The 56790-nt window shown below is 73.5% G+C and carries 50 protein-coding genes and 1 tRNA gene (1 of these 51 only partly in view); 34 read left to right on the forward strand and 17 right to left on the reverse strand.

The annotated features are described in order from the left end of the window. Positions 1 to 52: 52 nt before the first annotated feature. Positions 53 to 1393 carry a M14 family metallopeptidase gene (locus V2J85_RS11805; protein WP_419836772.1) on the forward strand — a complete coding sequence of 447 codons (1341 nt, stop codon included), beginning with the start codon at positions 53 to 55 and terminating at the stop codon, positions 1391 to 1393. Between the two features lie 113 nt (positions 1394 to 1506). On the opposite strand, the gene V2J85_RS11810 is transcribed toward V2J85_RS11805, so the two are convergent. After that, positions 1507 to 2604: an FAD-dependent oxidoreductase gene (locus V2J85_RS11810; protein WP_330821553.1), complete on the reverse strand. Its 1098-nt coding sequence runs from the start codon at positions 2602 to 2604 to the stop codon at positions 1507 to 1509. A gap of 199 nt (positions 2605 to 2803) precedes the next feature. Between V2J85_RS11810 and V2J85_RS11815 the strand changes: the two genes are divergently transcribed. Further along, entirely contained in the window at positions 2804 to 4744 is a 1941-nt protein-coding gene (locus V2J85_RS11815; RefSeq protein ID WP_261954744.1) for an FUSC family protein, read from the forward strand. Here the strand turns inward: V2J85_RS11815 and V2J85_RS11820 are convergent. The 3 genes from V2J85_RS11820 to V2J85_RS11830 all read right to left on the reverse strand — a co-directional run bounded on the left by V2J85_RS11820 (position 4689) and on the right by V2J85_RS11830 (position 9739). Beyond that, positions 4689 to 5897: a Cmx/CmrA family chloramphenicol efflux MFS transporter gene (locus tag V2J85_RS11820; RefSeq protein WP_330821554.1), complete on the reverse strand. Its 1209-nt coding sequence runs from the start codon at positions 5895 to 5897 to the stop codon at positions 4689 to 4691. The two genes, V2J85_RS11815 and V2J85_RS11820, sit on opposite strands and share 56 nt — an antisense overlap. A 391-nt stretch (positions 5898 to 6288) precedes the next feature. Beyond that, a complete protein-coding gene (locus V2J85_RS11825; protein ID WP_261954742.1) occupies positions 6289 to 8733 on the reverse strand; it encodes a Tex family protein in 2445 nt (814 codons plus the stop codon). A 136-nt stretch (positions 8734 to 8869) separates the two neighbouring features. Continuing rightward, the gene (locus V2J85_RS11830) at positions 8870 to 9739 is read right to left on the reverse strand and encodes an SCO6745 family protein (RefSeq protein WP_261954741.1); all 870 of its coding nucleotides are present in this window, start codon (positions 9737 to 9739) and stop codon (positions 8870 to 8872) included. A gap of 152 nt (positions 9740 to 9891) precedes the next feature. On the opposite strand from V2J85_RS11830, the gene V2J85_RS11835 reads away from it, so the two are divergent. Together V2J85_RS11835 and V2J85_RS11840 are read left to right on the forward strand one after the other, a co-directional pair. Next, positions 9892 to 10851 (forward strand): GlxA family transcriptional regulator, encoded by a 960-nt coding sequence (locus V2J85_RS11835; protein WP_330821555.1) that lies wholly within the window; start codon positions 9892 to 9894, stop codon positions 10849 to 10851. A 54-nt stretch (positions 10852 to 10905) separates the two neighbouring features. Further along, the gene (locus V2J85_RS11840) at positions 10906 to 11562 is read left to right on the forward strand and encodes a DJ-1/PfpI family protein (protein WP_330821673.1); all 657 of its coding nucleotides are present in this window, start codon (positions 10906 to 10908) and stop codon (positions 11560 to 11562) included. Between the two features lie 6 nt (positions 11563 to 11568). On the opposite strand, the gene V2J85_RS11845 is transcribed toward V2J85_RS11840, so the two are convergent. Further along, on the reverse strand, positions 11569 to 12339 hold the full coding sequence (locus V2J85_RS11845; RefSeq protein ID WP_330821556.1) for an enoyl-CoA hydratase/isomerase family protein: 771 nt from the start codon (positions 12337 to 12339) through the stop codon (positions 11569 to 11571). Positions 12340 to 12393: 54 nt separating this feature from the next. Here V2J85_RS11845 and V2J85_RS11850 point away from each other — a divergent pair, with 54 nt between their 5' ends. The 3 genes from V2J85_RS11850 to V2J85_RS11860 all read left to right on the forward strand — a co-directional run bounded on the left by V2J85_RS11850 (position 12394) and on the right by V2J85_RS11860 (position 14972). After that, positions 12394 to 14052 (forward strand): ABC-F family ATP-binding cassette domain-containing protein, encoded by a 1659-nt coding sequence (locus V2J85_RS11850; protein ID WP_330821557.1) that lies wholly within the window; start codon positions 12394 to 12396, stop codon positions 14050 to 14052. Positions 14053 to 14149: 97 nt separating this feature from the next. Further along, positions 14150 to 14223, forward strand: a tRNA-Met gene (locus V2J85_RS11855). A gap of 257 nt (positions 14224 to 14480) precedes the next feature. Then, entirely contained in the window at positions 14481 to 14972 is a 492-nt protein-coding gene (locus tag V2J85_RS11860; RefSeq protein WP_261954737.1) for an ATP-binding protein, read from the forward strand. Here V2J85_RS11860 and idi read toward each other — a convergent pair. Next, positions 14947 to 15558: an isopentenyl-diphosphate Delta-isomerase gene (gene idi / locus V2J85_RS11865; protein WP_261954736.1), complete on the reverse strand. Its 612-nt coding sequence runs from the start codon at positions 15556 to 15558 to the stop codon at positions 14947 to 14949. The genes V2J85_RS11860 and idi overlap by 26 nt on opposite strands. 560 nt (positions 15559 to 16118) lie before the next feature. On the opposite strand from idi, the gene V2J85_RS11870 reads away from it, so the two are divergent. The 17 genes from V2J85_RS11870 to V2J85_RS11950 all read left to right on the forward strand — a co-directional run bounded on the left by V2J85_RS11870 (position 16119) and on the right by V2J85_RS11950 (position 36403). Beyond that, positions 16119 to 17924, forward strand: a complete 1806-nt coding sequence (locus V2J85_RS11870; RefSeq protein ID WP_261957342.1) for a DUF5941 domain-containing protein — start codon at positions 16119 to 16121, stop codon at positions 17922 to 17924. Beyond that, a complete protein-coding gene (locus tag V2J85_RS11875) occupies positions 17921 to 18658 on the forward strand; it encodes a phosphocholine cytidylyltransferase family protein (RefSeq protein ID WP_261954735.1) in 738 nt (245 codons plus the stop codon). The genes V2J85_RS11870 and V2J85_RS11875 overlap by 4 nt, the downstream gene beginning before the upstream one ends. Then, positions 18646 to 19707, forward strand: coding sequence for an iron-containing alcohol dehydrogenase family protein (locus V2J85_RS11880; RefSeq protein WP_261954734.1), 1062 nt, complete (start codon positions 18646 to 18648; stop codon positions 19705 to 19707). Before V2J85_RS11875 ends, V2J85_RS11880 begins: the two co-directional genes overlap by 13 nt. Further along, positions 19685 to 20464 (forward strand): CDP-alcohol phosphatidyltransferase family protein, encoded by a 780-nt coding sequence (locus V2J85_RS11885; RefSeq protein ID WP_261954733.1) that lies wholly within the window; start codon positions 19685 to 19687, stop codon positions 20462 to 20464. Before V2J85_RS11880 ends, V2J85_RS11885 begins: the two co-directional genes overlap by 23 nt. Positions 20465 to 20478: 14 nt before the next feature. Beyond that, a complete protein-coding gene (locus V2J85_RS11890) occupies positions 20479 to 21351 on the forward strand; it encodes a glycosyltransferase family 2 protein (RefSeq protein WP_201805187.1) in 873 nt (290 codons plus the stop codon). A gap of 78 nt (positions 21352 to 21429) precedes the next feature. Next, positions 21430 to 22359, forward strand: coding sequence for an ABC transporter permease (locus V2J85_RS11895; RefSeq protein WP_261954732.1), 930 nt, complete (start codon positions 21430 to 21432; stop codon positions 22357 to 22359). Then, positions 22352 to 23155, forward strand: a complete 804-nt coding sequence (locus V2J85_RS11900; protein WP_261954731.1) for an ABC transporter ATP-binding protein — start codon at positions 22352 to 22354, stop codon at positions 23153 to 23155. The genes V2J85_RS11895 and V2J85_RS11900 overlap by 8 nt, the downstream gene beginning before the upstream one ends. Before the next feature lie 449 nt (positions 23156 to 23604). Further along, complete coding sequence (hpnC, locus tag V2J85_RS11905) at positions 23605 to 24471, forward strand: squalene synthase HpnC (RefSeq protein WP_261954730.1); 867 nt, start codon at positions 23605 to 23607, stop codon at positions 24469 to 24471. Beyond that, positions 24468 to 25421, forward strand: coding sequence for a presqualene diphosphate synthase HpnD (gene hpnD / locus V2J85_RS11910; protein ID WP_410011243.1), 954 nt, complete (start codon positions 24468 to 24470; stop codon positions 25419 to 25421). Before hpnC ends, hpnD begins: the two co-directional genes overlap by 4 nt. A 100-nt stretch (positions 25422 to 25521) precedes the next feature. Further along, complete coding sequence (gene hpnE, locus V2J85_RS11915; protein ID WP_261954728.1) at positions 25522 to 26928, forward strand: hydroxysqualene dehydroxylase HpnE; 1407 nt, start codon at positions 25522 to 25524, stop codon at positions 26926 to 26928. Next, positions 26925 to 28046 carry a polyprenyl synthetase family protein gene (locus V2J85_RS11920; RefSeq protein ID WP_410011242.1) on the forward strand — a complete coding sequence of 374 codons (1122 nt, stop codon included), beginning with the start codon at positions 26925 to 26927 and terminating at the stop codon, positions 28044 to 28046. Before hpnE ends, V2J85_RS11920 begins: the two co-directional genes overlap by 4 nt. A gap of 108 nt (positions 28047 to 28154) precedes the next feature. Further along, positions 28155 to 30179, forward strand: a complete 2025-nt coding sequence (shc, locus tag V2J85_RS11925) for a squalene--hopene cyclase (protein WP_330821558.1) — start codon at positions 28155 to 28157, stop codon at positions 30177 to 30179. Continuing rightward, the gene (locus V2J85_RS11930; protein ID WP_261954725.1) at positions 30179 to 30847 is read left to right on the forward strand and encodes a phosphorylase family protein; all 669 of its coding nucleotides are present in this window, start codon (positions 30179 to 30181) and stop codon (positions 30845 to 30847) included. Before shc ends, V2J85_RS11930 begins: the two co-directional genes overlap by 1 nt. A 5-nt stretch (positions 30848 to 30852) precedes the next feature. Continuing rightward, a complete protein-coding gene (gene hpnH / locus V2J85_RS11935; protein WP_030417106.1) occupies positions 30853 to 31878 on the forward strand; it encodes an adenosyl-hopene transferase HpnH in 1026 nt (341 codons plus the stop codon). A gap of 79 nt (positions 31879 to 31957) precedes the next feature. Further along, positions 31958 to 33838 carry a 1-deoxy-D-xylulose-5-phosphate synthase gene (dxs, locus tag V2J85_RS11940; RefSeq protein ID WP_261954724.1) on the forward strand — a complete coding sequence of 627 codons (1881 nt, stop codon included), beginning with the start codon at positions 31958 to 31960 and terminating at the stop codon, positions 33836 to 33838. Further along, complete coding sequence (locus V2J85_RS11945) at positions 33835 to 35217, forward strand: aspartate aminotransferase family protein (protein ID WP_330821559.1); 1383 nt, start codon at positions 33835 to 33837, stop codon at positions 35215 to 35217. The genes dxs and V2J85_RS11945 overlap by 4 nt, the downstream gene beginning before the upstream one ends. 55 nt (positions 35218 to 35272) lie before the next feature. Continuing rightward, positions 35273 to 36403, forward strand: a complete 1131-nt coding sequence (locus tag V2J85_RS11950) for a serpin family protein (protein ID WP_330821674.1) — start codon at positions 35273 to 35275, stop codon at positions 36401 to 36403. A gap of 22 nt (positions 36404 to 36425) precedes the next feature. On the opposite strand, the gene V2J85_RS11955 is transcribed toward V2J85_RS11950, so the two are convergent. Continuing rightward, complete coding sequence (locus V2J85_RS11955) at positions 36426 to 37235, reverse strand: tyrosine-protein phosphatase (protein ID WP_261954722.1); 810 nt, start codon at positions 37233 to 37235, stop codon at positions 36426 to 36428. A 319-nt stretch (positions 37236 to 37554) separates the two neighbouring features. Between V2J85_RS11955 and V2J85_RS11960 the strand changes: the two genes are divergently transcribed. Further along, entirely contained in the window at positions 37555 to 38331 is a 777-nt protein-coding gene (locus V2J85_RS11960; protein WP_410011350.1) for an SGNH/GDSL hydrolase family protein, read from the forward strand. Between the two features lie 42 nt (positions 38332 to 38373). Here the strand turns inward: V2J85_RS11960 and V2J85_RS11965 are convergent, their stop codons facing one another. Continuing rightward, a complete protein-coding gene (locus tag V2J85_RS11965) occupies positions 38374 to 38838 on the reverse strand; it encodes an ATP-binding protein (RefSeq protein WP_261954720.1) in 465 nt (154 codons plus the stop codon). A 136-nt stretch (positions 38839 to 38974) separates the two neighbouring features. Here V2J85_RS11965 and V2J85_RS11970 point away from each other — a divergent pair, with 136 nt between their 5' ends. Genes V2J85_RS11970 through V2J85_RS11980 form a run of 3 tightly spaced genes read left to right on the forward strand, consistent with a single transcriptional unit; the run spans position 38975 to position 41032 of the window. Then, complete coding sequence (locus tag V2J85_RS11970; protein ID WP_261954719.1) at positions 38975 to 39841, forward strand: helix-turn-helix domain-containing protein; 867 nt, start codon at positions 38975 to 38977, stop codon at positions 39839 to 39841. Between the two features lie 7 nt (positions 39842 to 39848). After that, a complete protein-coding gene (locus V2J85_RS11975) occupies positions 39849 to 40130 on the forward strand; it encodes a DUF397 domain-containing protein (protein WP_201804727.1) in 282 nt (93 codons plus the stop codon). Further along, on the forward strand, positions 40127 to 41032 hold the full coding sequence (locus V2J85_RS11980) for an SAM-dependent methyltransferase (RefSeq protein WP_330821560.1): 906 nt from the start codon (positions 40127 to 40129) through the stop codon (positions 41030 to 41032). The genes V2J85_RS11975 and V2J85_RS11980 overlap by 4 nt, the downstream gene beginning before the upstream one ends. Here the strand turns inward: V2J85_RS11980 and V2J85_RS11985 are convergent. Then, a complete protein-coding gene (locus tag V2J85_RS11985) occupies positions 41005 to 41982 on the reverse strand; it encodes a carbohydrate kinase family protein (protein WP_261954717.1) in 978 nt (325 codons plus the stop codon). The two genes, V2J85_RS11980 and V2J85_RS11985, sit on opposite strands and share 28 nt — an antisense overlap. Before the next feature lie 438 nt (positions 41983 to 42420). Between V2J85_RS11985 and V2J85_RS11990 the strand changes: the two genes are divergently transcribed. From V2J85_RS11990 to V2J85_RS12005, 4 genes are all read left to right on the forward strand, one after another. Then, on the forward strand, positions 42421 to 43827 hold the full coding sequence (locus tag V2J85_RS11990; protein WP_330821561.1) for an NAD(P)/FAD-dependent oxidoreductase: 1407 nt from the start codon (positions 42421 to 42423) through the stop codon (positions 43825 to 43827). Between the two features lie 77 nt (positions 43828 to 43904). Further along, positions 43905 to 44069 (forward strand): GNAT family N-acetyltransferase, encoded by a 165-nt coding sequence (locus tag V2J85_RS11995; protein ID WP_330821562.1) that lies wholly within the window; start codon positions 43905 to 43907, stop codon positions 44067 to 44069. A 30-nt stretch (positions 44070 to 44099) separates the two neighbouring features. Further along, positions 44100 to 44228, forward strand: a complete 129-nt coding sequence (locus V2J85_RS12000; protein ID WP_330821563.1) for a hypothetical protein — start codon at positions 44100 to 44102, stop codon at positions 44226 to 44228. 108 nt (positions 44229 to 44336) lie between these two features. After that, a complete protein-coding gene (locus V2J85_RS12005) occupies positions 44337 to 45515 on the forward strand; it encodes an MBL fold metallo-hydrolase (RefSeq protein ID WP_261954715.1) in 1179 nt (392 codons plus the stop codon). A gap of 30 nt (positions 45516 to 45545) precedes the next feature. Here V2J85_RS12005 and V2J85_RS12010 read toward each other — a convergent pair whose 3' ends face one another. Both V2J85_RS12010 and V2J85_RS12015 read right to left on the reverse strand, forming a co-directional pair. Continuing rightward, on the reverse strand, positions 45546 to 46190 hold the full coding sequence (locus V2J85_RS12010) for a LysE family translocator (RefSeq protein WP_261954714.1): 645 nt from the start codon (positions 46188 to 46190) through the stop codon (positions 45546 to 45548). Positions 46191 to 46264: 74 nt separating this feature from the next. Then, a complete protein-coding gene (locus V2J85_RS12015; RefSeq protein ID WP_330821564.1) occupies positions 46265 to 46822 on the reverse strand; it encodes a DUF4232 domain-containing protein in 558 nt (185 codons plus the stop codon). A gap of 131 nt (positions 46823 to 46953) precedes the next feature. Here V2J85_RS12015 and V2J85_RS12020 point away from each other — a divergent pair, with 131 nt between their 5' ends. Further along, positions 46954 to 48357 (forward strand): MFS transporter, encoded by a 1404-nt coding sequence (locus V2J85_RS12020; protein WP_330821565.1) that lies wholly within the window; start codon positions 46954 to 46956, stop codon positions 48355 to 48357. On the opposite strand, the gene mgtA is transcribed toward V2J85_RS12020, so the two are convergent. The 5 genes from mgtA to V2J85_RS12045 form a co-directional block, all read right to left on the reverse strand. Beyond that, positions 48348 to 51014, reverse strand: coding sequence for a magnesium-translocating P-type ATPase (mgtA, locus tag V2J85_RS12025; RefSeq protein ID WP_330821566.1), 2667 nt, complete (start codon positions 51012 to 51014; stop codon positions 48348 to 48350). The genes V2J85_RS12020 and mgtA overlap by 10 nt on opposite strands. Before the next feature lie 6 nt (positions 51015 to 51020). Then, the gene (locus tag V2J85_RS12030) at positions 51021 to 51398 is read right to left on the reverse strand and encodes an ArsR/SmtB family transcription factor (protein ID WP_330821567.1); all 378 of its coding nucleotides are present in this window, start codon (positions 51396 to 51398) and stop codon (positions 51021 to 51023) included. A 111-nt stretch (positions 51399 to 51509) separates the two neighbouring features. Continuing rightward, on the reverse strand, positions 51510 to 52439 hold the full coding sequence (locus V2J85_RS12035) for a hypothetical protein (RefSeq protein ID WP_330821568.1): 930 nt from the start codon (positions 52437 to 52439) through the stop codon (positions 51510 to 51512). Between the two features lie 61 nt (positions 52440 to 52500). Continuing rightward, the gene (locus V2J85_RS12040; protein WP_330821569.1) at positions 52501 to 53676 is read right to left on the reverse strand and encodes a DUF2306 domain-containing protein; all 1176 of its coding nucleotides are present in this window, start codon (positions 53674 to 53676) and stop codon (positions 52501 to 52503) included. A 126-nt stretch (positions 53677 to 53802) separates the two neighbouring features. Next, positions 53803 to 54318 carry a PadR family transcriptional regulator gene (locus tag V2J85_RS12045; RefSeq protein ID WP_261954707.1) on the reverse strand — a complete coding sequence of 172 codons (516 nt, stop codon included), beginning with the start codon at positions 54316 to 54318 and terminating at the stop codon, positions 53803 to 53805. Positions 54319 to 54404: 86 nt separating this feature from the next. On the opposite strand from V2J85_RS12045, the gene V2J85_RS12050 reads away from it, so the two are divergent. Beyond that, complete coding sequence (locus tag V2J85_RS12050; RefSeq protein WP_261954706.1) at positions 54405 to 55409, forward strand: Lrp/AsnC family transcriptional regulator; 1005 nt, start codon at positions 54405 to 54407, stop codon at positions 55407 to 55409. 54 nt (positions 55410 to 55463) lie between these two features. Here the strand turns inward: V2J85_RS12050 and V2J85_RS12055 are convergent, their stop codons facing one another. Beyond that, on the reverse strand, positions 55464 to 56790 hold the 3' portion of the coding sequence (locus tag V2J85_RS12055; protein WP_419836773.1) for a M28 family peptidase. It continues 566 nt past the right edge of the window; the window shows 1327 of its 1893 coding nt (coding positions 567-1893); its start codon lies beyond the right edge, outside the window — the gene reads right to left on this strand; the stop codon is at positions 55464 to 55466.

Here is a 56790-nt window from a genome sequence, read left to right on the forward strand (position 1 = left end):
CCACCGCCCCCGACGACCCCCACCGCTCACCCAAGGGAGGCACCCGCCCGTGATGCTCCGTACCCGCCGCCTCGTCCTCGCGACGCTGGCCTTCGGTCTGACCGCCACCCTCGGCGCGACCCTGCCGGCCTCACCCGCCCGCGCGACCGGAACGCACCTGCCCCGTACGGGATTCGAAACCAGCCATGGCGCCCGCTGGACCAGCGAGTTCGAGGAACAGCGCTTTCTGGCCACCGTCGACCGCGCCACCCCACGCGTCCGCATCGACCGGATCGGCACCACCGCGCAGGGCCGCCCGCTCCGGCTCGTCCGCATCGGCGCCCCGGCCCCCGCCTCCCCGGCCGCCGTACGGCGCGGCAACTCCGTACTGCTCATCTGCTCCCAGCACGGCGACGAGCCCTCCGGACGCGAGGCCTGCCTCGCCACGATCCGCGACCTCGCCTACGCCACCGACCCGGCCACCCGGCGCTTCCTCGCGCGGACCAGCGTGCTGGTCGTCCCCACCGCCAACCCCGACGGCCGGGCCGCCGACACCCGCGGCAACTCCGAGGGCACCGACATCAACCGCGACCACCTCGCCCTGAAGACCGCCGAGGCCCGCGCGATGGCCCGGGTGCTCCGCGACTACCGCCCCGACACCGTCTACGACCTGCACGAGTACGGCCCCACCGTGCCGTACTACATGAAGGACCTGCTGTCGCTGTGGCCGCGCAACCTCAACACCGCGGACCCGGTGCACCGGGAAGCCTCCTCGCTCTCCCAGGACTTCGTCGCCCCCGCCGTACGGAAGGCCGGCTTCAGCACCGGCGTCTACGGCATCTGGACCGACCCGGAGACCGGTGACCCCGTCAAGCAGGTCGCGGGCGACGGCCAGGAGCGGATCCTGCGCAACACCGCCGGCGTGAAGGGCTCGGTCGGGCTGCTGGTCGAGAGCCGGGTCGATGCCCTCACCGCCGCCGAGAAGGCCGACCCGGCGCTCAACAACAGACGCCGGGTCACCTCCCAACTCGCCGCCCTGAAAGGCGCGTTCGACTTCCTCGGGCAGCACCGGCGGCGCATCGAGGCGGCCACCACCGCTGCCCGGCTGACCGGTTACGCCGACCGCGGCCCGGTCTACCTCGGCGGCGCGGACAACGAGTCCCCCGCCCCCGGCCAGGTCCTGACCGACCCGCCGTGCGGCTACCGGCTCACCCCCGAGCAGTTCGCGCAGACCGGGGACGAGCTGGCGCTGCACGGCGTGACCGGCATCCGGGACCGGGACGGCTCGGTCGTCGTCCCGCTGCGCCAGTCCCTGCGCCGCCTCGTCCCGCTCCTGCTGGACGGCCGGGCCGCCTACCACCTCACCTCGGCCACACCACTGGCCGACTGCCCCCGGTCGGGCCGTACGGCGTAACGCCGGACGTCCCCGGGCGGGCTGTGGGGCCGGGGCCGCGCAGGAGGAACCGCTGCTCCGCCCCACGCCGGCCGCCTCCTCCCGCCCCGGCCTCCTTCTCCCGCCCCGGCTGCCTACCCCGGCCCCGACTCAGCCGCTCCCTCCCGCCCCGGCCCGCCCGGCTGTCCCCGTCCGGGCCCGTCCGCCTGTTCCCGCCCCGGCCCGTCCGCCTGTTCCCGCCCCGGCCCACCCAGGATTCGCCGCACCCACCCCACCACTTCGTCGGCGCACCCCCACGCCACGGTCACCCCCGCGCCCCCGTGTCCGTAGTTGTGGACGCACCACGTGCCGCCCGGCAGGCGCTCCGCCTCCAGCCGGACCGCGGGGCGTGACGGGCGCAGGCCCACCCTGTGTGCCAGGACCCGGGCCCGCGCCACCTCCGGGAAGGGTCCGGCGCAGCGCGCCACGATGGCCTCCGCCACCGCCGGATCCGGCTCCCGGGACCAGGCCCCCTCCCGCGCCGTACCGCCCAGCACCAGCCCGTACGGCTGCGGCAGCAGATACGTGGTGTCCGCCGCGCCGCCGTCCGCGGCCACGAACCACTCGCGCACGCCCGGGTTCGCGACGATGACCAACTGGCCCTGGACCGGCCGCACTTCGGGATCGGGGACGAGCTCGCGCGCGCCCAGGCCGGAGCAGTTCACCACCACCGAGGCGGTCCGCCCGGCCTCCTCCAGAGAGGCCGGCGCACGGCGTTCCAGCGTGCCGCCGGCCGCGGTCAGCCGCCGCTCCAGATAGCGGAGATGGGCCGGCATGTCCACCAGGGGGGTGCGTGCCCGCCATCCGGCCGCGGTCCCCGGGGGGAGTTCGTCCGGGCGGGCCGGCCGCAGTCCGGGAACGGCCGCGTACCAGGCGGAGAGGCCGTCGTCGTCGCCGGGCGCGGCCCCCGCCATCGTGCCCGTCACCAGCCGGGCACCGGTCTCCTCGGGCCGCCGCGCCAGGCCGGACAGCACCTCGAAGGACCGCACGGACCAGGCCACCGCCCGCTCGTAGGGCCGGATGCGGTACGGCCAGCACAGTCCGCCGGCCACCGCGGACGTCGTCGCGTCCGCCGCGTCCCGGCTCACCACCCGCACCCGGTGGCCGTGCTCCGCCAGCGCCACCGCCGAGGTCAGCCCGATGACGCCGCCGCCGACCACCCACACCTCGTCCGTGCCCGTGTCGCTCGTCATGGCGGGATGGTAGGAGGTGTCCCGCCGGGCCGGCATCCGGCGGCCGCCGCGGAAGCCGGACTTCCGCCATTGGTGATCTTGCGGTAACCCTCCGGCAGCGGGGCGGACGAACCAGGACCTTAGGCTGGGAGCAGCACCGTCGGCCGATGTCGCCCCTCGGATCCGCCCGCCGTCCGTACGCCGTCGACTGAGGAGGCCCATGCTCCGCGCGCAGCGCGCCGTGCCCGCCTGGCTCGCCCATCCGTTCCGCTGGCAGCGGCTGCCCGTGCCCTGGGCCGCCGTCGCCCGCGGCGCGCTCTGCGCCGGGCCGCTGCTCGGCGCGGGCATCGCCACCGGCCACCCGGCGCCCGGAGTGCTCGCCGCGCTCGGTTCCATGCTGGCCGGCGTCAACGACCGCCCCGGCACCCGCCGCACCGGCGTCGTGCACATCGGCCTGCCCGCGCTCGCCTCGGCGCTCGGGATGCTGGTCGGAGCCTCGCTGCGGGCCGTGGACGCGGGCTGGTGGGTCGTACCGGCGCTGTTCGTGGTCGGTTTCGTCTCCGGCGCGGGCAGCGTCGCCGGGCCGGTCCGCTCGAACGCGGGTATGCAGATGCTGGCCACCACGGTCCTGGGCGCCGGGATGCCGCTGCCCGGCGCGCCGTGGGCGAAGGCCCTGACCCTGCTCGCCGGCTGCCTGTGGCTGCTCCTGCTGCGCCTGGTGCTGCGCCCGCCGCGCCCGGCAGGCGGTGCGCTCAGCGGTGAGCGGGCCGCGGTCGCCACGGTCTTCGACGCGCTGGCCGACGCCCTGGGCGCGGCCGGCGGGCCCGGCGCCGAGCCCGCCCGGCGCCGGCTCAGCGCCGCTCTGGACCGCGCCGACGAGGCGCTGCGGCTGCGCCTGCTGACGGACCGGTTGCTGCGCCGTCCGGCCGGCCCGGACGAACTCCTGCTGGCCGAACGGTTCGCCGCGGCCACCGCGTTGTGCGAGGCCAGCGTCGCACTGCTGTGGGAGGCCCGGCCGCTGCCGGCCCGGGTCGCCGAGAGCCCCCGCCGGTTCGCCACCGCGCTGCGCACCGGGCGGCCACCGGGCCGGCTGTCCGCCCCCGAGACCAGCACGCCCGGCCGCGGGGCCTTCGACCAGGCGCTGCTGGACGCGGCGGTGGCGTTCGCCCGCAGCGAGCCGCTGACCAGGACCCGGCCGCGTGCGGGGCGGCCGGAACCGGCGCGGCGCGGGCACGAACTGCTCGGGCCGGCCGGGCGGGACTACGGCCTGCGGGTCGCGCTCTGCATCGCGGCGAGCGCGGCGGTGGCGCTGCTGCTGCGGGCCGACCACTGGTACTGGCTGCCGGCCACTGCCACCTTCCTGGTCAAGCCGGATCTGGGCCCGCTGTTCTCCCGTACCGTCAACCGCTTCGCCGGGACCGTCGCCGGGGTGCTGGTCTTCGCCGGGGCCGGTCTGCTGCTGACGGGGGAGTGGTGGCCCGCGCTGGTGGCGGGGGCGGGCGGGGCGCTGCTGCCGTTCGCCACCCGGCACTTCGCGCTGCAGACCGTGGCGATCACCCTCATGGTGCTGTCGTTCGTGTACGTCAGCGGCGCCCGGGAGGCGGCCGCCGAGCGGATCGTCGACACCTCCATCGCCTGCGGCATCGTGCTCGTCGTGGGGCATCTGCCGCGGCTCGCCGACCCCCGCCGCCGGGTCGGGCAGCGGGTCACCGCGGCGCTGCGGGCCACCGAACGCTTCCTGCGGCACGTCCTCGCGGCCCGCCCCGGTACGGACCCCGCCGAGCGGTTGGCGCTCCGCCGGGCCGCGTACCGGGCACTGGGGGAGGCCCGGGCGGCCGCGGAGACGGCCGCCGCCGAACTCCTGGCCGCCCGGGACCGCAACCCCGACTGGCCGGCCGTGGTCACCGCCGCCGAACGCATCGTGGACGCCGCGACCGCCTGCGCGGTACGGCTCGATCACGGCGCCCGCCGCCCGGGCGCCGAGGAGGCCGAGCGGCTGTGCCGGGCGCTCTCCGCGATGGCCGACGCCCTGGAGGACCCAGGGCGCCGGCCCGGCACGGCCCTGCCGGACGTCGAACTGCGGGCCGACCCGGACTGCGCGACGCTCACCGACGTCGCGGCGGAACTGGAACGCATCCGGGGGCACGCCGGGGCGGGCTGAGCCGGCGGGAGGCGGCGAGGGCCACGCCGCCCACCGCCAGCGCGAGCGCCACGAGCAGGGCGCTGACCCCCACCGGAGCCCGGTAGCCGAACCCGGCGGCGAGCGCGGCGCCGCCCAGCCACGGGCCCAGCGCGGCGCCCACGTTGAGCGCCGCCGTGGCGAACCCGCCGGCCAGCGTCGGTGCCCCGGTCGCCGCGTAGAGCGCCCGCGCGACCAGGGTGGAGCCGACCCCGAACGACAGCGCCCCCAGGGCGGGGACGAGCAGCAGGGCCGCCACCGGACTGCCGGCCGTCAGCGCCAGCAGCGTCCATCCGGTGAGCAGCGCCGCGCCGCCGGCGAGCAGCAGCGGGACCGGGCGGGTGTCGGCCAGCCGCCCGCCGGCGCTCACCCCGGCGAACGCGCCCAGCCCGAAGAGCGCCAGTACGGCCGGCACCCAGCCGGTGCCGATCCCGGCGACCTCGGTGACCAGCGGTGCGAGATAGGTGAAGGTGCAGAAGGTGGCGCCGTTCACCAGCGCGCCCAGGAGCAGGGTCAGCAGCAGCCGCGGTGAGCGCAGCGTCCGCAGCTCGCCCCGCACCCGCACCGGCTCGCCGTCCGGCGCCCGTCCGCCGTCGGCCGGGACCGAGCGGACGATCGCCACCAGGGCCGGCACCGAGACCGCGGCGACCGCCCAGAACGCCGAGCGCCACCCGCAGGCCGCACCGAGCAGCGCACCGGCGGGCACGCCCGCGACGCAGGCCAGGGTGGTGCCGCCCAGCAGCACGGAGGTGGCCCGGCCCTTGGCGTCCGGGGCGACCACGGAGGTCGCGGTGGCCAGGGCCACGGCCAGGAACCCGGCGTTGGCCAGTGCGGCGACGACCCGGGTGGCCAGCAGCACCGGAAAGCTGGTGGTGACCGCGCCGACCACATGGACCAGCAGGAAGGTGACCAGGAACGCCGGCAACGCCCGGCGGGGCGGCCGGCGCCGGGCGAGCAGCGCCATCAGGGGCGCCCCGACACCCATTCCGACGGCGAACGCCGAGGTCAGTGAGCCCGCGGCGGACAGCGGGACGCGCAGATCGGCGGCGATGTCCGGCAGCAGACCGGACAGCATGAACTCGGAGGTGCCTTGCGCGAAGACGGCGAGTCCGAGCAGATACAGGAAGAAGGGCACAGCAACACTCCGCAACCACGGTGTGGATCGACGCGCGTCACCTCACCGGGGCGCAGCGGAACGCCCGGGCACCTGAGGGTTCGACGCGGATCCTGACGGGACATCAGGACGGGAAGGCCGTGCGCACGACGGCGCTGACGGCAGGGGTGACGATCCGGTGGCGGCGGAGCACAAGGAGGCGACGGCGCGACGGCGGAAATGCCGGGCCGGCGGGGCAACGCGAAAAGCCACCGGACGGCCGGTGGCTAGCGTCTTGATGCCTCGGGGCTGGACATGGGCGCAGACTAACGGCGGCCCGCCGGTCCGGTCCACGCAATAAATGCGCTACGCGCAGGGCGAGGCCCCGGGGGTCAGGAGACTCCCCGGGGCCCGTCCGTATCCGGCGGTCCGGTCAGCGGCCGCCGCCGTCCTTGCCCAGCAGCCCGGCCCGGCGCAGCGCGTCCGCCATGGCGTCGTTGGCCGGCCCGGCGTCCCGGCCGCCTCCGCGGCGGTCACCGCCCCGGCCGCCGCCCTGCCGGCCGCCGCCGCCCTGGCGCTGCCGCGGCGCGCCGCCCCGGCCGCCGTCGCGCGGTCCGCGTCCGCCGTCCGCACCGCCGCGGCGCTCGCCGCCGCCCGCGGGGGCGCCCTTGCCGGGCTCGTCGTCCAGTCGCAGGGTCAGCGAGATCCGCTTGCGCGGGATGTCGACGTCGAGCACCTTGACCCGCACGATGTCGCCGGGCTTCACCACGTCCCGCGGGTCCTTGACGAAGGTCCGCGACATCGCCGAGACGTGGACCAGGCCGTCCTGGTGGACACCGACGTCCACGAACGCCCCGAAGGCGGCGACATTGGTCACCACGCCCTCCAGGAGCATCCCCGGCTCCAGGTCGCCGATCTTCTCCACGCCCTCCTTGAAGGTCGCGGTCTTGAACACCGGACGCGGGTCCCGGCCCGGCTTCTCCAGTTCCTGGAGGATGTCGGTCACCGTCGGCAGCCCGAAGGAGTCGTCGACGAACTCGGCCGGCTTCAGGGTGCGCAGCACCGCCGTGTTGCCGATCAGCGAACCGACCTCGGTGCCCGCCGACTTCACCATCCGGCGCACCACCGGATACGCCTCCGGGTGCACGCTGGAGGCGTCCAGCGGGTCGTCGCCGCCCCGGATCCGCAGGAAGCCCGCGCACTGCTCGTACGCCTTCGGGCCGAGCCGCGCCACGTCCTTGAGGGCCTTGCGGGAGCGGAACGGGCCGTTGGCGTCGCGGTGCGCAACGATGTTCTCGGCCAGGCCGGAACCGATGCCCGACACCCGCGACAGCAGCGGCGCGGAGGCGGTGTTGACGTCCACGCCGACGCCGTTGACGCAGTCCTCGACCACCGCGTCCAGCGAGCGCGAGAGCTTCACCTCGGACAGGTCGTGCTGGTACTGCCCGACGCCGATCGACTTCGGGTCGATCTTGACCAGTTCGGCCAGCGGGTCCTGCAGGCGGCGGGCGATGGACACCGCGCCGCGCAACGACACGTCCAGGTCCGGCAGTTCCTGGGAGGCGAAGGCGGACGCGGAGTAGACCGAGGCGCCGGCCTCGGACACCATCACCTTCGTCAGCTTCAGCTCCGGCTGCGCCGCGATCAGATCGGCCGCCAGCTTGTCGGTCTCACGGGAGGCGGTGCCGTTGCCGATCGCGATCAGCTCGACCCGGTGCTCACGGGCCAGCTTCGCCAGGGTGGCCAGCGAGGCGTCCCACTTCTGCTGCGGGACGTGCGGGTAGATGGTGTCGGTGGCGGCCACCTTGCCGGTGGCGTCCACCACCGCGACCTTCACACCCGTACGGAAGCCGGGGTCCAGGCCCATCGTGGCGCGGGTGCCGGCCGGCGCCGCGAGCAGCAGATCGCGCAGGTTCGACGCGAAGACCCGCACCGCCTCGTCCTCGGCGGCCTGCCGCAGCCGGAGCCGCAGATCGATGCCCAGATGCACCTGGACGCGGGTGCGCCAGGCCCAGCGGACGGTGTCCAGCAGCCAGGAGTCGGCCGGGCGCCCGCGGTCCGCGATCCCGAACTTCCCGGCGATGGACCGCTCGTAGGAACTCGGCCCCTCGGTGGCCGCCGACGGGTCCTCCGGCTCCAGGGTGAGGTCGAGGACCTCCTCCTTCTCGCCCCGGAACATGGCCAGCACCCGGTGCGAGGGCAGCTCGGTGAACGGCTCGGCGAAGTCGAAGTAGTCGGCGAACTTCGCGCCGGCCTCCTCCTTGCCCTCGCGGACCTTCGCCGTCACCTGACCGCGCGACCACATCCGCTCCCGCAGCTCACCGATCAGGTCCGCGTCCTCGCCGAACCGCTCGGTCAGCACGGCCCGCGCACCGTCCAGGGCGGCCGCCGGATCGGCCACGCCCTTGTCCGGGTCCACGAACGCCGCGGCGGCCGCGGCCGGCTCCACGGAGGGGTCGGCGAGCAGCCCGTCGGCGAGCGGCTCCAGACCGGCCTCCCGCGCGATCTGCGCCTTGGTGCGGCGCTTGGGCTTGAACGGGAGGTAGATGTCCTCCAGCCGGGCCTTGGAGTCGGCGCCGCGGATCTGCGCCTCCAGGGCGGCGTCCAGCTTGCCCTGGGACCGTACGGACTCCAGGACCGCGGTGCGCCGCTCCTCCAGCTCCCGCAGGTAGCGCAGCCGCTCCTCCAGCGAGCGCAGCTGCGCGTCGTCGAGCGTGCCGGTGGCTTCCTTGCGGTAGCGCGCGATGAACGGGACGGTCGAGCCACCGTCGAGCAGTTCGACCGCGGCCTTCACCTGCCGCTCCTTGACGCCGAGCTCCCCGGCGATCCGCGCTTCGATGGACCCGAGGGCCCCGATGGGCTCAGTGGCTGCCGTCACGTTGATCCTGCCCGCCTTCCAGCTCTTGCTTGAGCCTGCATTGTGCCGGGTGACCGAGCGGACTGTCGCGCCGCCCAGCCGGTGGGCGGCACCGGGGTGCGCGCGGTGCCGGCACACCCCGGTGGCCGCGCGCGGCCTACTTGCCGAACAGGGCGGCGGGGAACGCACCGGCGTTCATGACGGCGGTGGTGAAGCCGGTCGCCAGCTCGGTGAGCCGGGCCACGCCCGCCGCGCCCAGGTGCTCGTACGGGGCCCGGTCCAGGCGGTCGGTGGCCTCCTCCAGGTCCTTGCGCAGCGCGACGCCGGCCTCGGTCAACTGGCCCTCGCCGTCCAGCAGACCGCGCGACCGCAGCCGCTCCTGGGCGGCCTGCCAGTCCTCCTCGGACCAGCCGCGGGTCGCCAGGACGCCCCGGTGGCTCATCCCGCGGCCGGTCGCGGTGTGGCTGACCAGGGCCTCCAGCCCGTCCAGTTCGGCGTCCAGCAGTGCCACCAGGTGGCCGTCGCCGCGGTGTTCGCGCAGCAGGGTCGCGGCGTGCCAGTAGGCCAGGTGCGGGGCGTTTGGCACCGGGAGGTCGGCGTGCGCGGCGTACAGCGGCCGGGCCCGGCGGGTACAGGCCTCGGTGGCGCGCAGTGCCAGCTCGGCGGCCTCCGCCATCTCCGGCGACGCCAACGCCTCGTCACCGAGCAGCCGGCGCAGGGTCGCGTCGGCGGCCCGCAGCCGGGCGTCGAGCACGTCCTGCGGCGTGGTCTTCGTCCACACCTCCGGGAGGTGCCGGGCGATCAGCTCGTACTTGAAGTTGTAGAAGGTGGCCGCGACGGTGCCGGGGCCGACCGCCCCCATCGCCGCGCTGCGGCAGACGAAGTAGCCGGCCCTGGAGTCCTCGACACCGACCTCGGCCATCTCGGCGGCCAGCTCCGGCGCGAAGTAGTGCGTGGAGTGGAAGGGGTTGATGACGTTGTGGCACGTGCGGCCGGCCCGCTCGGGCAGTGCGCTGTGAGAGGTCATGCGGGCAGGGTACCGACCCGTCGGTATGGCGTCGGCGGCAGGGCCGCGACGGCCGCCCCGACGGCTTCCGCGGTGGCCCTGACCAGGCAATGGCAGGAAAGGTGGGAAACCCGTCATTGCCGCCATCGGCGCCGCTGCCGAGGATGGGCGGTATGGAACAGCGCGAGGTGCTGGTCGTCCTCTTCGACGGCGTGCAGGCCCTGGACGTCACCGGGCCGGTGGAGGTCTTCAGCGGCGCGGCGCAGGCCGTCCCCGGCGCCTACCGGATCCGTACGGCCGCCGTGGACGGCGCCCCGGTGCGCACCACCAGCGGTCTGACCCTGGTCCCCGACACCACGCTCGCCGCCGCCGGGCCGCCGCACACCCTGCTGGTACCGGGCGGCCACACCGACGCCCCCGACCCGCGGCTGGTCGACTGGCTGCGGAACAACGCCCACCGGGCCCGGCGGAAGGTCTCGGTGTGCAGCGGGGCGATGCTGCTGGCCGAGGCCGGGCTGCTGGACGGCCGGCGCGTGACCACCCACTGGATGCTGTGCGACCTCCTCGCCGAACGGTTCCCCGCGGTACGGGTGGAGGCCGACCCGATCTACGTGCGGGACGGCGACCTGGCCACCTCCGCGGGCGTGACGGCCGGCATCGACCTGGCGCTGGCCCTCGTCGAGGAGGACCTCGGCCGGGACCTCGCGCTCACTATCGCCCGGCACCTGGTGGTGTTCCTGCGCCGGCCGGGCAACCAGAAGCAGTTCAGCGCCCAGCTCGCCGCCCAGACCGCGCAGCGGCGGCCGCTGCGCGACGTCCAGCAGTGGATCACCGAGAATCCGGCCGCCGACCTGTCCGTCGACGCCCTCGCCGCCCGTGCCGGGCTGTCCCCGCGCCACTTCGCCCGGGCGTTCCGCGACGAGGTCGGTATGACGCCGGGTCGCTATGTCGACCGGGTGCGGCTGGAGGCCGCCCGCCGCTGCCTGGAGGACACCGCCGACGGCATCGCCCAGGTGGCCCGCCACTGCGGCTACGGCACCCCCGAGGCGATGCGCCGCGCCTTCCTCCGCGCCCTGGCCGCCTCCCCGGCCGAATACCGCCGCCGCTTCCAGCCGGCCCCCGCGGCCCGCTGAACGGCCACCCCTCTCCCCGACCCTTCCGAGCCACTCCTCCCGATGGGAAACACCATGCAGATCGCGATCCTCCTCTACGACCGCTTCACCACCCTGGACGCCATCGGCCCCTACGAGACGCTCAGCCGCATCCCCGGCGCCGAGACGGTGTTCGTCGGCGAGCGCGCCGGGACGTACCGCAGCGACCTCGGCGCCGTGGGGCTGGTCGCGGACGCCGCGCTGGACGAGGTCACCGCGCCCGACCTCCTCGTCGTCCCCGGCGGCCCGGGGCAGACCGCGCACATGGCGGACGGGCCGCTGCACGACTGGATCCGCGCCGTGGACGCCGCCACGACCTGGACCACCTCGGTGTGCACCGGCTCGCTGCTCCTGGCGGCAGCCGGCCTCCTCAAGGGGCGCCGGGCCACCTCCCACTGGCTCGGACTGGACCACCTGGCGGCCCTGGGCGCCGAGCCGACCGGGGAGCGGGTGGTCTTCGACGGCAAGTACGTCACCGCGGCCGGGGTCTCGTCCGGCATCGACATGGGCCTGCGGCTGGCCGGCCGGATCGCCGGGGACACCGCGGCCCAGATCATCCAGCTCGGCATCGAATACGACCCGCAGCCGCCCTACGACGCGGGCTCCCCGGAGAAGGCGCCGGCCGAGGTCACCGCGGCGCTGCGGGACCACGGCCGGTCCCTGCTCAGCGGAGGGCGGGAGCCGAACGCGTAGCGCCGCTCACTCGGCGGGCCAGGTGAACCGCGGCGGCCTGCGCTGCAGGAAGGCGGCGGCACCCTCGGCGGTGTCGCCGCTCGCCCGGGCCTCGGCGGCCCAGTGGGCGCTGCGCTCCTCCGCCTCGTCCGGCGGCACGTCCCAGGTGCCGTTGGCCAGTTCCTTCGCCGCCGTCTGCGTCAGCAGCGACCGGCTCGCCAGTACGGCCGAGAACTCCGCGACCCGCTTGCCCAGCTCCCCCTCGGCCAGCACCTCGTCCACCAGCCCGGTCCGCAGCGCCCGCGCACAGTCGATCAACTCGCCGGAGAACAACAGGTACTTGGCGGACGAGAGCCCGACCAGGCGGACCAGCCGCCGGGTGGCGGACGCCGGGTAGACCACCGCCAGCTTGGCCGGCGTCACCCCGAACAGCGCCCCCTCCTCCGCGAACCGCAGATCGCAGGCGGCCGCCAACTGGGCGCCGCCGCCCACGCAGTAGCCGCGTATCGCCGCCAGCGTCGGCTTCGGGAAGGCGGCCAGCGCCTCCTCGGCCGCCACCGCCAGCCCCTGCGACTCCTGGGCCGTCCCGCGCAGCGAGGCGATGTCCGCGCCCGCGCAGAACGTCCCGCCGGCGCCGGTCAGCACCAGCGACCGCACCGCCCGGTCGGCCGCCAGCCGCGCCAGCAGGGGCGGCAGATCCCGCCACATCTGGACGGTCATCGCATTGCGCTTGCCGGTGTTGCTGATGGTGACGGTCGCTGTACCGTCGCTGACGTGCGTCGTGAGGCCCGGTTCCATGCCCGGATATTAGAGCGACCGCGGCCCGGGCGGCCGACTACGATCGACCGCCTGATGTCAGCAACCCTCGTCGCCAAAGACCTCGCCGCCGGCCACGGCGAGCGCATCCTGTTCTCCGGTCTCGATCTGGTCGTCGCCCCCGGGGACGTGATCGGTCTCGTCGGCGCCAACGGCGCGGGCAAGTCCACCCTGCTGCGCCTGCTGGCCGGTCTGGACACCCCCGAGGAGGGCGCGCTCTCCCTCAGCCCGCCCACCGCCACCGTCGGCCACCTCCCGCAGGAGCCCGACCGCCGCCCCGGAGAGACCGTACGGGCCTTCCTCGCCCGCCGAACCGGCGTCAGAGACGCCCAGCGCGCCCTGGACGACGCCACCGAGGCCCTGGCCGAGGAGCGCCCCGGCGCCGACGACGCCTACGACACGGCCTTCACGCGCTGGCTCGACCTCGGCGCCGCCGACCTCGACGAACGCGCCGAGGAGACCGCCGCGCAGCTCGGCCTCACGGTCGGCCTCGACCAGCCGATGACCGCCCTCTCCGGCGGACAGGCCGCCCGGGCCTCGCTCGCCTCCCTGCTGCTCTCCCGCTACGACGTCTTCCTGCTGGACGAGCCGACCAACGACCTGGACCTGGACGGTCTGCACCGGCTGGAGGAGTTCGTCACCGGCCTGCGCGCCGGCACCGTCCTGGTCAGCCACGACCGCGAGTTCCTGGCCCGCACGGTCAACCGCGTGCTCGAACTCGACCTCGCCCAGCAGCAGGTCAACAGCTACGGCGGCGGCTACGCCTCCTATCTGGAGGAACGCGCCCGGGCCCGGCGGCACGCCCGCGAGCAGTACGAGGAGTACGCCGATACCAGGGCCGCCCTGGAGACCCGCGCCCACACCCAGCGCAACTGGATGGAGAAGGGCGTCCGGAACGCCCGCCGCAAGGCCCCCGACAACGACAAGATCGGCCGCAAGGGCCGCGTCGAGGCCACCGAGAAGCAGGCCGCCAAGGCCAAGCAGACCCAGCGCCTGATCGAGCGGCTGGAGGTCGTCGAGGAGCCCCGCAAGGAGTGGGAGCTGCGGATGGAGATCGCCGCCGCGCCCCGGGCCGGCGCGGTCGTCGCGACCCTGCGCGACGCCGCCGTCCGGCGCGGTGACTTCCGCTTCGGCCCGGTGGACCTGCAGATCGACTGGGCGGACCGGGTCGCCATCACCGGCCCCAACGGCTCCGGCAAGTCCACCCTGCTGGCCGCCCTGCTCGGCCGGCTCCCGCTGGACGCCGGGCAGGCCTCGCTCGGCCCCGGCGTGGTGGTCGGCGAGATCGAGCAGGCCCGCGGCCGGCTCTTCGGCGGGCAGCAGCTGGGCGACCAGCCGCTGATGGACGCCTTCCGCGCCGCCGTGCCGGACCTGCCGCCCGCCGACGTCCGCACCCTGCTCGCGAAGTTCGGGCTGAAGGCCGCCCATGTGCTGCGCCCGGCGCACACCCTCTCGCCGGGTGAGCGGACCCGGGCCGCGCTGGCCCTCCTCCAGGGACGCGGGGTCAACCTCCTCGTCCTGGACGAGCCGACCAACCACCTCGACCTGCCGGCCATCGAGCAGCTGGAGTCCGCGCTCGCCTCGTACCCGGGCACGCTGCTGCTGGTGACGCACGACCGGCGGATGCTGGACGCGGTGCACACCACGCGGCGGATCGAGGTCGAGGCCGGGCGGATCACCGACCGGGCGGTGTGACCCGGGCGGGCCGGGGCGAGGCGCCGCGCCGGCCCGCGGTCGGTCGGTTTATCGATTTGGATCTGCGGCGGGCGACCCGTAAGGTGGGGGCAACCGACGCGGGGTGGAGCAGCTCGGTAGCTCGCTGGGCTCATAACCCAGAGGTCGCAGGTTCAAATCCTGTCCCCGCTACTGCACACACAGCAGGCCCGGTGCCCCGGCACCGGGCCTGCTGTGCTGTCCGCCCCTGCCGCCGGGCCGGGCGAGCCCGATGGCGGGATCGCAGGGGTGCCGTTCCCGGGGAATCCACGAACCCGGCACAAAGAGAACAGGGCCGGTCCTCAGCCCGCGGGAAACTCTCGGAATCCGCCAAAAGCCGTCGATAGGCGCTGACTTGTGTTCAGCAGGCCGGTACGGACCAGCGCATTCTCAACACTCTTCCTGTGAGGATGCCTTCCGGACCCCCCGCAGAACCCCCCGACGAGCTGACCTCCCCGCTCGCGTACGAAGGTGTCTGGCGCTTCACCGCACCGGCACTGGAGTCCTCGGTGCCGCAGGCGCGCCACGCGGTCCGGGACCTGCTCGCCGAACAGCACGTGCCGGTCGCCGCGGACATCATGGACGGCCTGCTGCTCATCGTCTCCGAACTGGTCACCAACGCCGTCCGGCACGCCGCCCTGCTCTCGCCCCAGATCGCCGTCCAGGTCACCATCGGCGCCAACTGGCTGCGGGTCGCGGTCGAGGACGACCACCCCTACCGCCCCAAGGCACTGGAGGCGGACCAGGGCGACGTCGGGGGCCGCGGGCTGTGGCTGGTCAAGACCGTCACCGCCGAGGTGGGCGGCAAATGCGACGTCGAGCACACGACCGGCGGCGGCAAGGCGATCTGGGCCGAGCTGCCGCTCACCCCGCTGGCTACCAGCCCGCCGACCGCCCGGTGAGCTCCCGCACCGCCGGGCGCGCCGCGTCCAGCACGGTCATGAACCACGCGGAGAACGGCGCCTCGGCATGCCGCTCGGCCAGCTCCGCCGGCGTCACGAACGCGATCTCGCCGATCTCCTCCGGGTCCGGCGCCGGCTCGGCCCGCACCAGACCCACGAACAGGTGGTTGTACTCCTGCTCCACGAGCCCGGAGGACGGATCGGGATGGTTGTAGCGCACCGTGCCCGCCTCGGCCAGCAGCGCCGGCGCCACACCCAGCTCCTCCGCGGTCCGGCGGGCCGCCGCCGCGAACGGCGCCTCGCCGGGATACGGATGACCGCAGCAGGTGTTGGACCACACACCGGGGGAGTGGTACTTCCCCAGCGCCCGGCGCTGGAGCAGCAGCCGGCCCTTCTCGTCGAAGAGGAAGACCGAGAACGCCCGGTGCAGCTGCCCGGGAGGCTGGTGCGCCGCGAGCTTCTCCGCGGTGCCGATCGTCGTACCGTCCTCGTCGACCAGCTCCAGCATGATCGGTTCGGCGGCGCCGCCCGGCGTGCGCACCGCCGCGTCCTCGGCGGTCTGTCCGTTGGCAGGTGTGATCGGCATGCCCATCCTTGTCGTCGGTCTTCGACGTCAAGTCTGCCCTAGCCGGGTCCGCATCACCGGCACAGCGGGTGCGCGGCGCCACACCTCCCGCGCGTCCGGTCACAAGTGCGCCCACCTGGCATCCACCGTGAGAGGGGCCACACCAGGGGGCCGCCCGCGGACACCGCCCGAGGCGGTCCCCGGGACTCCGGAACGGCCGCCGCACCGGCCGCGGGCGCTCCCCGCCCGGCGGCATGGCCCTGGCCACACCGCTCACGGCACAACCCGCCCGCCCCGTGACCAGCCCGCTCATAACCGGCACCTGGAACGGCAGCCGCGATCGCGGCCCAGTTGTTCATGCGCCACCCCATCCACCATGATGATCGCGGCAGGCGCAGCCGTCGGTCACTCGATCGTGCGGTGAATGCGCGGTGAACGGCCGCATCCGGCGATCCGATAGCCTCTGCCGACGTGCCACCCGGCCCTCCGGGCGCCCGGTGTGCCACGCCCGCTGCCCGGGTAGTCCGTATCGAATGCGGTCGACCGGCGCTGCCTTGTCAGCCTCCAAGGAGTGAGTTCGTCTGTCGACCGCCATCCTCACCGGTCCGCCGGTCGCCGGGTCGCCGCTCGAAGCCGACCTGCGCACGCTCGGCTTCGACGTCCGTACGGCGGACGACGCCGCCTCCGCCGCCGCGCTGCTCGCCGAGGTGCCCGCACAGGAGCGGGTCGCCCTCGTCGACCCCCGCTTCGTCGGCCACCTGCACGCCCTGCGGCTCGCGCTGACCGACCCGCGCTTCCCGGCCGCCGCCGTGCCGGGCGCGCTCACCGCACAGGCCGCGGCCCGCCCCGCGCTGGCCCGCGCGGTCGGCCGGATCCCGGTCGGCGCCGGCACCGCCCACCTCACGGACGTCCTCACCGAGACGCTCACCGAGTCCCTGGACCGCGACGACACCGGTCTGCACCGCGTCGAGCTGGGCAGCCTGGTCGCCACTGTCGCGCTCACCCCCGCCCAGCGCGAGGAGGCCCGCGAGGCGGTCGCGGCCGTCGACGACGAGGCGGTCCGGCTGCGCACCGCGGTGAAGTCCCGCGACGGCTTCTTCACGACCTTCTTCATCAGCCCGTACTCCCGCTACCTCGCCCGCTGGTGCGCGCGCCGCGGCCTCACCCCCAACCAGGTCACCACCGCGTCCCTGCTCACCGCGCTGATAGCGGCGGGCGGCGCGGCCACCGGCACCCGCGCCGGCTTCGTCGCCGCGGGCGTGCTGCTGCTCCTCTCCTTCGTCCTGGACTGCACCGACGGGCAGCTCGCCCGCTACTCCCTGCAGTACTCGACGCTGGGCGCCTGGCTGGACGCCACCTTCGACCGGGCCAAGGAGTACGCCTACTACGCGGGCCTGGCGCTGGGCGCCGCCCGGGGCGGGGACGACGTATGGGCCCTGGCGCTCGGCGCGATGGTCCTGCAGACCTGCCGGCACGTCGTCGACTTCGCCTTCAACGAGGCCAACCACGACGCCGCCGGCAACACCAGCCCCACCGCGGCGCTCTCCGACAAGCTCGACAGCGTCGGCTGGACGGTCTGGGTCCGCCGCATGATCGTGCTGCCGATCGGCGAACGCTGGGCCATGATCGCCGTCCTCACGGCGCTGACCACCCCGCGCATCGTCTTCTACGCCCTGCTCATCGGCTGTGCGCTGGCCGCCTGCTACACCACGGCCGGCCGGGTGCTGCGCTCGCTGACCCGGCGGGCCCGGCGCACCGACCGCGCCGCCCGGGCCCTGGCCGACCTCGCCGACTCCGGGCCGCTCGCCGAGCTGATCGCCCGCGGCGCGCACGGCCGCGGCCGGACCGGGTCCTTCCTCGCCCCGGCTATGGCATTTCTCTCGACCGCGGTGCTGCTGGTCTGGGTGATCTTCGAGAGCGACCCGGCGTCCTGGCTCACCGTGGGCGTCGCCGCCTGCTCCGCGCTGCTGGCCGGTGCGGCGGTGTCCCGGCCGCTCAAGGGCGCCCTCGACTGGCTCGTCCCGCCCTTCTTCCGGGCCGGCGAGTACGTCACGATCCTGGTGCTGGCCGCCCGCGCGGACGTGCCCGGAGCGCTCCCCGCGGCGTTCGGGCTGGTCGCGGCCGTCGCCTACCATCACTACGACACCGTCTACCGCATCCGCGGTGGCACCGGGGCCCCGCCGCGGTGGCTGGTCCGGGCAACCGGCGGCCACGAGGGACGCGTCCTCGTAGTGACCGTCCTGGCAGCCGCGCTGTCCCCTGAAGGTTTCACAATCGCGCTCACGGCCCTGGCCGTGGTCCTGGCGCTGCTGGTGCTCATCGAGAGCATCCGCTTCTGGGTCTCCTCCGGAGCACCCGCCGTACACGATGAAGGAGAACCCGCATGATCGGCCTCGTGCTGGCTGCCGGCGCCGGACGGCGTCTGCGCCCCTACACCGACACCCTGCCCAAGGCCCTGGTGCCGGTTGACGGGGACACCACCATCCTCGACCTGACCCTCGGCAACTTCGCCGAGATCGGCCTGACCGAGGTCGCGATCATCGTCGGCTACCGCAAGGAGGCCGTGTACGAGCGCAAGGAGGCCCTGGAGCAGAAGTACGGCCTCAAGCTCACCCTGATCGACAACGACAAGGCCGAGGAGTGGAACAACGCCTACTCCCTGTGGTGCGGCCGTGACTCCATCAAGCACGACGTGATCCTCGCCAACGGCGACACCGTGCACCCGGTCTCCGTCGAGAAGACCCTGCTCGCCGCCCGCGGCAACGGCCAGAAGATCATCCTCGCGCTGGACACCGTCAAGCAGCTCGCCGACGAGGAGATGAAGGTCGTCGTGGACCCCGACAAGGGCGTCCAGAAGATCACCAAGCTGATGGACCCGGCCGAGGCGACCGGTGAGTACATCGGTGTCACCCTCATCGAGGGCTCCGCCGCCGACGAGCTGGCCGACGCCCTGAAGACCACCTTCGAGCGGGACCCCGACCTCTACTACGAGGACGGCTACCAGGAGCTGGTCAACCGCGGCTTCAAGGTGGACGTGGCCCCGATCGGCGACGTCAAGTGGGTCGAGATCGACAACCACGACGACCTGGCGAAGGGCCGTGACATCGCATGCCAGTACTGACCCGCCTCATTCCGTCCCCGGTCGTCGTCGACATCAACGCCGGCGCCCTGGACGACCTGGCGGGCCTGCTGGCCGATCAGCGCATCTCCGCGTCCGGCAAGCTCGCCATCGCGATCAGCGGCGGCTCGGGGGCACGGCTGCGTGAGCGGCTGTCCCCCGCGCTGCCCGGCGCCGAGTGGTACGAGGTCGGCGGCGGCACCCTGGACGACGCGATCAAGCTCGCCGACGCCATGAAGAAGGGGCACTACGACGCGGTCGTGGGCCTCGGCGGCGGCAAGATCATCGACTGCGCCAAGTTCGCCGCCGCGCGGATCGGCCTGCCGCTGGTCGCCGTCGCGACGAACCTGTCGCACGACGGCCTGTGCTCGCCGGTCGCGACGCTCGACAACGACGCCGGCCGCGGCTCCTACGGTGTGCCGAACCCGATCGCCGTGGTGATCGACCTCGACATCATCCGCGAGGCCCCGGTCCGCTTCGTCCGCTCCGGCATCGGCGACGCGATCTCCAACATCTCCGCGGTCGCGGACTGGGAGCTCTCGCACCGCGAGACCGGCGAGGCGATCGACGGACTGGCCGCCGCCATGGCGCGCCAGGCCGGCGAGGCCGTACTGCGGCACCCCGGAGGAGTCGGCGACGACAACTTCCTCCAGGTGCTCGCCGAGGGCCTGGTCCTCACCGGCATCTCGATGTCGGTGGCCGGCGACAGCCGCCCGGCGTCCGGCGCCTGCCACGAGATCAACCACGCCCTGGACATCCTCTACCCCAAGCGCGCCGCGAGCCATGGCGAGCAGTGCGGCCTCGCCGCCGCCTTCGCCACGCATCTGCGCGGGGACAAGGAGACCCGGGACCTGATGGTCGAGGTGCTGCGCCGGCACGGACTGCCGGTCACGCCGGGTGAGATCGGCTTCACCGACGAGGAATTCGTCGAGGCCGTCGCGTACGCACCCAAGACCCGCCCCGGGCGCTACACGATCCTGGAGCACCTCGACCTGTCCACCGACCAGATCAGGGACGCTTACGCCGACTATGCACAAGCCATCGGTAGCTGAGCTCCGCCCGGTCGTTCACCCCCCGGGGGTGAAGGACCGGCGGAGCGGCGAGCACTGGGCCGGCCGGCTCTACATGCGCGAGATCTCGCTGCGCATCGACCGCCACCTGGTGAACACCCGGGTCACGCCCAACCAGCTGACCTACCTGATGACCCTGTTCGGCGTCCTCGCCGCCCCGGCCCTGCTGGTGCCGGGGGTCTGGGGCGCCGTGCTCGGCGTGCTGATGGTGCAGCTGTACCTGCTGCTCGACTGCGTCGACGGCGAGATCGCCCGGTGGCGCAAGCAGTACTCGCTGGCCGGTGTCTGGATGGACCGGGTCGGCGCGTACCTCACCGACGCCGCCGTGCTCGTCGGCTTCGGCCTGCGCGCCGCCGATCTGTGGGGCTCGGGCCGGATCGACTGGCTGTGGGCCTTCCTCGGCACGCTGGCCGCCCTCGGCGCCATCCTGATCAAGGCGGAGACGGACCTGGTCGGCGTGGCCCGCGCGCAGAGCGGCAAGGAGCAGGTCAAGGAGGCCGCGTCGGAGATGCGCTCCTCCGGCATGGCGCTGGCCCGCAAGGCCGCCGCCGCGCTGAAGTTCCACCGGCTGATCCTCGGCGTCGAGGCGTCCTTGCTGATCGTGGCCCTGGCGATCGTCGACCAGATCAGGGGCGATCTGTTCTTCTCCCGTCTGGGCGTCGCCGTGCTCGCCGGCATCGCGCTCGTCCAGACGCTGCTCCACCTCGTGTCCATCCTCGCCTCCAGCAGGCTCAAGTGACGGGGGCGTCCCAGATGCGCGTCGGTGCGGTGATCATCACCATGGGCAACCGCCCCGAGGAGCTGCGTGCGCTGCTGGACTCGGTGGCCAAGCAGGACGGCGATCCGATCGAGGTCGCCGTCGTCGGCAACGGTTCGCCGCTGCCGGAGCTGCCCGAGGGCGTGCGGACCGTCGAGCTCCCGGAGAACGTCGGCATCCCGGCCGGCCGGAACGTCGGCATCGAGGCGTTCGGGCCGGCCGGCCGCGAGATGGACGTCCTGCTCTTCCTCGACGACGACGGGCTGCTGGCCCGGGAGGACACCGCCGAGCTGTGCCGCGAGGCGTTCGCCAAGGACCCCGAGCTCGGGATCATCAGCTTCCGGATCGCCGATCCGGACACCGGCGAGACCCAGCGCCGGCACGTTCCCCGGCTGCGCGCGTCCGACCCGATGCGCTCCTCGCGGGTGACCACCTTCCTCGGGGGCGCGAACGCGGTGCGCACCAAGGTCTTCGCGGAGGTCGGCGGGCTGCCCGACGACTTCTTCTACGCCCATGAGGAGACCGACCTGGCCTGGCGGGCGCTGAACGCCGGCTGGATGATCGACTACCGGTCGGACATGGTCCTGTACCACCCGACGACGGCACCGGCCCGGCACGCGGTCTACCACCGGATGGTGGCCCGCAACCGGGTCTGGCTGGCCCGCCGCAACCTCCCCGCCGCACTGGTTCCGGTCTATCTCGGTGTCTGGTTCCTGCTCACCCTCGCCCGTCGCCCCTCGCGACCGGCGCTGCGGGCCTGGCTGGGCGGCTTCAAGGAGGGCTGGGCCACCCCGTGCGGTCCCAGGCGTCCCATGAAGTGGGCTACCGTTTGGCGACTGACCCGGCTGGGCCGCCCTCCCGTCATCTGACAAGCTCGTATCTGAGAGCATCAGGCGCGAACCGGGGCGTGGCCCCGGCAGCGCACCTTGAGGACGAAAGTGTCAACTGTGAGCGAGACCACGCACGACAGTGCGGTCGCCATGAGTGCCCCGGCAGCTTCCGACGAAGGGCTGACCGCGGCGCAGCGGGCCCAGAAGTACGGGCTCGCGCAGAGCGGGGCGCGTCCGAGCCTCCCCGAGTACGTCCGGCAGCTGTGGCACCGGCGGCATTTCATCTCCGCCTTCGCCAGCGCCAAGCTGACCGCACAGTACAGCCAGGCCAAGCTGGGCCAGGTCTGGCAGGTGGCGACGCCCCTGCTGAACGCGCTCGTCTACTACTTGATCTTCGGCCTGCTGATCGGCACGCGGAAGGGCGTCCCCGACTTCGTGCCGTTCCTGGTGACCGGCGTCTTCATCTTCACCTTCACCCAGAGCTCGGTGATGGCCGGTACCCGGGCGATCTCCGGCAACCTGGGCCTGGTGCGGGCGCTGCACTTCCCGCGGGCCTGCCTGCCGATCTCGTTCTGCCTGATGCAGCTGCAGCAGCTGCTGTTCTCCATGGGCGTGCTGGTCCTGATCCTGCTCGGCTTCGGGCAGATGCCGACCTGGTCGTGGTTCCTGGTGTTCCCGGCGCTGCTGCTGCAGTTCGTGTTCAACACGGGTCTGGCGATGGTCATGGCGCGGCTGGGTTCCAAGACCCCGGACCTGGCGCAGCTGATGCCGTTCATCATGCGGACGTGGATGTACGCGTCCGGCGTGATGTTCAGCATCGACCTGATCCTGAAGGGCAAGCACGTCCCGCAGTTCGTGGAGGTGCTGCTCAACGCGAACCCGGCGGCGGTCTACATCGACCTGATGCGCTTCGCGCTGATCGACAGCTTCACGGCGAGCAAGCTGCCCCCGCACGTGTGGGCGTTCGCCGGCGGCTGGGCGCTGCTGATGGGCGTCGCCGGCTTCGTGTACTTCTGGAAGGCTGAGGAGCGGTACGGACGTGGCTGAGCAGAACAACGGAGTGCAGCCGACGGCGGCCGCCCAGGAGCGGATCCCGACCGTGATCGCGGACGATCTGCACATCGTCTACCGCGTCTACGGCACGGGCGCGGGCAAGGGCAGCGCCACCGCGGCGCTGAACCGCATCATCCGCCGCAAGCCCTCCACCGGTGTGCGCGAGGTGCACGCGGTCAAGGGCGTCTCCTTCACCGCCTACCGCGGGGAGTCGATCGGCCTGATCGGCTCGAACGGCTCGGGCAAGTCCACCCTGCTCAAGGCGGTCGCCGGCCTGCTGCCGGCCGAGCGCGGCAAGGTCTACACGCACGGCCAGCCCTCCCTGCTGGGTGTCAACGCGGCCCTGATGAACGACCTGACCGGCGAGAAGAACGTCGTCCTCGGCGGCCTGGCCATGGGTATGTCGCGTGAGCAGATCCGGGAGCGCTACGACGGGATCGTCGACTTCTCCGGCATCAACGAGAAGGGCGACTTCATCTCGCTGCCGATGCGCACCTACTCCTCGGGTATGGCGGCGCGGCTGCGGTTCTCCATCGCCGCGGCCAAGGACCACGACGTGCTGATGATCGACGAGGCGCTGGCCACCGGCGACCGCGCCTTCCAGAAGCGCTCCGAGGCCCGCATCCGCGAGCTGCGCAAGGAGGCCGGCACGGTCTTCCTGGTCAGCCACAACAACAAGTCCATCCGCGACACCTGCGACCGCGTGCTGTGGCTGGAACGCGGCGAGCTGCTGATGGACGGCCCCACCGACGAGGTCATCAAGGCCTACGAGAAGGAGACCGGCAAGTAGTCCTCCTCGCACCTGGAAGGCCCCCGCGGGTCCGCCCGCGGGGGCCTTCGACGGTGAAGAAATGGTCAACTCCGCGGACAACGGGAACAGTTCGCCCGAAGTGGATGTTGACCGGATCGTTGCCGCGGGCTTCGGTACCCACTCGGACGCAAGGGAGATGTACGGCGTAAGCTGTACGGGTGCCGAACAGTACAAGTGGCACAAGTCGGGCAATACTCACCCAAGAGGGCGATGAGGCTCGATCGGGGCGCGTCGTCGGAGGCGGCGTGTCCGAAATAGGATGTTTTAGCTTGGCGGTGTAGAACGGGAGACGTGACGGCAATGGCTACTGGTTCGCTCCGGCACCGAAATGCGCCGGGCAGCCCACGGTGAGCCGAGACAACGAGCGGGCGCGTCGCGCCTTCCTCCGAAGGGTGGCGGCGGGTGACGGGCGGGACCAGACGCGCACCGTGCTCGATCAGGCCGCACACGAGAACTTCCCGGTCGCGCCGTTCTTCCTGCCCCGCGCCTGGCGGGCCGACCTGATGGCCGTGTACGGCTTCGCCCGGCTCGTCGACGACATCGGCGACGGCGACCTCGCGCCCGGTGGCGGCGACGCCGTACTCCTCGGGCTCGACCGGGCACAGTTCGACGACCGGCCCGCGCTGCTCGACGCCCTGGAGGCGGACCTGGCGCGCGTCTTCAGCGACCGCGCGCCCGGCCCCAAGCACCCGCTGATGCGCCGCCTCGGCCCGACCGTCCGCCGCTGCGAGCTGACCCCCGAACCGTTCCTCGGCCTGATCGAGGCCAACCGCCAGGACCAGCGGGTGAGCCGCTACGCCACGTACGACGACCTGGCCGCCTACTGCGAGCTGTCCGCCAACCCCGTCGGCCGGCTCGTCCTCGGCATCACCGGCACCGCCAGCCCCGAGCGCCTCCGCCGCTCGGACGCCGTCTGCACCGCCCTGCAGATCGTCGAGCACATCCAGGACGTGGCCGAGGACCTGGGGCGCGACCGCATCTACCTCCCCGCCGAGGACCTGAAACGCTTCGGCGTCTCGGAAGCCGATCTGGCCGCCCCGAGCGGGGGCGCATCGGTGCGCGCACTGATCGCCTACGAGGCGGAACGCGCCCGTGACCTGCTGGATGAAGGCACCGCGCTGGTGGGTAGCGTCCACGGCAGACTCAAGCTGCTGCTGGCCGGTTTCGTCGCCGGCGGACGTGCCGCACTCCAGGCGGTCGCGGCCGCCGAACACGACGTACTCCCTGGACCGCCCAAACCGACCAAGCTCAGCCTGCTGCGCGAGGTGGGGGCGACATTGCGAAGAGAGGGGTGAGTCGGACCGTGGAGGCAACCGCACACGCGTCCGCGCCGGTGCTCGCTGCATACCGCTACTGCGAAGCCATCACCGGGCAGCAGGCGCGCAACTTCGCCTACGGCATCCGGCTGCTGCCGACCGACAAGCGCCACGCGATGTCGGCGCTCTACGCCTTCTCCCGCCGGGTCGACGACATCGGCGACGGCAATCTGGAGCCCGCCGCCAAGCGGCAGCGCCTGGAGGACACCCGGGCGCTGCTGGCCCGTATCAAGGACGGCCGGCTCGACGAGGACGACACCGACCCGGTGGCCGTCGCCCTCGCCGACGCCGCCCGCCGCTTCCCCGTCCCGCTCGACGCGCTGGACGAGCTGATCGACGGCGTGCTGGCCGACGTGCGCGGCGAGACCTACGAGACCTGGGACGAGCTCAAGGTCTACTGCCGCTGCGTCGCCGGCGCCATCGGCCGGCTCTCGCTCGGCGTGTTCGGCACCGTGCCCGGCGCACAGGACCCCGAGCGCGCTGCCGAGTACGCCGACACCCTCGGTCTCGCCCTCCAACTCACCAACATCCTCCGGGACGTTCGGGAGGACGCCGGCAACGGCCGGACCTACCTCCCCGCCGAGGACCTCGCCAAGTTCGGCTGCGCGGCCGGGTTCGCCCACCCCGTGCCGCCGCCCGGTTCCGACTTCGCCGGTCTGGTCCACCATGAGGTGCAACGCGCCCGCGCGCTGTTCGCCGAGGGCTTCCGGCTGTTGCCGATGCTCGACCGGCGCAGCGGCGCCTGCGTGGCCGCGATGGCCGGCATCTACCACCGCCTGCTCACCCGGATCGCCGCCGACCCCGAGGCGGTGCTGCGCGGCCGGGTCTCGCTGCCCGGCTGGGAGAAGGCGTTCGTCGCGGTGCGCGGCCTGTCCGGGCTCGACGCGCGGGCGATCGGCCGCCGGCAGGCCGTACGGAGGCGCGGATGACCGGCCGGGCCACGCACGACAGCGGTGACCCCGCGTCAGCGCCGCGGGCAACCCTCCCCCGGGCGGTTGCGTCCATGACCCACGTACGGGGGGAGCACACATGACATCCACAGCCACCGCGGTGGTCGTCGGCGGCGGGCTCGCGGGCACCACCGCCGCCCTCGCGCTGGCCGACGCCGGGCTGCGGGTCACCCTCGTCGAGGGCCGCCCCCGCCTGGGCGGACTGGTCTTCTCCTTCCGCCGCGACTCGGCCGCCGGCGAGCTGAGCGTCGACAACGGCCAGCACGTCTACCTGCGCTGCTGCACCGCGTACGGCCGGATGCTGGACCGGCTCGGCGCGGCCCGTCTGGTGCCCCTCCAGGACCGGATGGACGTGCCCGTTCTCGACGCCGACCGGATGCGGCTCGGCCGGCTGCGGCGCACCGCCCTGCCCGTCCCGCTGCACCTCGCCGCCAGCCTCGCGCGCTATCCGCACCTCTCCCCGGCCGAGCGGGCCGGCGTCGTGCGCGCCACCCTCGCGCTCCAGGGCCTCGACCCGGCCGACCCGGTCCTGGACGGCGTCGACTTCGGCAGCTGGCTGCGCCGCCACGGCCAGTCGTCCCGGGCCGTCGAGGCACTGTGGGACCTGGTCGGCATCGCCACCCTCAACGCCCGGGCCGGCGACGTCTCGATGGGCCTGGCCGCCAAGGTCTTCAAGACCGGGCTGCTGTCCGCCCCCGGCGCGGCCGACATCGGCTGGTCCCGGGTCCCGCTCGGCGACGTGCACGACGCCCTCGCCCGTACGGCACTGGAGAAGGCCGGGGTGCGGATCGCGCTGCGCACCCGCGCCGCGTCCGTCACCCGGACCGACGGCCGCTGGCAGGTCGCGGTGGAGAGCGGCCCGCACGGCGGCGAGCGGCTCACCGCGGACACCGTCGTCCTCGCCGTACCGCAGCGCGAGACGCACGGGCTGCTGCCCGCCGGGGCGCTGGCCGACCGGGACCGGCTGCTGGACATCGGCACCGCCCCGATCCTCAACCTCCACGTCGTCTACGACCGCAAGGTCCTGCGCCGCCCCTTCTTCGCCGCCGTCGGCTCGCCCGTCCAGTGGGTCTTCGACCGCACCGACGCCTCCGGACTGACCAGGACGCCGGGGAACGAACGCTGCCAGTACCTCGCGGTGTCGCAGTCCGCCGCGCAGGAGGAGATCGACCAGCCGGTCGCCAAGCTCCGCGCCCGCTACCTCCCCGAGCTGGAACGGCTGCTGCCGGCCGCCCGGGGCGCCCGGATCATCGACTTCTTCGTCACCCGCGAGCGCACCGCGACCTTCGCGCCCGCCCCGGGCGTCGGCAGGCTCCGCCCCGCCGCCCGCACCCAAGCCCCCGGCCTGTACCTGGCCGGTGCGTGGACCGCCACCGGGTGGCCCGCGACCATGGAGAGCGCAGTTCGCAGCGGCACCGCCGCCGCTCGCGAGGCACTCAACGAACTCGGCTTCCCCCAGGGCCAGTTGCCTCAGGAGGCGGCATGACTACGAGTACGAGCGCTCGCACGAGCACGAGCATCGGAAACAGAGGAGAAACCGTGAATCCGGCTTCCCCAGCTATCGACACCGAGAGCGTCACCGCGCTGCTGGAGCGCGGACGGACACTCGCCACTCCCGTGCTGCGTGCTGCCGTGGGCCGGCTCGCCCCTCCCATGGACACCGTCGCCGCCTACCACTTCGGCTGGATCGACGCGACCGGCAAACCCGCGTCCGGCGACAGCGGCAAGGCCGTCCGGCCCGCGCTCGCCCTGCTGTCCGCCGAGGCCGCCGGCGCGGCCCCCGAGGTCGGCATCCCGGGTGCGGTCGCCGTCGAGCTGGTGCACAACTTCTCGCTGCTGCACGACGACCTGATGGACGGCGACGAACAGCGCCGGCACCGCGACACGGTCTGGAAGGTGCACGGTCCGGCGCAGGCCATCCTCGTCGGCGACGCGCTGTTCGCGCTGGCCAACGAAATACTGCTGGAGCTCGGCACGGTCGACGCCGGCCGCGCCACCCGCCGGCTGACCCTGGCCACCCGCAAGCTGATCGACGGCCAGGCCCAGGACATCTCCTACGAGCACCGCGAGCGGGTCACCGTCGAGGAGTGCCTGGAGATGGAGGGCAACAAGACCGGCGCGCTGCTGGCCTGCGCGGTCTCCATCGGCGCGGTCCTGGGCGGCGCCGACGACCGCACCGCCGACACCCTGGAGAAGTACGGCTACCACCTCGGCCTCGCCTTCCAGGCCGTCGACGACCTGCTGGGCATCTGGGGCGACCCGGAGGCCACCGGCAAGCAGACCTGGAGCGACCTGCGGCAGCGCAAGAAGTCGCTGCCGGTCGTCGCCGCGCTCGCCGCCGGCGGCCCGGCCTCCGAGCGGCTGGCCCAGATCCTGGCCGCCGACGCCAAGAAGAGCGAGACCGAGATCGCCGACTTCACCGAGGAGGAGTTCGCCTCCCGGGCGGCCCTCATCGAGGAGGCCGGCGGCCGCGAGTGGACCTCCCAGGAGGCCCGCCGCCAGCACGCCACCGCCATCGCCGCGCTCGACGAGATCGACATGCCGGAGAAGGTCCGGGCACAGCTCGTCGCGCTCGCGGACTTCGTCGTCGTACGAGAAAGATGACTCCCTACCGCCGACGAATAGATCGCAGTCGCCGGCCGGTGCCCCGCCGGGCGCCGGCCGACGGAATCCCTGAGCACGCTTTGACAGTTCACTGCAGAAGGGGAAGCCATGACAGCGACGACCGACGGAAGCACCGGGGCGCTGCCGCCCCGGGCCCCTTCGGCCAGCGATGCCACCGCTGAGAAGACCACCACCGCACCGGCCCGCAAGACCGCCACCGCCGTCGCCGAGGACACGGCCGAGGCCGCCCGCCGCGCGACCGCCCGCGCCACCGACCATCTGCTCTCCGCCCAGGACCCGGCCGGCTGGTGGAAGGGCGACCTCGAGACCAACGTCACGATGGACGCCGAGGACCTGCTGCTCCGTCAGTTCCTGGGCATCTCGGACCCCGAGATCACCGAGGCCGCCGCTCGCCACATCCGCGGCGAGCAGCGCACCGACGGCACCTGGGCCACCTTCCACGGCGGACCCGGTGAACTCTCCACCACCATCGAGGCCTACGTCGCCCTGCGGCTCGCCGGGGACGCACCGGACGCCCCACACATGGCCGCCGCGTCCGCCTGGGTCCGCGAACGGGGCGGGGTCGCCGCCTCCCGGGTCTTCACCCGCATCTGGCTGGCGCTCTTCGGCTGGTGGCGGTGGGAGGACCTGCCCCAGCTCCCGCCGGAGCTCATCTTCTTCCCGAAGTGGTTCCCGCTCAACATCTACGACTTCGGGTGCTGGGCGCGGCAGACCATCGTGCCGCTGACCATCGTCTCCGCCAAACGCCCGGTCCGCCCGGCGCCGTTCGCCCTCGACGAGCTGCACACCGATCCGCGCCGCCCCGCCCCGCCCCGCCCGCTCGCCCCGGCCACCAGCTGGGACGGCCTCTTCCAGCGCCTCGACAAGGCGCTGCGGGTCTACCACAAGGTCGCACTGCGCAAGCTGCGCGGCACCGCGATGCGCTCGGCGGCCCGCTGGATCGTCGAACGGCAGGAGAACGACGGCTGCTGGGGCGGCATCCAGCCGCCCGCCGTGTACTCGATCATCGCCCTGCACCTCCTCGGCTACGACCTCGACCACCCCGTACTGCGCGAGGGACTGGCCTCCCTGGACCGGTTCGCGGTCTGGCGCGAGGACGGTTCGCGCATGATCGAGGCCTGCCAGTCCCCGGTCTGGGACACCTGCCTCGCCACCATCGCGCTGGCCGACGCCGGACTGCCCGCCGACCACCCGCAGCTGGTCAAGGCCGTCGACTGGATGCTCGCCGAGCAGATCGACCGGCCCGGTGACTGGAGCGTCAAGCGTCCCCAACTCCCGCCCGGTGGCTGGGCGTTCGAGTTCCACAACGACAACTACCCGGACATCGACGACACCGCCGAGGTGGTGCTCGCACTGCGCCGGGTCGAGCACCCCGACCCGCAGCGGGTGTCCGCCGCGGTGGACCGCGCGGTGCGCTGGAACTTCGGGATGCAGTCCCGGGACGGCGGCTGGGGCGCCTTCGACGTCGACAACACCAGCCCGTTCCCCAACCGCCTGCCGTTCTGCGACTTCGGTGAGGTCATCGACCCGCCGTCGGCCGACGTCACCGCCCACGTCGTGGAGATGCTCGCCGAGGTCGGCCGGGCGCACGACCCGCGCACCCGCCGCGGCATCGCCTGGCTGCTCGCCGAACAGGAGCCCAGCGGCGCCTGGTTCGGCCGCTGGGGCACCAACTACGTCTACGGCACCGGCTCGGTGCTGCCCGCGCTCGCCGCGGCCGGCATCCCCGCCTCCCACCCGGCCGTGCGCCGCGCCGTCGGCTGGCTGGAGCGGGTGCAGAACGACGACGGCGGCTGGGGCGAGGACCAGCGGTCGTACGCGGAGAAGGACGCCTGGGCCGGGCGCGGCGCCTCGACCGCCTCGCAGACCGCGTGGGCGCTGATGGCGCTGCTCGCGGCCGGTGAGCGGGACGGCGAGGCGGTGCGGCGCGGGGTGCGGTATCTGGCCGCGACCCAGCGCGAGGACGGTTCCTGGGACGAGCCGCACTTCACCGGCACCGGCTTCCCCTGGGACTTCTCCATCAACTACCACCTCTACCGCCAGGTCTTCCCGCTGACCGCCCTGGGCCGCTACGTCAACGGCGGACCGGCCGGAGTACCGGTGGGGGCCTGATGCCGAGACGGCCCCCCGCGAGTGCGGACCCCCCGCTGCTGGTCGCCTGTGCGCTCGGCATCGAGCGGTTCGCGCTGCGCGGGGGAGACCGGGCGGCGGGCCCCGGCGGGAGCCGCCCGGGGCTGGTCGTGCTGCGCACCGGCATGGGCCCCCAGGCGGCCGAACGGGCCCTCGCTGATGCGCTGCGTGACGGCGCGGACACCGCCCGTTCGCCCGTCGTTGCCAGCGGCTTCTGCGCCGGCCTCGCGCCCGGCATGCGCCCGGGGGACGTGGTCGTCGCCGAGGCCACCCGGGACCACCGCCCGGGCCTGCCGGACGTGCCCTGCCGCGACAACGGGCCGCTGGTCGGCGCGCTGCGGCAGCGCGGCCTGACCGTGCACCGCGGGCTGCTGCGCGGCTCCGACCACGTCGTACGCGGCGCGGAACGGGCCGAGCTGCACGCCTCCGGCGCCATCGCGGTGGACATGGAATCCGCCGCCACGCTCCGCACCGCACGGCGGGCCGGCGCCCGTCCGGTTGCGGCCGTCCGGGTGGTCGTGGACGCTCCAGAACATGAACTCGTCCGCATCGGCACGGTACGCGGGGGAATATCGGCCTTCCGCGTGCTGCGCAGTGTGCTTCCTGTTTTCTACGAATGGCACCGTTCTTTGCTGCTCCCCAGGAGGTGAGCCAGATGGCCATGCCGCTCCGTCAGTCCATCCGGGTCGGGACCTATCTTTTTGAACAGAAGATGATCCGGCGACGCGAGAAGTTCCCCCTCATCGTCGAGCTGGAACCGCTCTTCGCATGCAATCTGAAGTGTGAGGGCTGCGGAAAGATCCAGCATCCGGCCGGGGTGCTCAAGCAGCGGATGCCGGTGGCGCAGGCGGTCGGCGCGGTCCTGGAGTCCGGTGCCCCGATGGTCTCCATCGCCGGGGGAGAACCCCTGATGCACCCGCAGATCGACGAGATCGTACGGCAGTTGGTGGCCAAGCGGAAATACGTGTTCCTGTGCACCAACGCCATGTTGCTGCGCAAGAAGATGGACGAGTTCACCCCCTCGCCCTATTTCGCGTTCGCGGTGCACATCGACGGAATGCGCGAACGGCACGACGAATCCGTCGCCAAGGAAGGCGTGTTCGACGAGGCGGTCGCGGCGATCAAGGAAGCCAAGCGGCGCGGATTCCGGGTCACCACCAACTCCACCTTCTTCAACACCGACACCCCGCAGACCGTCATCGAGGTCCTCAACTTCCTCAACGACGACCTCCAGGTCGACGAGATGATGCTGTCGCCCGCCTACGCCTACGAGAAGGCCCCCGACCAGGAGCACTTCCTCGGCGTCGAGCAGACCCGCGAGCTGTTCCGCAAGGCGTTCGCCGGCGGCAACCGGCGGCGCTGGCGGCTCAACCACAGCCCGCTCTTCCTGGACTTCCTGGAGGGCAAGGCGGACTTCCCGTGCACGGCCTGGGCGATCCCCAACTACTCGCTGTTCGGCTGGCAGCGCCCCTGCTACCTGATGAGCGACGGATACGTGCCGACGTACCGGGAACTCATCGAAGAGACGGACTGGGACAAATACGGCCGCGGCAAGGACCCGCGCTGCGCCAACTGCATGGCGCACTGCGGCTACGAACCCACCGCCGTCCTCGCCACCATGGGCTCCCTCAAGGAATCCCTCCGCGCGGCCAAGGAGACCGTCGCCGGAAACCGCGGCTGACCTGTCACCTCCGGGGGAGCCCGCCGCCGCGGCGGGCTCCCTCCGCCACGGCCGCCGAACGACCCGAGGGGGACCGAACATGACGATGCTGGAACACATCAGCGGCCCGCGTGACCTCAAGGCGCTCCCCGCCGACCGCCTGCCCCGACTCGCCGAGGAGATCCGGCACTTCCTCGTCCACGCGGTGACCCGCACCGGTGGACATCTGGGCCCCAACCTGGGCGTGGTCGAGCTGACCCTCGCCCTGCACCGGGTCTTCGACTCACCCGCCGACCGCATCCTGTGGGACACCGGCCACCAGTCGTACGTGCACAAGCTGCTCACCGGCCGCCAGGACTTCTCCAAGCTGCGGGCCAAGGGCGGTCTGTCGGGCTACCCCTCGCGGGCGGAGTCGGTACATGACGTCATCGAGAACAGCCACGCCTCGACGGTCCTGGGCTGGGCGGACGGTCTGGCCAAGGCCAACCAGGTGCGCGGGAAGAAGGACCACGTCGTCGCGGTCATCGGCGACGGCGCGCTGACCGGCGGTATGGCCTGGGAAGCCCTGAACAACATCGCCGCCGCCAAGGACCGCCCACTGATCATCGTCGTCAACGACAACGAGCGCTCCTACGCGCCGACCATCGGCGGCCTGGCCGACCACCTCGCGACCCTGCGCACCACCGACGGCTACGAGCGCTTCCTGGCCCGCGGCAAGGACCTGCTGGAGCGCACCCCGGTCGTCGGCAAGCCGCTCTACGGCACGCTGCACGGCGCGAAGAAGGGCCTGAAGGACTTCATCGCACCGCAGGGCATGTTCGAGGACCTGGGCCTGAAGTACCTCGGCCCGATCGACGGGCACGACATCACGGCCGTCGAATCGGCGCTGCGCCGCGCGTCCGGATTCCACGGCCCGGTCCTGGTGCACTGCCTGACGGAGAAGGGCCGCGGCTACCGGCCCGCCCTGGAGGACGAGGCCGACCACTTCCACACCGTCGGCGTGATGGACCCGCTGACCTGCGCGCCGGTCGCCCCGCCCGGCGCGCCGTCCTGGACGTCCGTCTTCGGCGACGAGATGGTCCGCATCGGCGAGGAACGCGAGGACGTCGTCGCCCTCACGGCGGCGATGCTGCAGCCGGTCGGCCTGCGGAAGTTCGCCGAGGCGTTCCCGGACCGGGTGTGGGACGTGGGCATCGCCGAGCAGCACGCCGCGGTGTCCGCGGCCGGGCTCGCCACCGGCGGCCTGCACCCGGTCTTCGCGGTCTACGCCACCTTCCTCAACCGCGCCTTCGACCAAGTGCTGATGGACGTCGCGCTGCACAGGTGCGGCGTCACCTTCGTCCTGGACCGGGCCGGCGTCACCGGCACCGACGGCGCCTCGCACAACGGCATGTGGGACCTGTCGGTGCTCGGCGTCGTCCCCGGCCTGCGGATCGCCGCCCCGCGCGACGCCGACCAGCTCCGCGCCCAGCTGCGCGAGGCCCTCGACGTGGACGACGCGCCGACCGTGCTGCGCTTCCCCAAGGAAGCGGTGGACGACCCGATCCCGGCCGTGGACCGGATCGGCGGGGTGGACGTCCTGCACCGGGCACCGCACCCGGACGTCCTCCTGGTCGCGGTCGGCGTGATGGCACCGGTCTGTCTGCGCGTCGCCGAACTGCTCGCGGCGCGCGGCGTGGACGCGACGGTCGTCGACCCGCGCTGGGTCAAGCCGGTCGACCCGGCCCTCGCCGAACTCGCCGCCGACCACGCGCTGGTGGCCGTGGTCGAGGACAACAGCCGTACCGGCGGCGTCGGCTGGGCGGTCGGCCAGGCGCTGCGGGACGCGGACGTCGACGTACCGCTGCGCACCTTCGGCATCCCCGAGCAGTTCCTGCCGCACGCCAAGCGGGCCGAGCTGCTGGCCGACCTGGGCCTGACCCCGGCCGAGATCGCCGGCCGGATCAGCGCCGCGCTGGCCCGTAAGGAGAGCGTCTCATGACCGGATTCGACCTGACGCGGCTGCTCGCGGAGCGCGGCGGCGAGCGCTACGACCTGCACACCCGCCATCTGAACCACCAGCTGCCGCGGATGCTGCACACCATCGGCTTCGACAAGGTCTACGAGCGGGCCGAGGGCGCGTACTTCTGGGACGCGGAGGGCCAGGACTACCTCGACATGCTCGCCGGCTTCGGGGTGATGGGGCTGGGCCGGCACCACCCCGTCGTCCGCCGGGCGCTGCACGACGTCCTCGACGCCCAGCTGGCCGACCTCACCCGCTTCGACTGCCAGCCGCTGCCCGGGCTCCTCGCCGAGCAGCTGCTCGGCCACGCCCCGCACCTCGACCGGGTCTTCTTCGGCAACAGCGGCACCGAGGCCGTCGAGACCGCGCTGAAGTTCGCGCGGTACGCGACCGGGAAGCCGCGCATCCTGTACTGCACCCACGCCTTCCACGGCCTGACCACCGGATCGCTCTCCGTCAACGGCGAGGACGGCTTCCGCGACGGCTTCGCCCCGCTGCTGCCCGACACCGCCGTACCGCTCGGTGATCTCGACGCGCTGGCAAGGGAGTTGGCTAAGGGCGACGTCGCCGCGCTCATCGTCGAGCCGATCCAGGGCAAGGGCGTGCACGAGGCGCCGCCCGGCTATCTGCGGGCCGCGCAGGACCTCCTGCACCGGCACAAGGCCCTGCTGATCGCCGACGAGGTGCAGACCGGCCTCGGCCGCACCGGCGACTTCTTCGCCTACCAGCACGAGGACGGCGTCGCACCGGACCTGGTGTGCGTGGCCAAGGCGCTGTCCGGCGGCTACGTCCCGGTCGGCGCGACCCTCGGCAAGGACTGGATCTTCAAGAAGGTCTACTCGTCCATGGACCGCGTACTGGTCCACTCCGCCAGCTTCGGCTCCAACGCCCAGGCGATGGCGGCCGGTCTGGCGGTCCTCGCGGTGATGGAGGACGAGCAGACCGTCGCGCACGCCCGGCACACCGGCGATCTGCTCCGCGGCCGGCTCGCCGAGCTGATCCCCAAGTACGAGCTGCTGCACGACGTACGGGGCCGCGGCCTGATGATCGGCATCGAGTTCGGCCGGCCCACCTCGCTCGGGCTGCGCAGCCGCTGGACGATGCTGCAGGCCGCCCGCAAGGGGCTGTTCGCGCAGATGGTCGTGGTGCCGCTGCTGCAGCGGCACCGCATCCTCACCCAGGTATCCGGCGACCACCTGGAGGTCATTAAGCTGATCCCGCCGCTGATCATCGGCGAGCGGGAGGTGGACCGGTTCGTCGACGCCTTCACGGCCGTCATGGACGACGCCCACGGTGGCGGCGGCCTGATGTGGGACTTCGGGCGGACGCTGGTCAAACAGGCGGTCGCGCACCGCTGACAGCGCTGGGGGAAACGTGATGGTGGCCGCGACGACGGTGCGGTCCGTGAACGGCATGACGGCCCGCTGGGCGCGGGAGGCGGTGGGGGAGGCCGGCACGGTCCTCACCGCGGCCGGCGTCTGGCCGCTGCTGGCGCTGCTCGCGGGCCCCTCGGCGGGCCCGGCCCGTGCGGAACTGGCCGAGGCGCTCGACACCGACCCGGAGCGCGCGCCGGCGGAGGGCCGGTCGCTGCTCGGGGCGTTGGACGCGGCCGACGGGGTCGGTGCCGCGGCCGCGGTGTGGGCCCGGCGCACCCTGGCGCTGCGCCCCGAGTGGCGGGACGGCCTGGCGCCCGGCACGCTCGGCGAGCTGACCGGCGCCGCGGCGGCGGACCAGGAGGCGCTGGACGCCTGGGCGCGGCGCCACACCGACGGACTGATCGAGCGGATGCCGGTCGAGGTCACCCCGGACCTGCTGCTCGTCCTCGCCAGTGCGCTGCTGGTGCGGACGACCTGGGCGGAGCCCTTCGGGGAGTACCCGCTGCGGCTCACCGAAGGCCCCTGGGCGGGGCGCGAGGTGACCGCGCTGAGCCGCTCCGGGCCGGCGGACTCGCAGGTCCGGGTGCACGGCACCCCGGCCGGTCCGCTGACCGCCGTACGCGTCGAGGGCGACAACGGCCTGGACGTCCATCTGCTGCTCGGTGGGCCCGGCGTACCGGGCGGCGAGGTGCTGGGGCACGGCGTCGAGGCGCTGGCCGGGCGGTACCCGGCGGTGTCCGGTGCGGCGCCGGCCGACGGCGCCGGGCCGGGGCTGCGGGTGACGACGGTGCCGAGCTACGACGGGGTGCCGCGCCTGGACCTCACGACCGTGCGGTTCACCGTCGACGCCGCACACGATCTGCTCAAGCGGCCGGAGCTGTTCGGGCTGACCGCCGCGGCGGACACCTCCCGCGGGCACTTCCCGGGCATCAGCGACCAGCCGCTCGCGGTGTCGGCCGCCCGGCAGCAGGCCACCGCGACCTTCGGGGCGCTCGGTTTCCGGGCGGCGGCCGTCACGGTCATGCCGGTCGCCGCGGGGTCCGTGCCGCCGCCCCCGCCGTACGAGGCGCCGCGGATCACGGCCCGCTTCGACCGGCCCTTCGGCTTCCTCGCCGTGCACCGGGCGTCGGGGCTGGTGCTGGCGGCGGGTTGGGTCGCCGAACCCTAGGGGCCGGGGGCCCGCGGTCCGGTCAGTCGGCCAGCAGCGCGTCGCGCAGCCGCTCGCGGGTCTCGGGGGCCAGCTTCAGGCCCTCGGACAGGTACTTCTCCGTCGAGCCCCAGGTCCGCTCGATCGCGTCGTAGGCGGCCGCGAGGTAGTCGGTGTGCGCGCCGAACAGCGGCGAGAGCAGCTCCATGACCTCCTGCGACATGCCGACCGCGGAGTTGTCGGAGCGGCGGATCTTGTAGCGGCGGTGCGGGTCGTTGGACTTGAGGTAGTCGGCCTCGATGGCGTCCCGCTCCACCCCGACCGCCAGCAGGGTCACGGCCACGGACAGGCCCGCCCGGTCCTTGCCCGCCGCACAGTGCATCAGCGCGGGGACGCTGTCCTCGGCGAGCGCGTGCAGCACCCGGCTGTGGTCCTCGGTACGGGTGGTGATGATGTGCCGGTAGGTGGCGGCCATCCGCGCCGCGGCCTTGCCGTCGCCGAGCGCGGTGCGCAGCTGATCCAGCTCACCGTCGCGGACCATCGTCCAGAACTCGGCGCCGTCGGCCGGGTCGGTCAGCGGGATGTTCACGTTGCGCACGCCGGGCAGCGCGACGTCGGGGCCCTCCAGCTTGATGTCCGAGGCGTTGCGGAAGTCGAAGATGGTGTGCAGCCCGAGGCCGGCCAGGAACGCCGCGTCCTCCGCCGTGGCGTGGGCGAGGTGTCCGCTGCGGAACAGCCTGCCCTCCCGTACGCGACGCCCGTCCACGGTCGGCAGCCCGCCCACGTCGCGGAAGTTGCGGACCTCCGCGAGCTCCGGCTGGGCCTGCGGGACCTGCGGCGTCTGCTGCGTCACGGGCGCTCCTCTGGTTCGGTCGCCGACGCTGCTCGTCGACGAGGCGGGGCAGTCCCGACGATACGACATTGATGCAATAGGAAATCAGGCCGCAATTGGAGCGCCGCAGGGCGCGAGGAAGCGCTCGAGAAGCAACCCATGCCCGATTCTTATTCCAACTTGAGCAGAATTTGACCTGGTGGCATTAATCACGCCTCGTCAACCCCTGGTTACGGTGGCGTAGGTCACTTCTTGAGGTGAAGTATGTCCTGACGTGGCAGACGATTCGAAGAACATCAGCAGCGGCGCCAGGAGCGCTGCAGATGAGTCGAAAGACCTCATCACGGGCGCCACGGGTGCCATCGGGTCGTACGCAGCCGTCGGGGACAGCTTCACAGAGGGGGTCGGGGATCCCGGCCCTGACGGGGTGTACATCGGTTGGGCGGACCGGCTCGCGGTCCTGCTCTCGGACCAGCAGGCGGAGGGTGCCTTCCGCTACGCCAACCTCGCCGTCAGGGGGCGGCTGCTGGACCAGATCGTCGAGGAACAGGTGCCGCGGGCCAAGGAGCTCGCCCCTGACCTGGTGACGTTCTGTGCCGGCGGCAACGACATCCTGCGGCCGGGCTCCGACCCGGACGCGGTCGCCGAGCGCTACGAGGCGGCGGTGGCCGATCTGCGCGCCTCGGTCGGCACGGTCCTGCTCTGCACCGGCTTCGACACCCGCGGGGTCCCGGTGCTCGGTCTCCTGCGCGGGAAGATCGCCACCTACACGGCGCACGTCCGGGCCATCGCGGACCGGCACGGCTGCCCGGTGCTCGACCTGTGGTCGCTGAAGTCCGTACAGGACCGGCGGGCCTGGAGCGAGGACCGGCTGCATCTGTCGGCCGACGGTCACACCCGCGTGGCGCTGCGCGCCGCCCAGGTGCTCGGCCTGCGGGTGCCGGCCGACCCGGACCAGCCCTGGCCGCCGGAGGCGGAGCGGTCGGCCGCCGAGGCGCGGCGGAACAACATCCACTGGGCGCGGGAACACCTCGTGCCGTGGATCGGGCGCCGGCTGCGTGGCGAGTCCTCCGGCGACCACGTCGAGCCCAAGCGGCCCGACCTGCTGCCGCTCTGAACCATTGACGAAGGCCCCGTCCGCCGACGGCGGAACGGGGCCTCAGTGTGCCGGAGCGCTGGAGTAGGGCAGGTCCGCCCAGACCACGCGGCCCCGCCCGCTGTCGGCCGGGCGCGAGCCCCAGCCGTCGGAGAGCGCGCCGACCAGGAACAGCCCGCGGCCGCACTCCTGGTCCGGGCTGCCCGGCTGGACCTGCGGTGCCGAACCTCCCGGGTCGCCCTCGTCCGTGATCTCTATGCGTATGTGCGCACCGATGAGGGCGATTTCACAGCCGACCTTCTCGCTGCCGGTGTGCCGCACGGCATTGGTGAACAGCTCGGAGACCACCAACTCCACGTCGTCGCGGACCTGTTGAGCCGCGCCCCACTCGGCGAGCAGCGTCTGGACGCGTCTGCGCGCCTCGGGGACGGACGTGCGTCGCGCCGGCAAGTGGAACGCGTCCTGCGGGTGCTGGGCGACGAAGCCGCCGCAGCGCCCTAACAAAGGAGCGTTGTTGGAGGAAGCCACGCCGTAACTATGTGCGATGTTGGTCACCGATGGCAAGGATCACTCTGTAATTTGCAGAATCGTCAGTGCAGTCTGTTCGTCCTGCTGACGGCATGACACACTGCTGAACACTGAAGTCAGTTGGAGGCGATCGGACGTGGCGGACCCACGGTCGGCAGGCGCACCGACCGTCCTGCGGGTGGTGCTCGGCAAGCGACTGCAGGACCTGCGCGAGAAGGCGGGGCTCTCCTACGAGCAGGCCGCGGCGGCGCTCGACGTGACCCACGCCACGGTCCGGCGGATGGAGAAGGCCGAGGTCGGCCTCAAACTCCCCTACGTCGAGAAGCTGTTGGCGACCTACGGCGTCACCGACGAGGAGGAGATCGAGGGCTTCCTGGGCCTGGCCCGCGAGGCCAACAAACCCGGCTGGTGGCACCGCTTCCGGGACGTCCTCCCCGAGTGGTTCAGCGCCTTCGTCAGCCTGGAGGGCGAGGCCAACCTCATCCGCGCCTACCAGCCGCACTACGTCCCTGGACTGCTGCAGACCGAGGACTACGCCACCGCCGTGCTCCGTGCCGGGATGCCGCACGCCTCCGGCGCGGAGATCGACCGCATCGTCGCCCTGCGCATGGAACGGCAGTCCCTGCTGACCCGCGACAACGCGCCGATGCTCTGGGTGGTCATGGACGAGACCGTCCTGCGGCGCCCGATCGGCGGACCCAAGGTGATGCGCGACCAGATCACCCGGCTCATGGAGGCCACCGCGCTGCCCAACGTGCGGCTGCAGGTGATGCCCTTCGCCGCCGGCCCGCACCCCGCCATGTACGGGCCCTTCCACATCTTCCGTTTCCCGATCCCGGAACTCCCGGACATCGCCTACACGGAGAGCCTCGTCGGAGCCGTGTACTTCGACCAGCGCAACGACGTTTCGCAGTACCTGGAGGCCCTGGACCGGATGTGTGCGCAGGCCGCGCCGGCACACACCACCGAGGCCATTCTGGGTGGCTTTCGCAAGGAGATCTGAACCCCCCATGGATCGCATACGCATCTACAACGGCATGCCCGCCAAAGAACTGGGCACAGAGGGCTGGCACAAACCGTGGAGCGGCGGAAACGGTGGCGAGTGCGTCGAGGCCATGCGGCTGGGGGACGGCCGGATCGCCCTGCGCCAGTCCACCGACCCGGACGGCCCGGCGCTGATCTACACCCACCGCGAAATGGTCAGCTTCATCGAGGGCGCCAAGGCCGGCCACGCCGACTTCCTGCTCACCGCGGCACCGGCCGGCCGGTGCGCCGAGCGGAGGACGGCATGACCGGGCAGCAACTCCCCCCGGAAAACGAGGAGTTCGAGGTACCGGAATTCGGTCCGTACGCCCCCGGCCCGGAGCACACCGGCTTCTCGGCCGAGGAGATCGACACCAGCCGGCCGCACCCGGCCCGGATGTACGACTACTACCTCGGCGGCTGGGACAACTACGAGGTCGACCGGGTGGCCGCCGAGCGCGTCATCGAGGTCCACCCCCAGGTACGGCTCAGCGCCCGCGCCAACCGCGCCTTCCTGCGGCGCGCGGTGCGCACCGTCGTCGGCGCCGGCGTCCGCCAGCTCATCGACCTCGGCACCGGTATCCCGACCTCGCCCAACACCCACGAGGTGGCCCGCGAGGCCGCCCCCGACTGCCGGGTCGTCTACGTCGACAACGACCCGATCGTCGCCACCCACGCCGGGGCCCGCCTCACCAACACGGAGCGGACCGGCTTCGTGCTCGGCGACGTCCGCGACCCCAAGGCGATCCTGGACCATCCCGTGGTCCGTGAGCTGATCGACTTCGACGAACCCGTGGCACTGCTGCTCGTCGCCGTCCTGCACTTCCTCCGGGACGCCGAGGACCCGGCCGGCGTGATCGCGACGCTCGCCGAGGCGCTCCCCGCCGGCAGCCACCTCGTCCTGTCGCACGCCACCGGCGAACCCTACGAGGGCTACCCCGGCGGCCGTACCGACGAGGTCGCCCGGGCGGGCGTGGAGGACGTCTACAAGAGCGCCACCGCCAGCCTCAACCTGCGGTCCAAGGCCGGCATCGAGCCGCTCTTCGGGCCGTTCACCCTCCTCGACCCGGGCGTGGTCCGCGTCCCGCTGTGGCGGCCGGACGGACCGGTGCCCGATGCCGAGGAACTCAACAACACCATCTTCTACGGCGGGGTCGGCCGCAAGGGCTGACCGGCCGGCTCGGCCGCCGCCGCGGGCTCGGGCACGACACCGCGCAGGCCCTCCGGGCCGATGAGGGCGGTGTGGGTGCCCGGCGAGGTGCACGCGTACGCCCCCGCGACCGCGCCCAGGCGTGCGCAGTCCTCCAGTTCGCGGCCCGCCAGCCGGCCGTGGAGGAAGCCGCAGACGAAGGCGTCGCCGGCGCCGTTGCTGTCCACGACGGGGCCCGGCGGCACGGCGGCCGGCACCGGCCGCGGGGTCCGGTCGTCGGGCGTGAGCAGATACGCCCCGCCCGCGCCGGCCGTCGCCACCACCGCCCGGGCCCGCCCCTGCCGGAGGATGTCCCGCATCACGTCCCCGATCCGCTCGCCCGCCCCGGCCGTGCTCAGGAACACCAGGTCCGAGCGGAGGGCGAACTCCCGGTGGTGGTCGGTCAGACCGTCCCAGTCGTGCAGATCGGTGGAGACCGGAAGGCCGAGCGCCTCGATGTCGTCGTAGAGGAAGCGGGCGAAGTGGGTGATCGACAGGTGCACGTGGCGGGCCCGGCGCAGTACCGGCAGATAGTGCTCCGGCGGCATCCGCAGGTCGAGCGGGTCACGCCCGTCGTAGAAGGACATCCGGCGGCCGTCGGGCGCGACGAGGTTGACCGCGCGCCGGGTGCCGTGCGGGGAGACCAGCGGGCGGAAGTCCACACCGGTGCCGGCCAGCCGCTCGCGGACCAGGGTCCCGGGATGGTCGTCACCGATGAAGTCCACGAATCCGGTGGTCAGTCCGAGCGCCGCACAGCCCAGCGCGACACCGGTTCCGGTGTGGCCGGCCCATTCCCTGATGGGCGGGACCGGATGGGAATCGGCGGGCGGCACGGGCAGCGCACCGACCGGCACGACGGTGTCCACGCCCGACCCGCCCACGACGAGTACGTCATATGCGTCATACGGCTCAGATACCTGCTGGAATGTCACAAGCGTCCCTGCATCCCTTGCTGGTGAGACGAATCCCTTGCTGGTGAGACCGTTTGCGGACCGGGTGCGTCCGCTGCCGGGAGTCTAGACGCAGCCCCGCCCGAAATCGGGATGTCAGGGACGGGGGTGGCACGAGGGGGAAACGACGTGCAAGGCGCCCGCCGGTGCGCCGTGACCGGCGCGGAACGGGTGCCGGCGGCGGCTCGGCGCAGGGCTCCCGTGCGGTGCCGCGGCGGCCCGACTGCCCTGGCGGCAACGGTGGTTGACACGGCCGACGGCCGCACCGAAGTCTGAGGGACGGCCAAGATCGGGACCCGCGGGCGGTGCTCCGTCGCGGGCACGAGCGAGCCGTGGCCGGGTCCGGCGAACGGGTTCCGGGCACGGCGGCGAGCGGACCGGGCGGCGGCCGGCACGGCCCGGCGGGGGAGTGAGGCGGGAATGGCAGAGCACTCCAATGGCGGGCGGACCGCGCTGGTCATCGGCGGCGGCCTCGCCGGCATGCTGGCCGTCACCGCCCTCACCGGACACGTCGACACGGTCACCGTCGTCGAACGCGACCGCTACCCGCACGGCCGCGCCTTCCGCAAGGGCGTCCCCCAGGCCCGCCACCTGCACATCCTCCTCAGCGGCGGCCGGCACGCCCTGGAGGAATTGCTGCCCGGCACCGTCGCCGCGCTCACCGAGGCGGGCGCCCGCAACCTGTATCTGCCGCGCGATCTGCTCACCCGTACGCCCGCCGGCTGGCAGCGCCGGTTCGACGAGCGCCGCCATCCGACGCTCAGCGTCACCCGGCCGGTGCTGGACGCCGTGGTCCGCGAGCGGGTGTTGCGGGCGGCCGCCGGGTCGCCCACCCGCGTCGAGGTCCTGGAGGCCACCGAGGTCATCGGCCTCACCGGGAACGCCGACCGGGTCACCGGGGTCCGCATCCGCGCCCGGGACGGCGCGGCCGGCGCCCGCGCCGGGCGGGAACTGCCGGCCGGCCTCGTCGTGGACGCCTCCGGCCGCGGCTCCCGCACGCCCCAGTGGTACGCCGCACTGGGCCGGCCCGCCCCCGAGGAGGAGACCGTCGACTCCGGGCTCGCCTACGCCACCCGGATGTACCGCCCCGAGGACCCGGACGCCGCGCCCGACGTGGGGGTCAACGTCCCCGGCCGGCCCGGCTGTCCGCGCGGTGCCGCCTACGTCCCCGTCGAGGACGGCAACTGGCTGCTGACACTGTCCGGGGTGCGCGGGCACCACCCGCCCACGGACCCGGCGGGGTTCACCGCCTTCACCGCCACCGTCGGCGACCCGTACGTCCACGAACTGCTCGCCCGGGCCGAACCGCTCACCCCGGTGCACGGCTTCCGCGACACCTGCAACCGCCGCCGGCGCTTCGAGCGCCCCGGCGCCCTCCCCGAGGGCCTGCTCGTCCTGGGGGACGCCGGCTGCACCTTCAACCCCGTGTACGGGCAGGGCATGTCGGTCGCCGCACTGGGCGCGCTGGCGGTGCGCGGCACGCCGGCGGCCCGCGGCGGACCGCGGCCCGGCGTCGCGGCCGAGGCCCAGCGCGCGGTGGCCCGCGCCGCGGACACCGCCTGGCTCGCCGCGGTGGGCGCGGACCGCCCGTACGCCGACGCCGACGGCGCCCGCGCGGGCCTCGGCGAGCGGCTCGGCACCTGGTACCTCGACCGGCTCACCGTACGCGCCGCCATCGACCCCGTGGTCGGCGCGGCCTTCCGGGACGTCGTCTGCCTCACCGCCCCGCCCGCCCGGCTGGTCACCCCGCGGGTCCTGCTGCGCGCGGTCCTGCTGCCCCGCCGCCCCGCGCTGCCCGCCCCGCCGGCGGTCGTCGAACCGCTCTGACGGGCACCCGCCGGCACCCGCCGGCCCGGCACCGAAAACCGGCCGCACCGGCGGCCGCCCGCACGCCAAGCTGAGGCATGACGTGGACCACGACCCGGGACCTGTGGGAGGACCGCGGCCGCCCGGTCTCGATGGCCTGCGTCACCCGCACCCTGGCCGGCATGGCCCGGGTAGCCCCCGTCCGCACCCCGCCCGAGCTGCGCGGACGCGGTTTCACCGGGGCGGTCACCGCGGCGGTGTAGGCCGCCGCCCGGTCCTTCGGCGCCCAGGAGGTGGTGCTGTTCACCGACCTCGCCAACGCCACCGGTAACGCCCTCTACCGGGGGGTGGGGTACCGGGCGGTGGAGGATCATGTCGTACGGGAATTCGACGCCGGGGAGGCGGCCGATCACGGAATGTGAGCCGCGGCCACGGCGTTGAGGTGGAGGCCCGAGGTGGCCGGGGCGCCGGCGGAACCCACCGGTCCCGTGGCCCGTTCACTTCGCGACCGCCCCGACCATGGAGGTGCCGTGCCCGGTTCCCGTTCCCGCCGTAGCCCCCTGTCCGCGCTGCGTCCCGCGAGCTTCGGCGCCCGGCCCACGGGCGAGCGGCTGGCCCGGATACGCAGGTCACCGCAGTTCGTGGACGGCCAGTTCCGCAATCCGGCGCAGACCCGGCAGCTGCTCGACGGCTCCGCGCTGCCGATGGCGCGCACCCAGCTGAACCGCGAGGGGCGGCTGCGCCGGGCCCCGATCGGCCGGATTCCGGTCCACCGCGAGACCGCGGCGGACCTTCGCGTCCCGCCCGTGTCCGGACTGCGGCTGACGTGGCTGGGGCATTCGACCGTACTGGCGGAGATCGACGGGCGGCGGGTGCTCTTCGACCCGGTGTGGGGGGAGCGCTGTTCGCCGTTCACCTGGGCGGGCCCGAAGCGGATGCACCCGATGCCGGTCGAGCTGGCCGAGCTGGACCCGGTCGACGCCGTGGTGATCTCCCACGACCACTACGACCACCTCGACATGACCACGATCCAGGGGCTGATCCGCACCGGCGCGGTCTTCGTCGTCCCGCTGGGCGTCGGCGCCGACCTGGAATTCTGGGGCGTGCCCGCGGCGCGGATCACCGAGCTGGACTGGCACGAATCCACCCGCGTCGGCGACCTCACCCTCACCGCCACCCCGGCCCAGCACTTCTGCGGCCGCGGCCTGCGCGGTCCGCAGCACACCCTCTGGGCCTCCTGGGTCGTCGCCGGTCCCGCACACCGGATCTTCCACAGCGGCGACACCGGCTACTTCCCCGGCTTCGCGGAGATCGGCGCGGCGCACGGCCCGTTCGACGCGACGATGATCCAGATCGGCGCGTACAGCGAGTTCTGGCCCGACATCCACATGGATCCCACCCAGGGCGTCCGGTCCCATCTGGACCTCCAGGGCGGCGCACCGACCGGCGTCATGCTGCCGATCCACTGGGGCACCTTCAACCTCGCCCCGCACCCCTGGGCCGAGCCGGCCGAATGGACGCTGAGCGCCGGCCGGAAGGCCGGGGTGGCCACCGTCCACCCGAGACCGGGCGAGCCGTTCGAGCCGGCCGATCCGCCGGCCGGCTATCCCTGGTGGCGGGCGATCGCGGTGCCGCCGGTCCACGGCTGGCCCGCCTGGCCGCCGGTGGCGCCCCCGGCCGTGGAGGCCGATCTCGCGGCGGACCGCTGAGCGGGACGGTCCCACGGCACCGGGCGCCGGTCAGTCCGCGCGTCCGGTCGCCGCCACCGTCACCCCGAGGCCGATCATCGCGAAGCCCCCGGCGCCGCCGATCAGCGACAGCCGGCGCTCGGACCGGGCGAACCAGCCGCGGGCCGCCGAGGCGGTGAGCCCCCACACCGTGTCGGTGATCAGACCGATGCCGATCGGCACCAGGCCCAGCACGAGCATCTGGGCGGGCAGCCCGCCCGCCGCGTGGTCCACGAACTGGGGGAGTACGGCCGCGAAGAAGACGATCCCCTTGGGGTTGGTGCAGCCGACGAGCACGCCGTCCGCGACCGTCCGCAGATCGCCGCGGGCCCGCCGCCCGGCCGGCCGCACGGCGGTGATCTTCATGTCCTTGCGGTGGCGGAACGCCTGCACGCCGAGGAACACGAGGTAGGCCGCCCCGGCCAGCTTCACGACCAGGAAGACCGTGACGGACCGCTCGACCAGCGACCCGAGACCGAACGCCACGGCGGCCACCAGCAGGTACGAGCCGACCACATTGCCCAGGACCGTGGCCAGCGCGGTACGGCGGCCGTGCGCCAGGGCCCGGCCGATCACGAAGAGCACGCTCGGCCCCGGAATCACGATCACCAACAGCGACATCACCGCGAACGCCAGCAGCCGGTCGGCCGACACCATATCCCTCACCTCGGCGGCCATTGAACCAGCCGGACCGGCCCCGCACGAGGCCCGGGGGCCCCGAGGACCCCGCGTTACTCGGCCGCTTCCTTGGGCGGGCTCATCCACACCGTGTCGTCGCAGACGTTCAGCAGCGAGCGCCGGCCGGACTCGTCCCGGGCGGTTATGGACCGCAGGGCACGGTCGTGCGGGGCGGCCACCGTCGCCTCCATATTGCTGACCAAGCACTCGTCGGACGGGGTGCCGGGCCAGGCGTCCTGGTAGCGCAGTGCCGTCGTCACCGTGCCGCCGGCGCGCAGGTCGATGGGCGTCGGGACCGCGCCGCGCCCCTTGCCGCCGGCCATCGGCCCCTTGCCCACGTGCACCTCGAAGAGCGGGTAGCCGCCGAAGACGCACGGCCGGGCCGTCTTGTTGACGATCGTCAGACGGGCGTCACGGTGCGTGCCGTGCGCCGGCTTCTTGAGCACGGTGAGCTTCCACCGCAGGCCCTTGGTGGTGCAGTTGGCGTGCAACGCCGCCATCCGCGGCGAGCCGCAGCCGGTCAAGCCGAGACCGGCGGAGACGGTCAGTACGAGCGCGGCCGATGTCGCCGCGAGAAGTGAACGCCGCCGCACGGCTCCCCCATCCCTCACGAATTCGTTCCCTGTCGTGTAAGGAGGGGTTTGACGCACGGTCGGTTGCCTGGGACCGCGGTGCTCGTGGAGGCACGCCGCCCGACCGTGCAAGCCGCGGGAGCCGTGCGTCCCGGGAATAGCGTGTCGCCATGGTGCGTGCCGGTGGTCCTCAGGCCGACCGACCGGACCGGTCCGCGGGTCCGGGCCGGTCCCCGGCCCCGCTTCTCGCGGTCTGTGCGGGCTACTTCATGGTCATCCTGGACGTGACCGTGATCAACGTCGCGGTGCCGGTGGTGGGGCGGGAGCTGTCGGCCTCGCTCACCGGCATCCAGTGGATCACGGACGGCTACACCCTGGTCTTCGCCGGTCTGCTGCTCACCGGCGGCGCGCTGGGGGACCGGCTGGGCAACCGCCGGATCTTCTGCACCGGGGTCGTGGTGTTCACCGTCGCCTCGGCCGGCTGCGGACTGGCCCGGAGCGCCGGGTTCCTGGTCACCGCCCGGCTGTGCGAAGGGCTCGGCGCGGCACTGATCGTGCCCGGCTCCCTCGCGCTCCTGCAGCAGGCGTACCCCTCACCCGCCGCCCGCTCCCGGGCCTTCGGCCTGTGGGGCTCCATGGCCGGCATCGCCGCCTCCGCGGGGCCGCTGCTCGGCGGTCTGCTGGTGACCACCGTGGGCTGGCGCTGGGTGTTCTTCATCAACCTGCCCGTCGGATGCGTCTGCCTGCTGCTGACGCTGCGTCATGTGGCGGTCTCGGACCGGCGGCCGGACCGCCCCCTCGACTGGCCGGCGCAGTGCGCGCTGATCGCGGCGGTGGCCCTGCTCACCGCCGTCCTCAACGAAGCGGGACGACGCGGCTGGACGGACCCCCTGATCCTCACCGGGGCCGGCCTGTGCCTCCTGGCAGCCGCCGGATTCGTCCTGCGCGAACGCCTCGCCCGTACCCCCGTGCTGCCCCTGCGACTGCTGCGCTCCCGCTCGATGAGCGGGGCGGCGGCCATCGGCCTGCTGTTCAACTTCGCCTTCTACGGCATGATCTTCACCGCCAGCCTGTACTTCCAGCACCACCGCGGCCTGACCGCACTGCGCACCGGGCTCGCCCTCTTCCCGGCCGTGGCCATGACGATGTTCGCCTCCGTCCTGTCCGGGCGACTGGCACGCCGCACCGGACACCGGCCGCTCGTGGTGACGGGCATGCTCCTGGGCTCGGCGGGTCTGGCCGGCTGGGCCGCCGCGGGGCAGGACCCGGACTACGTCCTGCTGGTGGCGCCGATGATGGCCGCGGGCTTCGGCACCTCCTTCGCCCTCACCGGATCGACCGCCACCGTGATGTCGGCCGCCCCGGACACGTACGCCGGCACCGCCTCCGCCCTGTTCAACACCACCCGCCAGATCGGCAGCGCCGCAGGCGTCGCGCTGGGCGGCTCCCTGCTGGCCGGCGCCGCCACCTTCCCCACCGGGCTGCGCCTCGGCATGGCCATCGGCGCGACCGCGTACCTGACGGCCGCCGCCCTCGCCCTCTTCTGCGTCCCCCGCAAGGGGGGTCACGCGTAGCGCCGTGCCGCCGTGGTGAGGGTGACGGCGTAGAGGGCGAGGACCGCGGCGAGGAGTGCGTAATAGAGCGGCGGCGGGGCGGACATGTCCAGGGCCGGGGCCAGGGGGGACAGGGGGAGCAGGAGGCCGAGGACGGCGAGGGCGGTGACGGCGAGGTGGACCGGGCCGATCGTGCGGCGTCCGGGGGCGGACCGGCCGGTGCGCAGGAGCAGCATCATCATGGCCTGGGTCAGCAGGTTCTCGGTGAACCAGCCGGCGTGGAACACCGCCGGGCCGCCGGGCCCGTCCGTGAGGTGCACGGCGAGCGCGAGCACCCCGAAGGTGGCCAGGTCCGCGGCGGCGTTGAGGAGGCCGAAGACCGTGACGTAGCGGAGCACGGCGCGCGGTCGCAGGACGGCCGGGCCGCTGACCGCGGCGGGCGCGGGCCGGTCGTAGGCGTAGGCGAGTTGGGCCGCGTCGAAGCAGAGGTTCTGCACCAGGACCTGGGCGGGGAGCATCGGCAGGAACGGCAGCAGCAGGCCGGCGGCGAGCATCGCGAGGACGTTGCCCAGGTTGGAGGAGAGCGTGATCCGCAGGTAGCCGGCGATGGTGCCGCTGCTGTGGCGGCCGGCGGTGAGCGCCCGGTCGAGGGCGGTCAGGTCCTTGTCGGCCAGGACGACGTCGGCGCCCTCGCGGGCCACCGCCACCGCTCCCCGGGGGCAGACGCCCACGTCGGCGGTGAGCAGCGCCGGCAGATCGTTGACGCCGTCGCCGAGGAACCCGGTGGTCCGGCCGCTCGCACGCAGCGCGGCCACGATCCGGGCCTTGTCCTGGGCGGTGCAGCGCGCCACGACGGTGGCCCGCTCGACGGCCGCGGCGAGCGGCGGCCCGCCGAGCGAACCGAGCTGATCGGCCGTCAGTACCTCGCCGGGCTCCAGGCCGAGATCGCGGCAGGCCCGGGCGGCGGTGCCGGGGTGGTCGCCGGTGAGCACCTTCACCGTCACCCCGCGCCGGGCGAGACCGGCGAGCGCGGCACCGGCGGTGGGGGCGAGCGCGTCGCGGAGGGCGACCCAGCCGAGGAAGGTGAGCCCCCGGACGTCCCGTTCGCCGTACGGGCCACCACGGGCGGGGCGTTCGGCGTGCGCGACGGCGAGCAGCCGCAGACCGCCGGCCGCCTCCGTGGCCGCGAGGTCGAGCAGCCGCCGGCGTTCCCCCTCGGTCAGTTCGGCCTCCGCACCGTCCAGCCGGACGCGGCCGCAGCGGCCGAGGACGTCCTCGACGGCGCCCTTGACGACGAGCGTGTGCCGGCCGTACGTCCCCGGGCGGCGGACCACGGCAGTGGCGAGCCGGTGGGCCGGGTCGAAGGGCAGCGCCGCGATCCCGTCGTAGGCGAGCGGATCCGCGCCGTACGCCGCCGAGGCGTCGAGGACCGCCTCGTCGAGGGAGTCCGGGGCGGGCAGTTCGGCGAGCTCCAGGGTCCAGAAGCTGCCCACCGACGCCCAGTTGAGCACATCCGGATCGTCGGCCCCGCGGGCGTCGACCGACCGCTCTACGACCGGCCGGTCCTGCGTCAGGGTGCCGGTCTTGTCCAGGCACAGCACGTCGATCGCCCCGAGGTCGTGCAGCGCCGGGAGCCGTTTGACGATCACGCCGCCGGTGCGGGCGAGCGCCGAGGCACCGCGCGCCAGCGTCGCCGTCACGATCACCGGCAGCATCTCCGGGGTGAGGCCCACCGCCACCGCGATCGCGAACGGCAGCGTCGCAAGCCCCCGTCCGCGCAGCGCGGCGTTCGCCAGCAGCACCAGCGGCGGGGTCAGCAGCATGAAGCGGATGAGCGTCCAGGCGATGCCGTGGACCGAGCGGTCGAAGGCGCTCTCCGTCCGCCGCCGGGCCGGTCCGGGGTGCGCCGCGGCGAAGCGGGTGTCCGCGCCGGTGGCGACGACCAGGGCCGTTGCGCTCCCGGACGCCACGCTGCTGCCCTGGAAGCAGAGGTGGGGCGGTTCGGCGGCCCCGTCGTCCGCAGCGGGCGGTGCGTCGAGGGCGTACTTCGCCACCGGCGCGGACTCGCCGGTCAGCGCGGCCTGGTGCACGGTCAGCCCAGTGGCGCGCAGCAGCCGGACATCCGCGGGTACCAGGTCGCCGGGCCCGAGCCGGATCACGTCCCCGACGACGAGCTGGTCGACGGGGAGCTCGCGGACCACCGGCGCGGCGCCGTCGTCCGCGCGGCGCTGTACGGACGCGGTGGTGGCGACCAGTTCGCGCAGGCCGGCCATCGCCCGGCCGGCCTGGTGCTCACCGCCCGACCGCAGCAGACAGCTCACCACGACCAGCACCATGATCACGCAGGCGGTGCCCCAGGACGCGATGGCCGCCGACACCAGCCCGAGACAGAGCAGCACCGCGGTGAATGGATCCCGCAGACTGCCGAGGAAGCGCCGCGGCCAGGAGACCGGCCGCCAGGCGGGGGCGACGTTCTCGCCGTACCGGACCAGGCGCTCCTCGGCCTGCTCCGCGGTCAGTCCGCGCGGCCCGGCAGCCAGCCGGCGCAGCAGCTCCAGCGTCGTCAGCCGGGCCGGATCCGCGCCGCCGTGCCCGGCGCGCGGATCACCGTGGGAGCGTACGGCCGCCGCCCGCGAGGGAGTGGCGCCGCCGCCCGGTGTCGCGGTGGTCTCGGGCACGTGGTCTCAGGTGCCGTAGGAACGGAGGTCCGCCGGCGCGGCCGCGGACCGTCCGCCGCGGCGGGCGTCCAGCCGGTCGAACAACAGGCGCACCACCGCCACGACATCGGGGTCGTCGACGAAGTACACCACCCGGCGGCCCTCCCGGCGCGAACGGACCAGACCGGCGAGCTTCAGCTTCGTCAGATGCTGGCTGACCGCCGGCAGCGCCCCGCCGATCCGCTCCGCGAGCCCGCTCACATCGCGTTCGCCCTGCGTCAGCAGCCACACGATGTGCAGCCGCGGGGGAGCGGCCAGCAGTCCGAACACCGCGGCCGCCTCGCCCAGCACCTCGGCGGACGGGTCGTCCACCGCGCCGCCGTCACCCTTGCCACGTCCGACCACTGCCGTCTCCGTCCCCCTGGTGGGACGCCGTTCCCGTCCCGACCGGGTCAGTGTAGGTGCCGCCGGCCAGGGGGCCGCGGCGACCTGGTGGCGCCTCAGCTGCGGTCCCGCTCAGGCCTGGGGCGCCGGGCCGCGGGCCAGCAGACGGTGGCCGATGGTGCCCGCCAGCAGCAGCCCGGCGACCATGGTGACCAGGGACAGCGCGGGACCCGACGACCAGTCGACCTCCGCGGCGCGCACCCCCAGGACGACGGCCAGGGCGAGCGCGATACCGGGGAGGGCGAGCAACGCCGGGCGGGTCCGGGTCAGATCGTCCTCGGCCAGTGCGCCGAGGACGCCGACGCCGAGGGCGATCGCCCAGACACCGAGCGCCTGGGCGTCCGGCCGGTTCACCGCCCATGGCACGAAGTCGGCCCAGAACCGCGGGCTGACCAGCAGGCCCGTACCGATGCCGAACCACGCCGAGCCGAGCACGGCCAGGAACGGCTTCGACCACCCCGGCAGCGGGGCGAGCCGGGCCGCCGGCGGCCGGACGGGCTTCAGGTACTGCCGCACCAGCGCGGTGAGCGCGCACACGGCCAGCACACCGAGCACGGCGACCCAGCCGAGACTGAACAGCACCAGGACCACCGCACCGCCCGCGGCCGCCTGCAGCCGGCCCGCGTTGAGCAGGCTCACCGCGAACAGCCCGACGAGCACCACGGCGAGCGGCAGGACCAGCGTGCGGACCTCCTCCCAGACCCGCGCCCGGCCGACGGTGAACAACCCGGGCGCCACACCGAGCATCGCCGCGCCGACCAGCGCGGGGCTCAGCGGCCCGGCCGACTTCCAGGCGCTGAACACCTGCCCGGTGAGGCCGGCCACCGCGAGCAGCGCCCCGACCAGGACGCTGATCACGCCGACGGTGTACGCGAGCACCGTCACGCCCACGGTCAGCGCACGGCCTCCGTCCGCCACGACCGACGGGCCGTCACCGGCCTGCCCCGCCTCCCCGGCCCCGGCCGCTTCGGCCGTACCGGGCACCTCCGCTTCCTCAGGCATCCGCGCTCCGCCTCCCTCTCCGGCTCGATCCCTCAACTGGCCTGGTACGTAAGGGCGTTGACTACGCCGGTGACGGCGTCCGGTGCGGGCGGCGGGGCGCGGCAAGCCCCTCCCGCTTGACCAGCTCCCGCGCGAACATGATCCGCAGACTGACCACCGTGGTCGCCGCGAACGCCAGCACACCGCAGCCGATGGCCACCCCCGCGGACAGCGCCGTGCCCCGGTCCAGCCCCGTGTACCGCTCGAACAGCAGCGCCGCGCCCGCCGAGAGCACCGGCGCCAGGCACAGGGCGGCCAGATGCAGGCGCCACTCCTCGCGCGCCCAGCTCCGCCCGTCCCGCCCCGCCCGCCGCTGGCGGACGAGCAGCACGGCATAGCTCACGGCGTACGGGACCAGGTACGCGACCAGCAGGCGCAGCCCTTCGGTGCCCCGGCCCAGGTACGACCGGACGATCCAGGCCAGCGCGGCCGCGCCGGCGAGATGCGCCACGGCGAGCACCGGCATCGGCACCCACGTCCCCCGCACCCCGGAAACCGACCCCCGCCGGTCCATCGCCCGCGAGGCGAGCAGCGCGCCGAACGCCACCACGGACCCGAGGTGCATGACCGCGACCCGGTTGATGTCCGCCATCGACAGCCCGGGAAGCAGCCACGGCAGCGCACCCCACTCCAGGCGCAGCAGCGGCGCGGTCATCAGGAAGCCGTAACACAGCAGCAGCCACCGCTGGTGCAGATCGGGGAAGCGTCCCACGGCGGCGAAGATGCCGAACGTCACGCTGAGCACCGTGCCCACCAGGATCGTGGTGAGCACGATCCAGAACGCCGCCCCGCTGAACGCGTCCTGGGGCGCGGTGCGCACCAGATAGGCCGCGGCGCCCGCCATCGACGCATACACGGTCAGGGCGAACACCACGCCCACCACCCGGTGCAGCCGGATCCGCCGCCGCACCGCCGAGAGCAGCTGGACCGGGCCGAGCAGCATCAGCGCACCGCCCAGCACCGAGTGCACGATCAGCGCCACCAGGCTGCGCCCGTACGGCCCGAGCCGGTCCGCGACGGCCTCGGCGACATAGCGCGGTGACACCGCACGCGCCAGCACCCATTCGCCGAGCGCCGGTGCCCCGCGCTGCGCGTACGGCCACAGCTCGGTCATCGCGATCGGGGCGTAGCTGACGCAGACGGCCACGACGGCGATGGTGGCCACGCGGCGCCAGGCGACCCTCCTCGGACGGTTCACGGCGACTCCCTCGCTCCGGCCCGCCGCCACCCCGCTACCCCGCGGCCCACGGCGCCAATAGTCCCGTCTGGACTATCGAGAAGGTAAGGGCGATCCGTCGCCGTGGTCAACGGTCGCGCGGCGGCCTCACTCCCCGCGCCGCTCCACCCACTGCCAGAAATCCACCATCATCCGCTCATAGCGGATACCGAACTCCAGCGCCTCGCGCTGCCCGCGGGTCAGCAACTCACCCACGCCCTCGGCGAGTTCCTCGTAGCCCGCGAGCGTACGGTGGTGCTCGGTGAGCTGCACCGGGGCGAGCACCTCCGGCCGCGCCCCGAACCACAGCTTCAGAATGCCGCGTTCGCGCGCCTCGACCGGCACGAACGCCGGGTCGGCGAGCCAGTCCGCCAGCGCCTTCCGGCCCGCCTCGGTCAGCCGCATCAGCCGCCGGTTCCGCCCGCCCGACTGCCGCACCTCCGACAGCAGCCCCGCCTCCACCAGCCGGTCGCACTGCGCGTACACCTGCGCATGCGGCATCGACCAGAACGGCGCCACCGTGCGCGCGGCCTCGACCTTCACGTCGTACGGACTCGCCTCACCCAGCTTGTCGATGATGCCGAGCACGAGGAACGAGGGCGTGGTCAACCGGGCGACATCCATGCCGCGACCGTACCGGTTCGGGGCGGGAGGACGGTGACGGGTCACCACGGCCGCCCTGCCGGCGGAAGCTGGCACACTCCTCCTCCATGAAGACGGGAACCGGCATCCTGGACGAGGTGGACCACCGGCTGGTGCACGCGCTGCGGATCGACGGGCGGGCGCCGTTCCGGCTCATCGGGGAGGTGCTCGGGGTGTCCGAGAGCACCGTCGCCCGTCGCTACCGCCGGCTGCGCTCCGCCGGCACCCTCCGCGTGGTCGGCACGCTCAACGGCGCCCGGCTCGGGCACCACGCCTGGACGATCCGGCTGCAGTGCACACCGGACGCGGCCGGACCCATCGCCACGGCACTCGCCGCCCGCGCCGACACCTCGTACGTCTACCTGCTCTCCGGCGGAACCGAGATCTCGTGCAGCGCCCGGACGCCCACCGCCGACGAGAGCGAGGCCCTGCTCCTGCACAAGCTGCCCAGGACCGCCCGGGTCACCTCCGTCTCCGCCCATCTCCTGCTGGACCACTACGCGTTGCCCAACGACTGGACCGGCCCCGCCCGCCTCACCCCCGAGCAGACGGCGCCGCTGGCCCCGCCCGGGCCCACCGCGGACGGCACCGGGGACCCGGCCGGCGAGGCCGGCGTCTCCGTCGGGCCGGACGACCGGCCGCTGTTCGACGCCCTGGCGCAGGACGGGCGGGCCGGCCACCCCGAACTCGCGGCCGCCACGGGATGGTCCGAGTCGACCGTGCGCCGGCGGGTCGCCGCGCTGCGCCGGGCCGGTGTGCTCACCTTCCTCGTCGACGTCCCGCCCGCCGCCCTCGGCTTCCGCGCCGAAGCGCGCCTGTGGATGTCCGTACGGCCGTCCCGGCTCGCCGCGGTGGCCTCGGCGATGGCCGAACACCCCGAGGTGTCCCTGGTGGCGCTGACCACCGGGCCGACCAATCTGCTCGCGGCCGTGAACTGCCGGGACTCCGTGGACCTCGCGCGCTATCTGACCGAGCGGATCGCGGCACTGGACGCGATCCGCTCGATCGAGACGGCGCCGGTCATCCGCACCGTGAAGCGGGCCGGCGCGCTGCTTCCCCGGCCCGCCCGCTGACACCGCAGCGGGCGGGCGCCTTCAGGTGGAGTCCTTCAGGAGACGCGCAGTCCTTCAGGAGACCTGGAGGGACGTGTCGTCGAGGACGAAGCTGGTCTGCAGGCTGCTGTCCTCGGTGGCGGTGAAGGTGAGCGTGATCCGCTGACCGACGTAGGGACTGAGGTCCAGGGTGTGCTGGGCGTAGCCGGGCGCCGCGTCGGTGTTGGACAAGGTGGTCAGGGTGGTGTTGCCGACCTTGACCCGGAAGGTGTCATAGGCGGTGCCGCCGGACTCCGCGGTGTCGATGTGCAGCCAGTACGCCAGCGTCGCCTTGGCGCATCCGGCGGGCACGGTCAGCGACTGGCTGAGCGTGTCGGTGGCGGTGGAGCCGTAGCCGCCGAGCCAGGCGAACCGGCTGCCGCCGTGGGCGGACTGCCCCGTGTGCGCGCCGATCGTGCCGGTGTCGCCGGTCCAGGGCGATGTCCCGTTCTCGAAGCCGCCGTTGGCGAGCAGCTGCCCGGCGGCGCATCCGCCGGCGCCCTTGACCGTCAGCGAGAAGGACGTGGTGTGGGTGACCGCCCCGGGCCCGGAGCCGGTGCCGGTGACCGTGAGCGGATACGTGCCGGGGGCGGTGGACGCCGCGGTGGCGACGGTCATCGTGGCGTTCGCGCCGCTGGTCACCGAGCCGGGGCTGAACGAGACGGTCACGCCCGCCGGAGCGCCCGATGCCGACAGCGCCACCGTCTGGGCGGAGCCGCTGGTGGTCTGGGTGGCGATCGTCGTGGTGAGGGACTCGCCCGGGGCGACGCCGCCGGAAGCGGGCGTGGCGGTCAGCGAGAAGTCGTTCGCCGGGGTGGAGCGGGCCACGGCGAGCTTCCAGAGCGTGGACGCGATGCCGTCGACACTGCGGTCGAGTCCGGTGACGTTGATGTTGGCGGTGGTGTCACAGGACTGGTGGTAGCAGGAGTCATAGGCGCGGTTGGCGGTGCCGCCCCACTTCGCCGCCTGCGCCGAGGTCTTCCGGGCGCTCGCGCCCATCGCGTACCCGGAGGTCGGGATGCCGGCCTGCTCGAAGGAGTAGTCGTCGGACCGGCCGGCGCCCTCGGTGTTCTCCTCCGGCTGGAGACCGAGCGAGTCCCAGTACGCCTTCATCGGCTGGGCGGCGGCGGAGGTGAGGTGGTTGATGAAGTAGCCGCCGTTGGGTGAGGCGATCATGTCGAAGTTGTAGTACGCCTTGATCCGGGACCGCTCGGTGGAGGAGAGCGAACCGACGTAGAAGTCCGAGCCGTTGAGGCCCTGCTCCTCGTCCGTCCACCAGGCGAACCGGGCCCGCGCGGCCATCGCGGGGTGGCGCTCTGCGAGGGTGAGGGCGGTCTCCAGGAGGGCCGCCGAGCCGGAGCCG

Origin of the sequence: Streptomyces bugieae (assembly GCF_036352915.1) — a bacterium.
Taxonomy (GTDB): domain Bacteria; phylum Actinomycetota; class Actinomycetes; order Streptomycetales; family Streptomycetaceae; genus Streptomyces; species Streptomyces endophytica.

Bases quoted from the DNA above. Each gene is read 5' to 3' on its own strand.
- V2J85_RS11805 (WP_419836772.1), top strand. From the start codon at position 53: ATGCTCCGTACCCGCCGCCTCGTCCTCGCGACGCTGGCCTTCGGTCTG.
- V2J85_RS11810 (WP_330821553.1), bottom strand. From the start codon at position 2,604: ATGACGAGCGACACGGGCACGGACGAGGTGTGGGTGGTCGGCGGCGGC.
- V2J85_RS11815 (WP_261954744.1), top strand. From the start codon at position 2,804: ATGCTCCGCGCGCAGCGCGCCGTGCCCGCCTGGCTCGCCCATCCGTTC.
- V2J85_RS11830 (WP_261954741.1), bottom strand. From the start codon at position 9,739: ATGACCTCTCACAGCGCACTGCCCGAGCGGGCCGGCCGCACGTGCCAC.
- V2J85_RS11835 (WP_330821555.1), top strand. From the start codon at position 9,892: ATGGAACAGCGCGAGGTGCTGGTCGTCCTCTTCGACGGCGTGCAGGCC.
- V2J85_RS11840 (WP_330821673.1), top strand. From the start codon at position 10,906: ATGCAGATCGCGATCCTCCTCTACGACCGCTTCACCACCCTGGACGCC.
- V2J85_RS11845 (WP_330821556.1), bottom strand. From the start codon at position 12,339: ATGGAACCGGGCCTCACGACGCACGTCAGCGACGGTACAGCGACCGTC.
- V2J85_RS11850 (WP_330821557.1), top strand. From the start codon at position 12,394: ATGTCAGCAACCCTCGTCGCCAAAGACCTCGCCGCCGGCCACGGCGAG.
- V2J85_RS11860 (WP_261954737.1), top strand. From the start codon at position 14,481: ATGCCTTCCGGACCCCCCGCAGAACCCCCCGACGAGCTGACCTCCCCG.
- idi (WP_261954736.1), bottom strand. From the start codon at position 15,558: ATGCCGATCACACCTGCCAACGGACAGACCGCCGAGGACGCGGCGGTG.
- V2J85_RS11875 (WP_261954735.1), top strand. From the start codon at position 17,921: ATGATCGGCCTCGTGCTGGCTGCCGGCGCCGGACGGCGTCTGCGCCCC.
- V2J85_RS11880 (WP_261954734.1), top strand. From the start codon at position 18,646: ATGCCAGTACTGACCCGCCTCATTCCGTCCCCGGTCGTCGTCGACATC.
- V2J85_RS11885 (WP_261954733.1), top strand. From the start codon at position 19,685: ATGCACAAGCCATCGGTAGCTGAGCTCCGCCCGGTCGTTCACCCCCCG.
- V2J85_RS11890 (WP_201805187.1), top strand. From the start codon at position 20,479: ATGCGCGTCGGTGCGGTGATCATCACCATGGGCAACCGCCCCGAGGAG.
- hpnE (WP_261954728.1), top strand. From the start codon at position 25,522: ATGACATCCACAGCCACCGCGGTGGTCGTCGGCGGCGGGCTCGCGGGC.
- V2J85_RS11920 (WP_410011242.1), top strand. From the start codon at position 26,925: ATGACTACGAGTACGAGCGCTCGCACGAGCACGAGCATCGGAAACAGA.
- shc (WP_330821558.1), top strand. From the start codon at position 28,155: ATGACAGCGACGACCGACGGAAGCACCGGGGCGCTGCCGCCCCGGGCC.
- V2J85_RS11930 (WP_261954725.1), top strand. From the start codon at position 30,179: ATGCCGAGACGGCCCCCCGCGAGTGCGGACCCCCCGCTGCTGGTCGCC.
- hpnH (WP_030417106.1), top strand. From the start codon at position 30,853: ATGGCCATGCCGCTCCGTCAGTCCATCCGGGTCGGGACCTATCTTTTT.
- dxs (WP_261954724.1), top strand. From the start codon at position 31,958: ATGACGATGCTGGAACACATCAGCGGCCCGCGTGACCTCAAGGCGCTC.
- V2J85_RS11945 (WP_330821559.1), top strand. From the start codon at position 33,835: ATGACCGGATTCGACCTGACGCGGCTGCTCGCGGAGCGCGGCGGCGAG.
- V2J85_RS11950 (WP_330821674.1), top strand. From the start codon at position 35,273: ATGACGGCCCGCTGGGCGCGGGAGGCGGTGGGGGAGGCCGGCACGGTC.
- V2J85_RS11975 (WP_201804727.1), top strand. From the start codon at position 39,849: ATGGATCGCATACGCATCTACAACGGCATGCCCGCCAAAGAACTGGGC.
- V2J85_RS11980 (WP_330821560.1), top strand. From the start codon at position 40,127: ATGACCGGGCAGCAACTCCCCCCGGAAAACGAGGAGTTCGAGGTACCG.
- V2J85_RS11990 (WP_330821561.1), top strand. From the start codon at position 42,421: ATGGCAGAGCACTCCAATGGCGGGCGGACCGCGCTGGTCATCGGCGGC.
- V2J85_RS11995 (WP_330821562.1), top strand. From the start codon at position 43,905: ATGACGTGGACCACGACCCGGGACCTGTGGGAGGACCGCGGCCGCCCG.
- V2J85_RS12010 (WP_261954714.1), bottom strand. From the start codon at position 46,190: ATGGTGTCGGCCGACCGGCTGCTGGCGTTCGCGGTGATGTCGCTGTTG.
- V2J85_RS12020 (WP_330821565.1), top strand. From the start codon at position 46,954: ATGGTGCGTGCCGGTGGTCCTCAGGCCGACCGACCGGACCGGTCCGCG.
- V2J85_RS12035 (WP_330821568.1), bottom strand. From the start codon at position 52,439: ATGCCTGAGGAAGCGGAGGTGCCCGGTACGGCCGAAGCGGCCGGGGCC.
- V2J85_RS12045 (WP_261954707.1), bottom strand. From the start codon at position 54,318: ATGGATGTCGCCCGGTTGACCACGCCCTCGTTCCTCGTGCTCGGCATC.
- V2J85_RS12050 (WP_261954706.1), top strand. From the start codon at position 54,405: ATGAAGACGGGAACCGGCATCCTGGACGAGGTGGACCACCGGCTGGTG.